Origin of the sequence: Pseudomonas putida, assembly GCF_028682395.1 — a bacterium.
In the GTDB taxonomy this organism is placed as follows: Bacteria; Pseudomonadota; Gammaproteobacteria; order Pseudomonadales; family Pseudomonadaceae; genus Aquipseudomonas; species Aquipseudomonas putida_AB.
This window is the reverse complement of the sequence record NZ_JANHLC010000008.1, coordinates 168,973-223,598: the sequence shown is the minus strand read 5'-3', so window position 1 is coordinate 223,598 and position 54,626 is coordinate 168,973. Positions and strand designations below refer to the sequence as shown.

Below are 54,626 nucleotides of genomic sequence, written 5' to 3'. Positions count from 1 at the left end.
GTCAGGCGGCTCTTGCTATCCGGCGCGGGCAAGCCCCGTACCCACCAGACCAGATGGGACACCGGTAATTTCCAGCCCAGTTGATCCTGCAGCAGGGTTTCCGGGTCCGGCGCTTCATAGCGCCCCTGGTTGGCGACCTCCAGCGCGACTTGGCCCGGGCGCCCGGTCAGGCGTGCAGCACCACGGCCCAGCGGGCCCGAGAGGCGAATGTCGTAATAGTCCTGGCGCTGCAGCCAGAAAAGCGTACCGCTGCCCGAGTCTTTGGGCGCACGGATGCCGACCTTGCCACTGATCTGCCAGCCGTCGAGGTGGCTCAATTGCTGTTTGTGCTGGTTCCACTGGGCGGCGTTGCCCTGGCCTTGGACCGACTCACGGGGCCCCAGGCCGGCGCAACCGGCCAGCAGGGCAATCAGGCTGAAAACGATGAGGTGGCGCGCGAACATAGCGTTAAAGGTTCTCGGATCCGGTCAGGCGCTTGATGGTGCTGCGCAGAATGGTGCTGTCAGGTTGTTCCTTGAGGAACTGGCTCCAGACTTGTTTGGCTTCGCGTTGTTTGCCGTTGGCCCAGAGGACTTCGCCCAGGTGGGCGGCGACTTCTGCGTCGGGGAGACGCTCCAGGGCTTGGCGTAGCAGGCGCTCGGCTTCATCGAGATTGCCTTGGCGATAGTTGACCCAGCCCAGGCTGTCGAGCACCGCCGGATCTTCCGGATTCAGCTGGTGGGCTTGCTCGATCAGCGCCTTGGCTTCGGCGTAGCGCGTGGTGCGATCCGACAGGGTGTAGCCCAAGGCGTTGAGTGCCATGGCGTTGTCGGGTTCGCGCTTGATGATCGCGCGCAGGTCTTTTTCCATCTGCGCCAGGTCATTGCGCTTTTCCGCCTGCATGGCACGGGTGTAAAGCAAATTCAGGTCATCCGGGTACTGCAGCAATGCCTGCTGGAGCACTGTCCAGGCCGGTTCGACCTGATCATTGGCCGAGAGGGTCTCGATTTCGATCAGGTACAACTGGATGGCGTAGTCGGGCTGGGCTTCGCGGGCCGTGGCCAGGCGGCTGCGGGCTTCGCTGGCGCGGCCATTGGCAATCAGGATATCGGCCTGGCGCAGTTGCGCTGGGAGATAGTCGGTGCCGGGACCGACCTGGGCGTACTCGATCAGCGCGCCCTGGGGGTCGTTGAGTTCTTCGGCGATGCGCCCCAGGTTCAGGTGGGCTGAGTCGACATGGCTGTCGCGGGCCACCAGGTCTTCGAGGTAACCCTTGGCTTCGACCCAGGCCTTGGCTTCGAGGCTGACCAGGGCCAGGGAGAAACGCAGTTCGTCATCGTCCGGGTATTGCTGGACCAGGCTGGCGAACTCGACCTTGGCGTCGTCGACGCGGTTCTGTTCCACCAGCATGCGGGCATAGGTCAGGCGCAGACGTTTGTCGTCGGGGTACTGGCGGATGCTTTTCTGCAACAGCGGCAGGGCTTCCTTGCCGCGATTGAGGCCTTGCAGAATGCGGGCTCGCAGCAGGATGGGCGCCACTTCGCCGGCTTCCGGCGGGTTGTCTTCGAGCAGGGTCAGTGCTTCTTCGGCCCTGTCGTCCTGTTGCAGCAACAGGGCCTTGCCGAAAATCAGCTGGCCGTTGTTGGGGTGCCGGACGAGCAGGCGATCGAAACTTTTCAACAGGCCGTTGCGGGTGTCCTGATCGGTGTCGGCCGCCGCGAGGGCGAGGAAATCGAAATGAGTGTCGCCCTTGCCCTGCAGGACTTTCTCCATATAGACCATGGAGTCGTCATAGCGACCGCTGCGCGCCAGCTGGATGGCGGCGGCGCGTTGCGCTTCCAGATCGTCAGGGGCATTGCGGGCCCAGATCAGCGCGGTATCGAGGGCTGCCTGGTCGGCGCCCAGGTATTCGGCGATGCGAAAGGCCCGCTCGGAGATGCCCGGGTCCTGGGTGTTGATCGCCTGGGTCACATAGTTGTCCAGGGCCATGTCGAACCGATTGCGCTGGCCAGCCAGCTCTGCACTCAACAGGCTGAACACCGTTTCCTGGCTGAAGGAGCTGTAGACCTTGGGTTTTTCCGGGGCAGGGCTGCTGTCTTCTACGGGCGGCGTGCCGTCCGTCGACACCGGGGCCAAGGCCTGGCAGCCACTGAGGAAAACTACGGCGAGGAGCAACGCGGAGGATCTATTCATATAGGAGAAGGACGACTTACCTGCGGTCGGATCATCATGACACAAGCGATGGCGCAAACCCTAACCGTGGCGCCTATCGATGCGGACTGTTCGGACAATAGATTAGGACAATAGTCAGCAGTGGTTGTTCTCAATCTGGCGAAGTAGGACAATTGTCGGCTTCTTGACATCATCAGCGACCTTGAATGGCCTTCCTCGCACTCGGTATCAACCACAAGACTGCTTCAGTAGACGTCCGCGAGCGCGTGGCTTTTACCCCCGAGCAGTTGGTCGAGGCCTTGCAGCAGCTCTGCCGACTCACCGACAGCCGCGAAGCTGCGATCCTCTCCACCTGCAACCGCAGTGAACTGTATATAGAACAGGATCACCTGGCGGCGGACACGGTATTGCGCTGGCTGGCGGACTATCACCGCCTGAGCCTCGACGATTTGCGCGCCTGCGCCTACGTCCACGAGGACGACGCGGCGGTGCGGCACATGATGCGGGTGGCTTCGGGCCTGGACTCGCTGGTGTTGGGCGAGCCACAGATCCTCGGTCAGATGAAGTCTGCCTACGCTGTCGCCCGGGAGGCCGGCACCGTCGGCCCGCTGTTGGGCCGGCTGTTCCAGGCCACGTTCAATGCCGCCAAGCAGGTACGCACCGACACCGCCATTGGCGAGAACCCGGTGTCCGTGGCGTTTGCCGCCGTCAGCCTGGCCAAGCAGATTTTCAGTGACTTGCAGCGCAGCACCGCACTGCTGATCGGCGCCGGCGAAACCATTACCCTGGTTGCCCGCCACCTGCACGACCTGGGGGTCAAGCGCATCGTTGTCGCGAACCGGACCCTGGAGCGCGCCAGTATCCTGGCCGAACAGTTCGGCGCCCATGCGGTACTGCTGTCGGATATTCCCCAGGAGCTGGTGCACAGCGATATCGTGATCAGCTCCACAGCCAGCCAGTTGCCGATTCTGGGCAAGGGCGCGGTGGAAAGCGCGCTGAAGCTGCGCAAGCACAAGCCGATTTTCATGGTGGATATTGCTGTTCCCCGGGATATCGAACCGGAAGTCGGCGAGTTGGACGACGTTTACCTCTATACCGTCGACGATCTGCACGAAGTGGTCGCCGAGAACCTCAAGAGTCGCCAGGGGGCAGCCCAGGCCGCCGAAGAGCTGGTCAATATCGGCGCCAGCGACTTTATGGTGCGCCTGCGCGAGCTGGCCGCGGTGGATGTGCTCAAGGCTTACCGGCAACAGAGCGAACGGCTGCGTGACGAAGAACTGCAAAAGGCCCAGCGATTGCTGGCCAACGGGGCCAACGCCGAAGATGTGCTGGTGCAATTGGCGCGCGGCCTGACCAATAAACTGCTGCACGCCCCTAGTGTGCAGTTGAAGAAGCTTTCCGCCGAAGGCCGCCTCGATGCGCTGGCCATGGCCCAGGAACTCTTTGCCCTCGGTGAGGGCTCATCGGATAGCTTTTCGGATAAAAAACCGCAATGAAAGCGTCACTGCTCAATAAGCTGGATATTCTCCAGGACCGTTTCGAAGAACTGACCGCCTTGCTCGGCGATGGCGAAGTCATTTCCGATCAGACCAAGTTCCGTGCCTATTCCAAGGAGTACGCCGAAGTCGAGCCGATTGTCGCCTGCTACCAGCAGGTGCTCAAAGTCCAGGCCGACCTCGAGGGTGCCCAGGCGCTGCTCAAGGACAGTGACCCCGAAATGCGTGAGCTGGCCGTCGAGGAAGTGCGCGAGGCCAAGGAGCAGTTGCTCGAACTGGAAGCCAACCTGCAGCGCATGCTGCTGCCGCGCGACCCCAACGATGGGCGCAACGTCTTCCTGGAAATCCGTGCTGGCACCGGCGGTGACGAGGCGGCGATTTTCTCCGGCGACCTGTTCCGCATGTATTCGCGTTATGCCGAGCGTCGTGGCTGGCGCCTGGAGATTCTCTCGGAGAACGAAGGTGAGCACGGCGGCTATAAAGAGATCATTGCCCGGGTCGAAGGCGAGAATGTCTACGGCAAGCTGAAGTTCGAGTCCGGCGCCCACCGTGTCCAGCGCGTGCCGGCCACCGAGTCCCAGGGCCGGATCCATACCTCGGCCTGCACGGTCGCGGTACTGCCCGAGCCGGATGAGCAGGAAGCCATCGAGATCAACCCGGCGGACCTGCGCGTCGACACCTACCGCTCCTCCGGTGCGGGCGGCCAGCACGTCAACAAGACCGATTCGGCGATCCGCATCACTCACATTCCGTCGGGGATCGTGGTCGAGTGCCAGGAAGAACGCTCCCAGCACAAGAACCGCGCCCGGGCCATGTCGTGGTTGTCGGCCAAGCTCAATGACCAGCAGACCAGCGCCGCAGCCAATGCCATTGCCAGCGAGCGCAAGCTGCTGGTGGGCTCCGGCGATCGCTCCGAACGAATCCGCACCTATAACTTCCCCCAGGGGCGGGTCACCGATCACCGGATCAACCTGACGCTGTACTGCCTGGACGAAGTCATGGCCGGTGGTGTCGAGGCGGTGATCGAGCCGTTGCTGGCCGAGTACCAGGCTGACCAACTTGCGGCATTGGGTGATTGAATGACCATTATCGCCAGCCTGTTGCGCGCGGCTGAACTGCCCGACTCGCCGACGGCCCGCCTGGATGCCGAGCTGCTGCTGGCCGCCGCCCTGGGCAAGTCGCGCAGCTATCTGCATACCTGGCCGGAAAAAATCGTCAGCAGCGAGGCCGCGCAGCTGTTTGCCAGCTACTTGCAGCGCCGTCGCAGCGGCGAGCCGGTGGCCTATATTCTCGGCCAGCAGGGGTTCTGGAAGTTCGATCTGGAAGTTGCGCCCCATACGCTGATCCCGCGCCCCGATACCGAACTGTTGGTCGAGGCGGCGCTGGAGCTGCTGCCCGCGGTCCCTGCCCAGGTGCTCGACCTGGGCACTGGCAGCGGCGCGATTGCCCTGGCCCTGGCCAGCGAGCGGCCGGCCTGGCAGGTCACGGCGGTGGACCGGGTCCTGGAAGCGGTGGCGCTGGCTGAACGCAATCGTCAGCGCCTCGACCTGGGCAATGTCAGGGTGCTGAATAGCCATTGGTTCAGTGCCCTGGTCGGTCAGCGGTTCCAGCTGATTATCAGCAACCCGCCGTATATTGCCGCCACCGATCCCCATCTGGTCGCGGGCGATGTGCGTTTCGAACCGGCCAGTGCGCTGGTCGCTGGCGTCGACGGGCTTGACGATCTGCGTCTGATCGTCGCCCAGGCGCCGGCCCACCTGGAGGCCGGCGGCTGGTTGATGCTCGAACACGGTTATGACCAGGCCGAAGCGGTGCGCGATCTGCTCTCGGGCCAGGGTTTCGAACAGGTCCATAGCCGCACCGACCTGGGCGGCCATCAACGGATCAGCCTGGGGCACCTGCCGTGCTAAGCGATCAGGAGTTACTGCGCTACAGCCGCCAAATCCTGCTGCAACAGGTGGATATCGACGGTCAGCTACGGCTTAAACACAGCCGTGTGCTGATTGTCGGCCTGGGCGGGTTGGGTTCGCCGGTCGCCTTGTATCTGGCGGCGGCAGGGGTGGGTGAGTTGCACCTGGCCGACTTCGATACGGTCGACCTGACCAATCTGCAACGCCAGGTCCTGCATGACACCCCCTCGGTAGGCTTGAGCAAAGTGGACTCGGCGCTGGCCCGGCTGACCGCTCTCAATCCCGATATCCGCCTGATTGCCCATCGCGCGGCACTGGATGTCGACTCCCTGGCCGCGGCCGTGGCGGCGGTCGACCTGGTGCTCGACTGCTCGGACAATTTCGCCACGCGCGAGGCGGTCAACGCCGCCTGCGTGGCCCAGGGCAAGCCGCTGGTCAGTGGCGCAGCGATTCGCCTTGAAGGGCAGTTGTCGGTGTTCGATCCGCGCCGCCCCGAGAGCCCCTGTTACCACTGCCTTTATGGCCATGGCAGCGAAGCCGAGCTGACGTGCAGCGAGGCCGGCGTGATCGGGCCGCTGGTGGGCTTGGTTGGCAGCTTGCAAGCGTTGGAGGCGCTGAAATTGCTCGCCGGTTTTGGCGAGCCCCTGGTCGGGCGCCTGCTGCTGATCGATGCCGTGGGCACGCGTTTTCGAGAGCTGCGGGTCAAGCGTGACCCCCATTGCAGTGTCTGCCGCGATGCGTGAAGCGCCCATCGGCGTGTTCGACTCCGGTGTCGGCGGACTGTCGGTGCTTCAGGAAATCCAGCAACTGCTGCCCCGGGAATCGCTGCTCTATGTCGGCGATTGCGGGCATATTCCCTATGGCGAGAAAACCCCCGAATTTATCCGCCAGCGCTGCGAAGTCATGGCCGGGTTCTTCCGTGAACAAGGCGCCAAGGCCCTGGTGATCGCGTGTAATACCGCGACGGTGGCTGGGGTCGCCGACCTGCGTCAGCGCTACCCGGATTGGCCCATGGTTGGCATGGAACCGGCGGTCAAGCCGGCTGCCGCCGCGACCCGCACGGGCGTGGTTGGGGTCCTGGCCACCACGGGCACTCTGCAAAGCGCCAAGTTCGCCGCCTTGCTCGACCGTTTCGCCAGCGATGTTCGCGTGGTGACCCAACCCTGCCCGGGGTTGGTCGAACGGATCGAGGCCGGCGACCTGCAAAGCCCGGCCTTGCGCCAGTTGCTGGCCGGCTATGTCGAACCGCTGCTGGCGGCCGGTTGCGACACGATTATCCTTGGCTGTACCCATTACCCCTTCCTCAAACCCTTGCTGCGCGACATGATCGGCCCTTCGATCAGCCTGATCGACACGGGCGCCGCGGTGGCCCGCCAACTCCAGCGCCTGCTGGGCGAACGCGACCTGCTCGCGACCGGGCCGGCCCGCGACGCGCGGTTCTGGACCAGCGCCAGCCCCGAACACCTGCAAGCCATCCTGCCGTTGCTGTGGAATCGTGCTGGCCTTGTGAAAAGCTTCGATTTGTAAAAAAATCGTGAAATAGCGCTGATTCAGGCTGAACTTCTGTTTGGCGCTAGGCTTCTATACCGGGGTCTGATGACGATGATTCTTAGAAATCACTAACGAAAATAGGAAGTTTCTGATGAAGCAACTGTTCTGTTTGGCTGCGCTTGCAGCCGCGTTGATGGGGCACGCTGTGACCGCGCAAGCGGCCGGGGTCGAATTGGCCGTGGGACAATCCGGCGAGTCGACCATGACGTACCGTCTGGGGTTGCGTTCGGACTGGGATAAAAGCTGGCTGCAAAGCGCGACCGGACGCCTGACCGGTTACTGGGACGGGGCCTACACCTATTGGGAGGGCGACAAGCGTTCGGCCAACCACAGCCTGTCGTTTTCACCGGTACTGGTCTATGAGTTCAACGGCGAGACGGTCAAGCCCTATGTCGAGCTGGGCGTCGGCGTGGCAGGGTTTTCCAATACCTATGTGGAAGACAACAACCTGGGGTCATCCTTCCAGTTCGAGGACCGCATTGGTTTCGGCCTGCGTTTTGCCGGTGGGCATGAAGTGGGCATTCGCGCTACCCACTACTCCAATGCCGGGATCAAGAGTCCCAACGACGGCATAGAGAGCTATGCCCTGCACTACACCCTGGCGTTGTAACGCCGCCAGATCGCCAGCCGGGAGCCCGGCTCCCGGCTAGCGATTGTTTCAGCGATACGCCGTGGCAATGCCCCGGCGTTCTTCCAGGCACTCCGCCTCCCCGGTGGCGAACTCCCGACAGATCAATGGCCGTCGCTCATAGATAGTGCAGCGCATCGTGTCGCGATCCAGTGCCGCACACCAACCATCGTCCAGACGCAGCATGACTTCGCCGCCCCAGTCATCGGTGTCGATAAAGCGCTCGGGCACGCCGGTATCGGTGATCAGCAGCACTTCGAGCTGGCAGCAACAGGCGGCACAGGTCGAGCAGGTGATCGCCGGCTCGGCGATGTCGGTCAGGGGGATTGTGGTGGTCATAGGCGCGCAGTGTAAGGCAGTGGCTGGAACAGATGTGAAAGCACTGACAGGCGTTCAGGTATTTGCCCGTATAGGCCGAGCACGTGCCAGGCGGTGCAGCAGCGGGAGCAAGGCTGCCCAGAGCAGGCCGATCACGCCCATGGCCGGCCAAAGGCCCAGGGGAAAACTAACCCCGGCCAGTTGCGCGCCGGCGTAATACGCCAGCGGCCCGGCGAGCGCGCCCAGCAGGCTGGCGCGCCACCAGGGACGAGCGGTCCAGGCCAGGCAATGGCGCAGGGTCGTGGCCAGCAGCGGCCACAACAGCATCAGCCAGAGCGGGATCAGCACGGCCGGTTCCTGAAAGGCCAGGACCCCGGCCTGACGCAGCAAGGTGTCGACCAGGGTGCCCAGGAGCAGGACCCGGATCAGCAGGCGCGCTTCCTCACGCCAGTGCGGTGCCCACAGCAGGTGCAACGCCAGGATCGCAGCTACCACGAGCAGCCAGCGGCTGTCGCCGCCCAGTACGGCGGTGAACCACCCGAGCTGGAACAGCAGCGCATTGCCCAAGTTTCTAAGCATCGAATTTCTAAGCATCGAAGCGCCCGAGCAGGGGCTGCGCCACGGCGGCCGGCTTGGCCAGCAGCAATTGGGCGGTGCCGATCGTGCGCTCCAGAAAACCGCCCTCGCAATAACACAGGTAGAACTCCCACAAGCGCAGGAAATAGTCGTCATAACCCAGCTCGGTCAATCGCCCGTGGGCGCGGCGAAAGTTCTCGTGCCACAGGCGCAGGGTCCGGGCGTAATGCAGGCCGAAGTCCTCCATGTGCAGCAGGTTCATATCGGTGTCGCGGCCGACGATTTCCAGCATCTTGTGCACCGATGGCAGCGCGCCGCCGGGGAAGATGTAGCGTTGGATAAAGTCCACACTGCGCTTGGCCTGCTCGTAGCGCTGTTCGCGAATGGTGATGGCCTGCAGCAGCATCAAGCCGTTGTCGTTGAGCAGGCGCGCGCATTGCTGGAAATAGGTCGGCAGAAAGCGATGGCCGACGGCTTCGATCATTTCAATGGACACCAGTTTGTCGTATTGGCCACTGAGATCGCGGTAGTCCTCCAGCAGCAGGGTGACGCGGTCCTGCAGGCCGAGGGCGTCGATCCGCTCGCGGGTGTAGGCGAATTGCTCGCGCGACAGGGTCGTGGTGGTGACTCGGCAGCCATAATGCTGCGCCGCATAGAGCGCCATGCTGCCCCAGCCGGTGCCGATTTCCAGCAGGTGGTCTTCGGGGCGCAGGGCGAGTTTCTGGCAGATGCGTTCCAGCTTGTTCAACTGGGCCTGCTCCAGGCTGTCGTCGGCGCTGCGAAACTGCGCGGCGGAGTACATCATGGTCGGGTCGAGAAACTGCTCGAACAGTTCGTTGCCCAGGTCGTAGTGGGCTGCGATGTTTTTCTGCGAACCTTTACGGGTATTGCGATTGAGCCAGTGCAGGCCCTGTACCAGTGGCCGACCCAGGCGTGCCAGGCCGCGCTCCATGCCGTCGAGTACCTCCAGATTGCTGACAAACACGCGGACTACCGCCGTCAGGTCCGGCGAGCTCCAATAACCGTGGATAAAGGCCTCGCCCGCGCCGATGGAGCCATTGCCGGCGACCATGCCCCAGACCGCCGGGTCGTGGATATGGATTTCCCCCAACAAGCTCGCGCCGCTGCTGCCGTACAGCTGGCGCTGGCCGTCCTCGATGATCAGCAACTGGCCTGCGCGCAACTGTTCGAGCTGGCGCAGTACGCCCCGGCGCAGCAAGTGGCTGGTCAGGTTGTGGGTATTGAGCAGGCGGCCTCTATTCACCAGGCTAGCGCTTTTCATGGGGCTGTTCCTCGGGTGGCATGGCCGCGACGCGAAATGTTCCGTCGGCAGCCTGATGGGGGAAAATCGGCAGGCGTTTGAGCAGCAGGCGCAAGGCTTGCCAGTAGATTGCCAGGCAAGTCTTGGCGGTCATCCAGGGAAACTGCCACAGGTGGCGATGCAGGCTGCGGCGGCTCAGCGACTGGCGTTGCAGGTTGAGGGTGGCGTCAAATACCTTGGTCTCACCCTGCCAGTCGGCCATATGCACACCGAGGCGCTCGGCGGCGGGGCTGAAGCTCATGCGGTATTCCAGATCCCGGGGCAGAAAGGGCGAGACATGGAAGGCCTTGGCGACGGCAAAATGCTGATGGTTGTCGCCCTGGGCGGGCAGTACATAGTGATAGCGCTCGCGCCAGGGCGTATTGGTGACTTCGCAGAGAATCGCCGCCAGGCGTCCGTCGGCTTCATGGCAGTAGAAGAAACTCACCGGGTTGAAGGCCAGCCCCCAACTGCGCACCTGGGTCAGCAAGCACACCGATCCCTGGGGAATATGGCCCAGGGCCAGGCCGACCTGCTGGCGCACGGCGTCGATCAGGGGCATGCCCTGGCTCGTGAAGGTTTGCAGGTAGTCGCGCTCTCGCAGGGAAAACGCGGCCAGGCGGTGGCTGCCGGCGAGGGGTGAAAGGGCGAACACTTGCGCCTGCTCCTCCAGGTCGAGGTAGAGCAGGCCAATCCGATAGCGGAAGGCATGGGCCCGTGGTGCAAAGCGCCGATGGACGATCCAGCCGCTGTACAGGGCGCTGTTCACAAGGTTTCCCCGAAGGCCTGGGCGACCCGCAGGGCGCTGACGACGCCGTCTTCGTGAAAGCCGTTGGCCCAATAGGCGCCGCAATAGTAGCTGTGGTGCTGGCCATGCAGTTCCTGCCAGCGTTGCTGCGCGGCGACGGCGGCCAGGCTGTATTGCGGATGGGCATAGCGCCAGCGCCCGAGAATGGCATGGGGGGCGATGGCCGCGGTTTGGTTGAGGCTGACGCAGAAGGTGGTCGGGCTCTCGATGCCCTGCAGGATGTTCATGTCGTAGGTCACGGCGGCCGGGGCCTGGCCGGGAGCGCCGAGCCGGTAGTTCCAGCTGGCCCAGGCCAGGCGTCGCGAGGGCAGCAGCGTGGTATCGGTGTGCAGCACCACTTCGTTGTCGGCATAGGGCAAGGCGCTCAGTACTTCGCGTTCGGCCTGGCTGGGTTCGGCCAGCAGCTTCAGGGCCTGGTCGCTATGGCAGGCGAAGACCACCCGGTCAAAGTGCTCGCGGCCGGCGGCGCTGTGGATAACTACGCCGAATTTGTCCCGCTCGACCTGTGTCACTGGGCAGTCGAGGCGAATGCGCTGGCGGAAACTGGCGCTCAGCGGTTCGATGTAGCGGCTCGAACCGCCTTCGATCACGCACCACTGCGGCCGATTGCTGACCGAAAGCAGGCCGTGATTTTTGAAAAAACGTACAAAGAATTGCAGGGGGAAATCGAGCATCTGTGCCAGTGACATCGACCAGATCGCCGCGCCCATGGGCACGATGTAATGTTCGATAAAGCGTTCGCCGTAGCCGCGTGCCTGCAAATAGGCGCCCAGGCGCATATCGGCGGCGATGCGCTGCTGCTCCAGATCGTCCTGGGCCTGGCGGTTGAACCGCAGGATATCGCGCAGCATGCCCCAGAAACCGGGGGACAGCAGGTTGCGCCGCTGGGCAAACAGGCTGTTGAGGTTATTACCGTTGTACTCCAGCCCGGACGCCGGATCGCACACGGAAAAGCTCATCTCGGTGGGTTTGAAGGCCACACCCAGTTGCCCGAGCAGGCGGATGAAGTTGGGGTAGGTCCAGTCGTTGAACACGATAAAGCCGGTATCGATGGCCAGCGTCTGGCCGTTGGCCGTGACCTCGACCGTATGGGTATGGCCGCCCAGTCGCGCGTCGGCTTCGAACAGGCAGATATCGTGGCGCCGGTTCAGTAGATAGGCGCAGGTCAGGCCGGAGATACCACTGCCGATAATGGCGACTTTCATTGCGTACCTCCATCGCGGGCCAGGCGTTTGCCGATGCCGACCTGCCAGCGCCTCGGCAGAAGGGCGAGCAGGCGCAATACACGGGTAAACAGGGCGGGGAAGGTGATGTCGCGGGGGTGTTTGTCCAGGCGCGCGCAGATGAACTGCGCGGCCTGTTCGGCGGACCAGCGCTGGGGCATGGGGAAGTCGTTGGCGGCCGTCAGCGGGGTGTCGACAAAACCCGGGTTGATGACCGTGACATCGATGCCTTCGCGCGCCAGGTCCAGGCGCAGGGATTCGAGCAGGTAGCGCAGCCCGGCCTTGGAGGCGCCATAGGCACCGGCCCGCGGCAAGGGCAGGTAGGTGACCGCGCTGGCAACGCCTACCAGATGCGGGCGGTTGCCGCAGCGCAGTAAAGGGAGGGCGGCTTCGATGCAGTAGCTGGTGCCGAGCAGATTGACCCGCAGGACCCGCTCGATCAGCGTCGCATCAAAGGCTACGGCGTCGATGTATTCGCAGGTGCCGGCGTTGAGCAGGGCCATATCCAGGGCCCCCCACGCCTGTTTGATGCGTTTGCCGATCTCGCGCACTTCCAGGCGCTCGCCCAGATCGCCCGCCACCACCAGCACTTGCCCGGGAAAGCGCTCGGACAGGGCTTCCAGGGGCTCGGCATGACGAGCGCTAAGTGCCAGGTGGTCGCCGTTTTTCAACAGGTTCTCAGCCAGTGCCGCGCCTATACCGCTGCTGGCGCCGGTGAGCCAGATACGTCGTGGGGTACTCATGCCAATCTCCTTTTCAGCCAGGCAATAACGCGGCCCATCATGGGTAAGTGTTCGTAGAGCAGGGCACCGGCATCGAAGTAGTCGCGATGGCGGTAGACCCGGTCGTGCCAGAGCAGGTGGGAGCAGCCCTCGACACTGATGGCCCGGCCGCCGGCCAGGCGTGGATGGCTGTAGCGCATGTTCCAGCGCAGATAGCCTTCGCCTTCGGCCACCTGATCGAAGCCGTGAAAGGTGAAGCGCAACTCGTCGACGTTGCTGTACAGCTCGGCGAAATACCGGCGCAGCTCGGCCAGGCCCTGCACTTCATGCAAGGGGTCGGTAAAGCGCACATCGACGCTGTACAGCTCGTCCAGGCGTTGCAGGTTGTGCCTGTCGAGTTCGCTAAAGGCCTGGGCGAAGCGGCGCAGGAAGTCACTCATCGAAGGCCAGCTCCAGGCGTGAGGGCAGGGCCTTGAACGCCGCCAGCGCACGGGCGCGGGTGCTGCTCAGGTCGACCATGGGCGGCGGGTAGCCGGGCACCCCGAACAGGCCGCCGAGGGCGGCAGGGTTGTGGACATCCTTGTGATTGAGCGACGCCAGTTCGGGCAGCCAGCGCTTGATAAAACGCCCTTGGCTGTCGAATTTGGCCGACTGGCTCAGCGGATTGAAAATGCGGAAGTACGGCGCCGCATCGGTGCCGGTCGAGGCGCTCCACTGCCAGCCGCCATTGTTGGCCGCCAGGTCGCCGTCGATCAGGTGGCGCATGAAAAAGCGCTCGCCTTCACGCCAGTCGATCAACAGGTTCTTGGTCAGGAACATCGCCACCACCATGCGCAGGCGGTTGTGCATCCAGCCGGTTTCCAGCAGTTGGCGCATGGCCGCATCGATAATCGGCAGGCCGGTGCGCGCTTCCTGCCAGGCGGCCAGCTCTTCGGGAGCGTGGCGCCAGGCCAGGGCTTCGGTTTCCGGGCGAAACGCGCGATGGCGGGAGACGTGCGGATAACCGACCAGGATATGTTTGTAGAACTCGCGCCAGAGCAGTTCGTTGATCCAGGTGACAACGCCGGGCCGGCCGCTGTCGAATTCGCCCTGGTTGGTGCGCAGGGCAGCGTGCAGGCATTGGCGCGGCGAGATCACCCCGGCCGCCAGATAGGCCGATAGTTGGCTGGTGCCGGGCTGTGCCGGCAGGTCGCGAGCGTCCTGGTAGTGTTCGATCGGCTCGTCGGCAAAGTCGGCCAGGCGCCGCTGGGCTTCGGCTTCGCCGGCGGGCCAGAGGGCGCGCAGGCTGGCGCTGGGTGTGGCGAAACCCGCGACGGCAGACGGAATCGGGTCGCTGCCCAGCCCCAGCGGTGCCTGCTGGGCGGGTCGGGTGACCAGCGGTGGTAGTGCGCTGTGCAGGCGTGCGTAGCAGACCTTGCGGAACTGGCTGAAGACCTGGAAGTAGCCGCCGCTTTTGGTCAGTACACTGCCGGGTTTGAACAGCAATTGATCGAGGTAGCTGCGCACGTGGATGCCCTGGTCTTCCAGAACCTGGGTCACGGCCTGGTCGCGGCGGCTTTCATGCACGCCGTATTCTTCATTCAGGTGCACGCCCTGAATGTTCAGGTGCTGGCAGAGTTCGAGCAGTGCCTGCGGGACATCGGCCCAGGTCGGCGCCGTGCGGATCAGCAGGGGGATATTCAGGGCGCCAAGGGCCTGGCTCAGTTCGGCCAGGTTGCGCAGCCAGAAGTCGACCTTGCAGGGCGCGTCGTCATGGGCAAGCCACTGCTGCGGGGTGAGCAGGTAGACCGCGACCGTTGGCCCCTGCTGGGTCGCGGCGCTCAGGGCGGTGTTGTCATGTAGGCGCAGGTCGCTGCGCAGCCAGATCAGTTGCATGGTTGTTCCTTGGGGCGTGAAGCGGGGTTAGATGAGCCCGAGTCGAGTCAGCGTGCCAATGGCCGCGAGCGGGTTTTCGGCCAGGGACACATCAGCCACCTGCTCAGTCAATACGAGCAATTCGCTCGAATGGATGCATACCGCTGGTCCGCTTATCAGCACCGGGCACCCGCAGCCGGCCAGCAACCTGGGCAGTGCTGAGACGTTGAGGGTGGTGCTGGCATACAGCACGACGGCGCGGGGCTTGAGGTGTTCGACCGCCAGGGCCAGTTCGCCGGCCGGCAGCGGCCAGTCGAAGACCTCTACCGGGCAATCGGCGCTGCTGGCCAGCCAGGCGCTCAGCCACAGGTGCGGTTCGAAGGCGAGCGTCGAGTGGTTGACCAGCAGCAGGGGCGGGCCACTTAACTGGCGGTTGTTGTGGTAGATCCGGGCGCCCAGCTTGCTACGCAGCCAGGAGTGGAAAAATACCCGCTCCAACTGGGCTCCGAACTGGCCCTGCCAGCGCTGTTCAAGCTCGGCTAGCAGGGGCAGCAGCAGTTGCTCGCAGACGGTGCGCGGCGGATAGAGAGAGATCGCCTGGTTGATGCTGTCGTCCAGCTGGCGTTCGGCCTGGGCGGCGATGGCCTGCACGATGTTCCCGTGTAGGCGCTGCCAGTCACTATCGGGCGTGACCGACAGGGCCGTTGGGGTGTCCAGCAGCAGGGCGACCTGGCTGACGGCGACGCCACGGTTGAGCCAGGTCAGGATCGTCAGGATCCGTTGCACATGCTCGTGCGAATACAGCCGGTGCCCCTTGGCCGTACGGTGCGGCACGATGAGCCCGTAGCGCCGTTCCCAGGCACGCAGGGTGACCGCATTGACTCCGGTCAGGCGCGAGACTTCGCGAATGGGCAACCAGTCGGTGTCCTGTGGCGGCTCAGCCTGGGGGACAGACGTTAGATGATCCAGGGAAGAGTGGTCCATGGTCACAGGGCGTTTCTGAGGCTGAGGTTTTCCGGGTGCGGCTGCAGATACACCTGCCGGGCAATATAGGGATCGGGGTGTAGACGAAAGTGGTGCTTGAGCAGTGTCAGCGGTACCACCAGCGGGACGATGCCATGGCGGTACTGGCCAATCAGGTGCTGGACTTCGCGTTTGTCCTCGGCACTGAGGTTTTGCTTGAGGTAGCCGCTGATGTGCAGCAGGACATTGGTGTGGGTGCGGCGGGTCGCGCATTTTTTCAGCGCGGCCATCAGCTCGCTGAAATACCGGGGGGCAATCTGTTGCGGATCGACGCGGCCCATGCTGCCAAGCAGATTGCCCAGCACTTTGTATTGCACAGGATTGTGGGCCATCAGCAGGTATTTGTAGCGTGAGTGGAAGTCGGTCAGGCCGCGGCGCGTGATGCCCTGGGCGATCAGCTGTTGCCAGGCGGCATAGGCGAAGACCCGGGTCAGGAAGTTTTCGCGCAGCACCGGGTCGTTGAGGCGGCCGTCTTCTTCCACCGGCAGGTCGGGGTGGCGGCTACAGAAGGCCTGGGCATAGATGCCGCGCCCACGGGGTTCGGCCGGCCGGCCCTGGGGTTGATAGACCTTGACCCGCTCCAGCCCGCAGGACGGTGATTGCTGCATAAAGATATAGCCGCAGATTCCGTCCAGATCCCCGGCCATACGTTCACCGTAGGCGGCCAGGGCGCTGGTGACGTTAAGGTTCGGGTCGAGGCTGCCGACGGCGCTGGGTTGTTGTGGGTCGCCGACCAGGCGAATCGGCGCGCGGGGCGTGCCCATGCCAATGGCGACTTCGGGGCAGACCGTAATGAAGTCGAAGTATTCGCTCAGGGTCTGGCTGCACAACCGGGATTCCTTGTGCCCACCGTTGTAGCGAACCTCCAGCCCCATCAGGCAGGCGCTGACGGCGATTTTTGGCTTTGCGGCAGTGGAAAGTGAACTGGCCATGGCGATTCCTTGAGTGTTTCTTGTACATGATTATTTTCATGTACAGGTTTTACTCATCATAGGAACTGCCATGTACAAGTCAATTATTTTGTATAGGTTTTTTTGCGAGCATGCTCGTTCTTGCCGAGGCGTGGGCGCCGATGGTTACTTCCAGCCGGCTTGCCAGGCATCGCCGTCTTTCAGCACTTGCCAGGGAAGGCGCTGGTTGCGCTTGCTGAGGACGGCCTGCAATTCGATTTCAAGCACGGTGCCGTCTTCGGCACAGAACACTTCAGTCACCAGGAAATGCTTTTCCCGGTGCTGAATCACGGCGGCTGTCCATTTCGACAGCAGCAGTTTGCGTGGGTTGAGGCGATTCATTCGAGGTGTTCGAGCAGTCGGCGCGCCGCTTCCTGGCCACTGAGCCAGGCGCCTTCGACACGTCCGGACAGGCACCAGTCGCCACAGACATAGAGACCCAGGTCGGCATCGGCCAGGGTGCCCCATTCGTGGGCGCTGGCCGGGCGGGCATAAAGCCAGCGATGGGCGAGGGTAAAGGTCGGTGCGGGAATGGTGATATGCAGCAGCTCGGCGAAGGCGCCGTGCAGGTGCTCGATCACGGCTTCCTTGGACAGGTCCAGGTGCTGTTTGCTCCAGGCGCTGGTGGCGTGCAGCACCCAGGTATCGAGCTGGCTGTCACGCCCCGGTTTGCTGCGATTGCGCGCGAGCCAGTCAAGGGCGCTGTCCTGGACGAAGCAGCCTTCCATGGGCGTATCCAGTGGCGTGTCGAAGGCCAGGGCGATGGCCCAGGTCGGCTCCATCTGCACGCCGGCGGCGGCGCTGGCGAGTTTCGGTGCGGCAGCCAGCAGGGCGGTGGCCTGGGGCGCCGGGGTGGCGATCACGACATGGCTGTAGGGGCCATGGCTAACGCCTTCGGCGTCGAGTAGGTGCCAGTGCTGTTCGCCGCGAAAGACTTCGGTGATCCGGCAGGCGAAATGGGCCGTCAAACTGCCCAGCAAGCCGCGGGTGATCGCACTCATGTGAGGGGTGCCCACCCAGCGGGTCTGCTCGTCGGGAGAGGAACCCAACTGGCCACCCTGATAGGTATAGAGCAGCGGGTCCCACTCCGCGACCCAACCCAGGGCCTGCCAGCGCTGGACTTCGTTGCCGAAACGGCGGTCACGGGTGGTGAAGTACTGCGCTCCCAGGTCCAGCGCGCCGGCGTCGCTGCGCTTGCTGGACATGCGTCCGCCGCTGCCGCGGCTCTTGTCGAACAACTCCACGGTTTGCCCGGCCTCGTGCAGGGCCTGGGCGGCCGAGAGTCCGGCAATGCCGGTACCGATTATTGCGATGGGTACAGTCATGGGGGGCCTCGTTACCTGTTTGTAAGGCACAGCCTACGCTGTCGTTAAAACCTGTACAGAATTATTTTTTGGTATAAGTTAGGGCCAAGTGGTCCGTCCAGTCTGTCCTACTGTTAAAGGTGCAGCCTCTTCAATAGGGAGTCTGTGGGGCTGAAAAGATTACTGGGTATAAAAATAGACTAGCGCTGCGGGAAAAACGCCACGGGAGGAAAAAAGTCATGCACATTTTGCTGACCGGCGGTACAGGTCTCATCGGTCGCCAGCTTTGCCACTACTGGCTGGCGCAAGGGCATCGCTTGAGTGTGCTGAGCCGGCGGCCCGAGCAGGTTGCCCGGCTGTGCGGTGCGCCGGTGCGCGGCGTGGCCACACTCGAAGAACTCGATGGCGAAGCGCTGGACGCGGTGGTCAATCTGGCAGGTGCGCCCATTGCCGACCGACCCTGGACCCATAAGCGCAAGGCTTTGCTGTGGAGCAGCCGGGTCACCCTGACCGAGTCGCTGCTGGCCTGGCTGGAGCGGCGCGAGCAACGTCCCGAAGTACTGATTTGCGGATCGGCGGTCGGCTGGTACGGCGACGGTGGCGAGCGGGAGTTGGACGAGACGTCGACGCCAGTCAGCGAGGATTTTGCCAGCCAGTTGTGCATTGCCTGGGAAGAGACTGCGCAGCGGGCCGAGGATCTGGGCATCCGTGTGGTCCTGGTGCGCACCGGCCTGGTGCTGGCGCCGGGGGGCGGCTTTTTGTCACGCCTGCTGCTGCCATTCAAGCTGGGGCTCGGTGGGCCTATTGGCACTGGGCGACAATGGATGCCGTGGATACATATCGACGATGAAATTGCCCTGATAGATTTTCTTCTGCATCGCCGCGACGCCTCAGGTCCTTATAATGCCTGCGCGCCCAATCCGGTACGCAACCGCGAATTTGCCAAGGCGCTGGGTGCGGCGCTGCATCGCCCGGCGTGTGTGCCGCTGCCGGCCTTTGTCCTGCGCCTGGGGCTGGGTGAGTTGGCCGTGCTGCTGCTCGGCGGCCAGCGCGCTCTGCCCAGCCGTTTGCTGGCGGCAGGTTTCACTTTTCAGTTCACCGATTTGCCTGCGGCCCTCGACAATGTGTCCGCTCGCCTCGAAAAATAGGATGTTGCATGACCGATCACGCGCTGTTGCTGGTCAATCTGGGTTCGCCGGCCTCCACTTCGGTGGCCGACGTTCGCCGCTATCTCAACCAGTTTCTGATGGACCCGTATGTGATCGACCTGCCGTGGCCGGTGCGGCGTTTGCTGGTGTCGCTGATCCTGGTCAAGCGCCCCGAGCAGTCGGCCCACGCCTATGCCTCGATCTGGTGGGATGAAGGTTCGCCGCTGGTGGTGCTGAGCCGTCGTCTGCAACAGGCGATGACCACGCAGTGGCGCCACGGCCCGGTAGAACTGGCCATGCGTTATGGCGAACCGTCGATCGAGCGTGTGCTGACCCGCCTGGCGGGCCAGGGCATCAAGAAAGTGACGCTGGCGCCACTGTATCCACAGTTTGCCGACAGCACCGTAACCACAGTGATCGAAGAAGCCCGGCGCGTGGTCCGCGAGAAAAAACTCGCGATCAGCTTCGCGATTCTCCAGCCGTTCTACGACCAGCCGGAATACGTGGATGCGCTGGTGGCCAGTGCCAAGCCCCATCTGGCCCAGGACCACGATCACCTGCTGCTCAGCTTCCATGGTTTGCCCGAGCGGCATTTGAAAAAACTCAACCCGGGGCACTGCTTCGAGGGTGGCGGGGAATGCTGTGCCAGGGCCCCGGCCGCAGTGGTCGCGACCTGTTATCGCGCCCAGTGCCTGCGCACTGCGCAAGCCTTTGCCGAGCGACTGGGGTTGGAGGAGGGCAAGTGGTCGGTGTCGTTCCAGTCGCGGTTGGGCCGCGCTAAGTGGATCGAACCCTATACCGAGGCGCGCCTGGATGAGCTGGCCAAACAGGGGGCGAAGAAGATTCTGGTGATGTGCCCGGCGTTTGTGGCCGATTGCATCGAGACCCTCGAAGAGATCGGTGACCGCGGGCGCGAGCAGTTTATCGAGGCGGGAGGCGAGGAGTTGGTACTGGTGCCGTGTCTCAATGACGAGCCGCAGTGGGCGGAGGCCTTGAATACATTGTGCGAGCGGGCGCAGGTAGAGGCTTGAAACATCGCGACCCCGAGCTCGCCTACCGCCTGATGGGGTAGGTACGAGCGGGGCCGCGAGCTGTTCCTTAGAGCAGTGGCTCGTCCGGCTTCTTGTTTTTCCAGCCGTCATTGCCCGGCAGGATCAGGTTCAGCGCAATGGCCACCACGGCGCACAGCGCGATGCCCTTGAGGCCGAAGTCGTCCGGTCCGGTGCCTGTACCAACCAGCACGCCACCAATGCCGAAGACCAGCGTGACCGAGACGATCACCAGGTTGCGCGCCTCGCCCAGATCGATCTTGTGGCGGATCAGGGTGTTCATCCCCACCGCGGCAATCGAGCCGAACAGCAGGCAGAGGATCCCGCCCATCACGGGCACTGGAATGCTCTGCAGCAGCGCGCCGAACTTACCGATAAAGGCCAGGCTGATGGCAAAGATTGCCGCCCAGGTCATGATCTTCGGGTTGTAGTTCTTGGTCAGCATTACCGCGCCCGTCACCTCGGCATAGGTGGTGTTGGGCGGGCCGCCAAACATGCCGGCCGCGGTGGTGGCGATGCCGTCGCCGAGCAGCGTGCGGTGCAGGCCGGGCTTCTTCAGGTAGTCGCGACCGGTCACGCTGCCGACCGCAATCACCCCGCCGATATGCTCGATGGCCGGTGCCAGGGCCACGGGAACGATAAACAGGATGGCCTGCCAGTTGAACTCCGGAGCCGTGAAGTGCGGCAGGGCGAACCAGGGGGCGGCGGCGATCTTGGCGGTGTCGACGACGCCAAAGTAGAACGACATGGCAAAGCCCACCAGCACACCGGAAATAATCGGCACCAGGCGGAAAATACCCTTGCCGAACACCGCCACGATCAGGGTGGTCAGCAGCGCGGGCATGGAAATCAGCATGGCGGTCTGATAGTGAATCAGCTCGCTGCCGTCGCCAGCCTTGCCCATGGCCATGTTGGCGGCAATCGGGGCCATGGCCAGGCCGATGGAGATAATCACCGGGCCGATGACCACGGGCGGCAGCAGGCGGTCGATAAAGCCGGTGCCCTTGATCTTCACGGCCAGGCCGAGAAAGGTGTAGACGAAGCCCGCCGCCATCACGCCGCCCATGGTCGCGGCGAGGCCGAACTGGCCCTTGGCGAGAATGATCGGGGTGATAAAGGCAAAGCTCGATGCCAGGAAGACCGGCACCTGACGTCCGGTGACCAGTTGGAACAGCAGAGTCCCCAGACCCGCGGTAAACAGCGCGACGTTAGGGTCGAGGCCGGTGATCAGAGGCATCAGGACCAGCGCGCCAAAGGCCACGAAAAGCATCTGCGCGCCGGAGAGCACCTGGCGCCAAAGCGGGTCGTTGAACTCATCCTGCATGCTTAGGCGTCCTTCTGCTTGGTACCGAAGATCTTGTCGCCGGCATCGCCCAGGCCCGGGATGATGTAACCGTGCTCGTTCAGGCACTGGTCAACGGAAGCGGTGTAAATCGTCACGTCCGGGTGCGCCTTCTCGACCACGGCGATCCCTTCGGGCGCGGCGACCAGCACCATGGCGCAGATCTCCTTGCAGCCGGCTTTTTTCAACAGGTCGATGGTGGCAACCATCGAGCCGCCGGTGGCGAGCATCGGGTCGATGATCATGGCCAGGCGTTCGTCGATTTCCGGAACCAGTTTTTCCAGGTAGGTATGGGCTTCGAGGGTTTCCTCGTTGCGGGCCACGCCGACGGCGCTGACCTTGGCACCCGGGATCAGGCTGAGGACGCCTTCGAGCATGCCGATACCGGCGCGCAAGATCGGCACCACGGTGATCTTCTTGCCGGCGATCTTCTCGACCTGCACGGTGCCGCACCAGCCCTGAATGTCGTAGGTTTCCAGCGGCAGGTCCTTGGTCGCTTCGTAAGTCAACAAAGCGCCGACTTCCTGGGCAAGTTCACGAAAGTTCTTCGTGCTAATGTCGGCGCGGCGCATAAGGCCGAGCTTGTGGCGGATCAGCGGATGGCGGATCTCACGAATGGGCATGGGGATGACTCCGGGGCGGGCAAAAAAACCCGGCTAGATTAATCTATCCGGGGTTTATGTCCTATAGACAAGCTGTACGTTAGTCCATAAACGCTTGATCTGACCCCGCCGGATGCGTACCTTTGCCGGCTTTTCTTGCACAGCCCCCCTTGGAGAGCGACATGTCCGCTGATCTCGAGCATATCCGTCAAGTCAAGCGCGAAGCTGACTGCCTGTACACCAATGCCGAAGTCGAAGCGGCCATCGCCGAAGTCGGCGCGCGGATCAACGCCGATCTGGCCGAGCGCAACCCAGTGGTGTTCTGCGTGATGAATGGCGGGCTGATTTTCGCCGGCAAGCTGCTGACCCACCTCGATTTCCCACTGGAAGCCTCGTACTTGCACGCCACGCGCTATCGCAATGAAACCAGCGGCGGCGATCTGTTCTGGAAGGCCAAGCCGGAAGTCTCGTTTATCGACCGCGACGTGTTGATCATCGATGACATCCTCGATGAAGGGCATACCCTCGGCGCCATTATCGATTTCTGCAAACATGCCGGCGCCCGTGCCGTGCATACCGCGGTACTGATCGACAAGGACCATGACCGCAAGGCCCGTCCCGATCTGAAGGCCGACTACGTCGGGCTGCCGTGCATCGATCGCTACATCTTTGGCTACGGCATGGACTACAAGGGCTACTGGCGCAACGCCGCAGGCATCTTCGCGGTCAAGGGCCTGTAACCATGGGCCAGGCCAGTTTCCTCGATCAGTCATTGTTCAGCGAGCTGGCCGCCCAGGCCGCGGCCAATCCCCGCGGCCGTCAGCACCACAACTTCCACCAGATGGAAGAACCCTGCCATCGCATGGCCGTGGCGCTGCAACCTTCTACCTACGTACCTCCCCATCGCCATTTAAGTGCCGACAAGGCCGAGACCTTGCTGGTCCTCAAGGGACGTCTGGGCGTGCTGATCTTCGACGAGTCCGGTGCCGTTCTGGCCAGGCGCGTGTTGCAGGCCGGTGGCGAATGCCTGGGCGTCGATCTGCCGGCCGGGGTGTTCCACGGCCTGGTGGCGCTGGAAGCCGACAGCTTGATGTTCGAGTGCAAGGCCGGGCCGTATCGGCCGGTCGGTGATGGCGAGTTGGCGCCCTGGGCGCCACGTGAAGGCGACGCCGGTGTGGCCGAATACCAGGCGTGGATGCGCCGCCAGTTCGATTGAATGGCGCACCAGGCCCTGAAGTAGAGGCTTTGGCGCGGCTGCTGGCTTATCATTCGCTGCCTAACGATAACCATCGGGTTCGATCGGCATGCTGGCCATTTTCCTGCAGACACTCAATATCACCGCCCCGGTGTTCGCCATGCTGTTTCTGGGGGTGGTGCTCAAGCGATTGGCGCTGATCAACGACAGCTTTATCCACACCGCGTCGGCGCTGGTCTTCAATGTCAGCATGCCGGCGTTGTTGTTTCTGGGGATCATCCACGCGGATCTGCATTCGGCCTGGCAGCCTCGCCTGCTCGGTTACTTCACCGTGGCGACCCTGGTCTGCTTTGCCGGCGCTTGGGGTTGGGCGCTCTGGCGTTGTCCGCGTGAGGATCGGGGGATCTATACCCAGGGCGCCTTTCGTGGCAACAACGCGATTATCGGCCTGGCGTTGGCGGCCATGCTCTATGGCAGCTACGGCATCTCCCTCGGGGCGATCCTCGCCGGCCTGGTGATTCTGCTCTACAACACGCTGTCGACCGTGGTGTTGGCGGTGTATAGCCCGAACATCAAGTCCGACCCCTGGAGCATCTGCAAAAGCGTGGTGAAGAACCCGTTGATCATTGCGGTGCTCACGGCCATCCCTTTCGCCGTGTTCCAGATTGGCCTGCCGGGCTGGTTGCAGACCAGCGGTGAGTACCTGGCGCAGTTGACCTTGCCACTGGCGCTGATCTGTATCGGCGGCACCTTGTCGCTGGCTTCGTTGCGCACCAGCGGCCGGTTGGCGCTCAGTGCCAGCCTGCTGAAGATGATCACCTTGCCGTTGCTTGCGACCCTGGGCGCGTGGCTGTTCGGCTTTCGCGGGCCGGAGTTGGGGATCCTGTTCCTGTACTTTGCCAGCCCGACCGCTGCGGCGAGCTTTGTGATGGCGCGAGCGGCCAACGGCAACCACGACCTGGCGGCGGCGATTATCGTGATGACCACGCTGATGGCGGCGATCACCACTAATATCGGGATCTTCGTGCTGCAACTGGGCGGCTGGATGTAACCGCCGCCACGGGGTATCAGCTGGGTGGCTGGTAGGTGTCGATCACTTCCTGGGCGGCGCGGAAGGCATCGATGGCCGCCGGTACGCCGGCATAGACCGCGCAATGCAGCAGCGCTTCGCGAATCTCCTCCACCGTGCAGCCATTGTTCAACGCGCCGCGTACATGGCCCTTGAGTTCCTGCGGGCACTTGAGGGCGGTCAGGGCGGCGAGGGTGATCAGGCTGCGGGTCTTGAGTGGCAGGCCTTCGCGGTTCCAGACCCCGCCCCAGGCATGCTCATTGACAAAGTCCTGCAGGGGTTGGGTGAACTCGGTGGCATTACCCAGCGCTCTGTCGACAAAGGCATCGCCCATGACCTGGCGACGCATTTCAACGCCGGACGCTTTGGGGTGATCGCTCATGGTGTCTCCTTGTGATGTTGACGACGCCAGGCCCGCAGCGAAGAGAACAGCAGAAACGCCACGAGCGCCGGCAGGATGTAAAACAGCATCAGGTTTTCCAGGCGCGCCGCCAGCGGCATGCCGGTGGTGAACGTCACCACATGCAGCCCGTACACCAGGTACAGGCCGAGAAAGACCAACCCTTCGGCCCGGGTGACCCGATAGCCGCTATAGAACACCGGCAGGCAGAGCGCGGCGACGCCGAGCATCACCGGTAGGTCGAAATCCAGGGCATTGGGCGAGACCGACAGCGGGGTCGGTGCGACGAGGGCGGTAATCCCGAGCACGCCCAGTAGATTGAAGAGATTGCTGCCAATCACGTTGCCCACGGCGATATCGCGCTGGCCGCGCAGGGCCGCGATCAGCGAGGTGGCCAGGCCCGGAAGCGAGGTGCTGACGGCGACCACGGTCAAGCCGATGATGCGCTCCGACAAGCCCAGGTCGGTGGCCACTTCCACGGCCGCGTCGAGCAGCAGGTGGCCGGCGCCGATCAACAGCAGCAAGCCGCACAGCATCAGGGCCAGGCTACTGAGCCAGGGCGCGCGCCGCGGCGGTGCTGGGTGGTGGCTGGAGGCGCGCGCGGAGTGACGGGACTGGCGTAGCAACAGGCCGAGGTACAGCGCCAGCAAGGCCAGCAGCAGTACGCCGTCGAGTCGGCTGAAGGCCTCGTCCAGCGCCAGGATAAAGACCAGGGAACTGGCGAGGATCATGCCGGGAATATCCAGGCGGATCAGCTGGCGCGCCACGCGCAGGGGGATGATCAGTGCCGATAGGCCGATCACCACCAGGCTATTGAAAATATTACTGCCGATCACGCTGCCGACCGCGATATCGCTGCTTTGGGCAAAGGCTGCCTGCAGGCTGACGGCCATCTGCGGGGCACTGCTGCCCAGGGCCACGATGCTCAGGCCGATCAGCAACGGGCGTACATGCAGCCGTGCCGCCAGGCGCACAGCCGCGCGTACCAGCAGTTCCGCACCGGCAATCAACAGGATCAGGCCGCCGATCAGTTGCAGCAGGCTAAAGGGGGAAACAGCGCTCAATCCAAAAATGATCGGGCTCCAGGTCAGTCGTCGAGGCTTTGCACGCGCACGCGGGCGGTGCCGCTGCGCAGCATACCCAATTGCTCGGCGGCCTGGTGTGAAAGGTCGATCAATCGTCCGCGGGTATGGGGGCCGCGATCATTGATACGCACCACGACGCTGCGGTCATTACTCAGGTTGGTCACCCGCACGCGCGTGCCAAACGGCAGTTGCCGATGGGCGGCAGTCAGGGCGTGCTGGTCGAAGGGTTCGCCGCTGGCGGTACGTTTGCCGTGATGGCGAGCGCCGTAGTAAGAGGCGATGCCCTCGGCGTCATAGCCATGGGGATCGACACGCTGGCTGGAGCAGCCGGCGAGGAGGCAGAGCAGGACGCTGAAAAGAAACAGGCGTTTCATGGCGCGGTTCCGGACAAGGGACTGGCGGCACCCTTGCGGATGCCACCAGCGAACCCGCTCCCGAGGGGGCGGAGAGTGCCTAGCCTTCGAGCTTGCTCTTGAGCAGTTCGTTCACTTGCTGCGGGTTGGCCTTGCCTTTGGAGGCTTTCATGGCCTGGCCGACGAAGAAACCGAACATCTTGCCGCGCTTGGCTTCATCGGCGGCGCGGTACTGTTCGACCTGCTCGGCGTTGGCCGCGAGCACTTCGTCCAGGACCTTCTCGATCGCCCCACTGTCGGTGACCTGCTTGAGGCCGCGTTTCTCGATGATCTCGTCGGCACTGCCTTCGCCGTTGGCCATGGCTTCAAAGACCATCTTGGCGATCTTGCCGGAGATGGTGTTGTCCTTGATGCGCAACAGCATGCCGCCTAGTTGCTCGGCGCTGACCGGCGATTGCTCGATTTCGATCCCCAGCTTGTTCAGCAGGCTGCCCAGCTCGACCATGACCCAGTTGGCCGCCAGCTTGGCGTCGCCGCCGATGCTGACCACCTGCTCGAAGTAATCAGCCTGCTCGCGGCTCGAAGCCAGCACGCTGGCGTCGTAGACCGACAGCCCGAACTGCGACTGGAAGCGTTCGCGCTTCTGCGGCGGCAGCTCGGGCAGGGTGGCGCGGACTTCGTTGAGGAACGCGTCCTCGAGCACCACAGGCAGCAGGTCAGGATCGGGGAAGTAACGATAGTCGTTGGCTTCTTCCTTGCTGCGCATTGGACGGGTTTCGTCCTTGTTCGGATCGTACAGGCGGGTCTGCTGGATGACCTTGCCGCCGTCTTCGATCAGCTCGATCTGGCGCCGGACTTCGGTGTTGATCGCCTTCTCGATAAAGCGGAACGAGTTGACGTTCTTGATCTCGCAGCGGGTGCCGAATTCGGCCTGGCCCTTGGGGCGCACCGACACGTTGCAGTCGCAACGCAGCGAGCCTTCGGCCATGTTGCCGTCGCAGATACCCAGGTAACGCACCATGGCGTGGATCGCCTTGACGTAGGCCACGGCTTCCTTGGCATTGCGCATATCCGGCTCGGACACGATTTCCAGCAGCGGTGTGCCCGCGCGGTTCAGGTCGATGCCGCTGGCGCCGTTGAACTCTTCGTGCAGGCTCTTGCCCGCATCTTCTTCCAGGTGCGCGCGCGTGATGCCGACGCGCTTGACGGTGCCGTCTTCCAGCGGGATATCCAGGTAGCCCTTGCCGACGATCGGCAATTCCATCTGGCTGATCTGGTAGCCCTTGGGCAGGTCCGGGTAGAAGTAGTTCTTGCGGGCGAACACGTTGTGCTGGCCGATCTCGGCGTCGATGGCCAGGCCGAACATCACGGCCATGCGCACGGCTTCCTGGTTCAGGACCGGCAGTACGCCGGGCATGCCCAGGTCGACCAGGCTGGCCTGGGTATTGGGCTCGGCACCGAAGGTGGTGGCGCTACCGGAGAAAATCTTCGATTGGGTGGCGAGCTGGGTGTGAATCTCCAGCCCGATGACGACTTCCCATTGCATATGTGTCTCCTCAGAAGCCGGTAGGTGTGCGCGTGTGCCAGTCGCTATTCAGCTGGTACTGGTGCGCAACGTTGAGCAGGCGGCCTTCCTGGAAGTACGGGGCCAGCAATTGCACGCCGACCGGCAGGCCGTCGACGAAACCGGCCGGCATCGACAGGCCCGGCAGGCCTGCGAGGTTGGCGGTGATGGTGTAGACGTCTTCCAGGTAGGCGGCGATCGGGTCGCTGCTCTTGTCGCCAATCTTCCAGGCCGGGTTGGGCGTGGTCGGGCCGAGGATGATGTCGACCTCGGTGAAGGCGCTCATGAAGTCGTTCTTGATCAGGCGGCGGATCTTCTGCGCCTTGAGGTAGTAGGCGTCGTAGTAGCCGGCGGACAGCGCATAGGCGCCGACCATGATCCGGCGCTGGACTTCGGCGCCGAACGCTTCGCCACGCGAACGCTTGTAGAGGTCTTCCAGGTCCTTGGGGGCCGCGCAGCGATAGCCGAAGCGCACGCCGTCGAAACGCGACAGGTTGGAGGAGGCCTCGGCCGGGGCGATCACGTAGTACGCGGGAATGGCGTGCTGCATGTTCGGCAGGCTGATTTCCTTGATGACCGCGCCGAGTTTTTCCAGGGCCTTGACGCTGTCCTGGATCAGGGTGGCGATGCGCGGGTCGAGACCGGCGCTGAAGTATTCCTTCGGCACACCGATGCGCAGGCCCTGCAACGAATCGCCGAGGTTGGCGCTGTAGTTCGGTACGGGTTCGTCGATGCTGGTGGAGTCTTTGGGGTCGAAGCCGGCCATGCCTTGCAGCAGCAGCGCGCAGTCTTCGGCCGTGCGCGCAAGCGGGCCGCCCTGGTCGAGGCTGGAGGCGTAGGCAATCATGCCCCAGCGTGAAACGCGCCCATAGGTCGGTTTCAGGCCGGTGAGGTTGGTCAGCGCCGCGGGCTGGCGGATCGAACCGCCGGTGTCGGTGCCGGTGGCCGCCGGCAACAGGCGGGCCGCCACTGCCGCCGCGGAGCCGCCGGAGGAACCGCCGGGCACGCGTTCCAGGTCCCAAGGGTTTTTGGCTGCGCCGTAGTAGCTCGATTCGTTGCCCGAGCCCATGGCGAATTCGTCCATGTTGGTCTTGCCCAGGCTCACGGCCCCGGCTTCGGCCAGTTTGGCGACCACGGTGGCGTCGTACGGGGCCTTGAAGTTGTCGAGCATCTTCGAGCCGCAACTGGTGCGGATGCCCTGGGTGCAGAACAGGTCTTTGTGGGCGATGGGCGCACCGAGCAGGGCGCCGCTTTCACCCTTGGCACGGCGTACGTCGGCGGCGCGGGCCTGGGCGAGCGCGGACTCTTCGGTAAGGCTGATAAAGCTGTTGAGCTGGGGATCTAGCTGGGTAATGCGCGCCAGCAGGGTCTGGGTCAGCTCCTCGGAGGAGAATTTCTTGTCGGCGAGTCCGCGTGCGATCTCGGCCAGAGTCAATTGATGCATTGCAGGCTCTTTCCCTTTAGTCGATGACTTTCGGAACCAGGTACAGGCCGTTTTCGACCGCTGGGGCGATGGCCTGGTAGGCCTCGCGCTGATTGTGCTCGGTGACGATGTCGGCACGCAGGCGCTGGCTGGCTTCCAGTGGGTGGGCCAGGGGCTCGATACCGTCGGTATCGACCGCTTGCATTGCATCGACCAGCCCGAGAATGCTGTTCAGGGCCGAAGTGATGTGTGGAAGATCGGCATCATTGAGGCCAAGGCAGGCCAGATGTGCGATTTTTTCCACGTCGGAGCGTTCAAGCGCCATGGGAATCTCCAGTGGAAGGTCGAACGGACAACGTCCGTATGTAGGTGCATGTGTTAGATTGTCGGAACACTACCGCATTTCTACGGTCTATGGCCGCGATTGTGGGGTTTGGGGCACAGAAAAACGGCTAATTTAACATATTGGCGCCTTGCCCAAAATCCCTGTCGTTGTTAGAGTTTGCCGCACTTTTTTACCCACGCGTTGCCTAGGGTCCCTTTCCCATGTTCAAGAAACTGCGTGGCATGTTTTCCAGTGATCTTTCCATTGACCTGGGCACTGCCAACACCCTTATTTACGTGCGTGAGCGCGGTATCGTCCTGAATGAGCCATCGGTTGTGGCCATTCGTACCCATGGCAATCAGAAAAGTGTCGTTGCCGTCGGCACCGAAGCCAAGCGTATGCTCGGCCGTACACCTGGCAATATTGCTGCCATTCGTCCGATGAAAGACGGCGTGATCGCCGACTTCAGCGTTTGCGAGAAAATGCTGCAGTACTTCATCAACAAGGTGCATGAAAACAGTTTCCTGCAGCCCAGCCCGCGAGTGCTGATCTGCGTGCCTTGCAAATCGACCCAGGTCGAGCGCCGGGCCATCCGTGAATCGGCCCTGGGTGCCGGTGCACGTGAGGTGTTCCTGATCGAAGAACCCATGGCCGCCGCTATCGGTGCCGGTCTGCCGGTCGAAGAAGCCCGCGGTTCGATGGTCGTCGATATCGGGGGTGGTACCACCGAAATCGCACTGATCTCCCTGAACGGTGTGGTGTATGCCGAATCCGTACGGGTGGGTGGCGACCGTTTCGACGAAGCAATCATTACCTATGTACGCCGCAACTACGGCAGTCTGATCGGCGAATCGACTGCCGAGCGGATCAAGCAGGAAATCGGCACCGCTTACCCGGGTGGCGAAGTCCGTGAAGTGGATGTCCGCGGCCGTAACCTGGCCGAAGGTGTTCCACGTGCCTTCACCCTGAACTCCAACGAAGTGCTGGAGGCTCTGCAAGAGTCCCTGGCGACCATCGTTCAGGCGGTGAAAAGCGCCCTGGAGCAATCGCCGCCGGAACTGGCTTCGGATATCGCCGAGCGTGGCCTGGTGCTGACCGGTGGTGGCGCCTTGCTGCGCGACCTCGACAAGCTGCTGGCCCAGGAAACCGGCCTGCCGGTGATCGTTGCCGAAGATCCACTGACCTGCGTGGCTCGCGGTGGCGGTCGTGCATTGGAAATGATGGATAAACACACCATGGATCTGCTTTCCAGCGAATAAGTCGCGCCGGATGCCCATGGGTTACCGCCAGCAGGTAGCACTTTGCAGTGCTGCCTGTTGTCGTTTGTATTCAATCAATCTTTATCCAGGCCGGTTTGAAGCTGTATGAACACATTGAATATCCAGCTCGAAGGAGCGGCTTATTAAACCGCTTTTCACCAAAGGGCCCTCACTGGGCGTGCGCCTGCTGGTGCTGGCGGTGCTATCGGTCGCGTTAATGGTGGTCGATGCCCGCTTTACCGTTCTCAAGCCGGTTCGCAGCCAGATCTCCCTTGTACTGATGCAGTCCTATTGGATTACCGATCTGCCCCAGCGTCTGTGGCAGGGTGTGGCCAGCCAGTTTGGCAGCCGTACCGAGTTGGTCGCCGAGAACGAAAAACTACGTACCGAAGCCTTGCTGTTGCAGGGGCGTCTGCAGAAGCTGGCGGCCTTGACCGAGCAGAACGTCCGCCTGCGCGAGTTGCTCAACTCCTCCGAGCTGGTCAACGAGAAGGTCGAAGTGGCCGAGCTGATCGGCATGGACCCCAATCCCTTTACCCATCGCATCATCATCAACAAGGGTGAGCGCAATGGCGTGGTCCTCGGCCAGCCGGTGCTCGATGCCCGCGGCCTGATGGGCCAGGTGGTCGAGCTGATGCCGTACACCTCCCGTGTATTGTTGCTGACCGACACCACCCACAGTATTCCCGTACAGGTCAATCGCAATGGCCTGCGTGCCATTGCCAGCGGCACCGGAAACCCGGAGCGCCTGGAACTGCGCCATGTCGCCGATACCGCCGATATCAAGGAAGGCGACCTGTTGGTCAGCTCCGGCCTGGGCCAGCGCTTCCCGGCGGGTTATCCGGTGGCGACGGTCAAGGAAGTGATCCACGATTCCGGGCAACCGTTCGCCATTGTGCGGGCCGTGCCGACGGCTGCGCTCAATCGCAGCCGCTACCTGTTGTTGGTGTTCAGCGACAGTCGCACTCCCGAAGAGCGTGCCAATGACGCCGCGCGAGCCCAGGAGGCCGAGCGCAATGGCGAAAACGGTCCGGTGCTGCCGCCAGCCAGCGTCACCCCGCCGGCGGCCGCGCCGGTCGTCGCTCCTGCGGCACCGGCCGCTGTCGTCAAACCGCCGGTCAAACCCGTCAAGCCAGCAGCTGCGGCGCCGGCCAGCCCCCGGAGGCAGGAATAATGGTCGCCACCCACTCGCGTAATGGCTGGATCGTTTGGCTGACATTTGCCATTGGCCTGTTGCTCAGTGTTTCGCCGCTGCCGCAGTTCATGGAAGTGCTCCGTCCACTGTGGCTGGCATTGTTGCTGGCATTCTGGGCGTTGGCCTTGCCGCACAAGGTCGGCATGGTCACGGCCTGGATGCTGGGTCTGGCTGAGGACGTGCTCTACGGCACGTTGCTGGGGCAGAACGCCCTGATCCTGACCCTGATCACGTTCCTGGTCCTGTCCCTGCAGCAGCGACTGCGGATGTTCCCGATGTGGCAGCAAAGCCTGGTGATCCTGGTGGTGTTCGGTCTGGCACAGCTGGTCCAGCTCTGGCTCAGCGCCTTGACGGGCAACCGCCAGCCAACCCTGGCGCTGGTGCTGCCGGCCCTGGTCAGTGCCCTGTTGTGGCCATGGATCAGTTTTGGCCTGCGTGGCCTGAGCCGTCGCTACAAAATCAATTGAGTGGATTGCGAGCCATGTTCTGGTCGCCCATCCCGGCATGGAGCTGTCTTGATGAACGCGCTCTACCTGGCTTCCGGCTCACCCCGTCGCCGTGAATTGCTGACCCAGATCGGCGTGCCGTTCACCCAAGTGAACGCCGCCATCGATGAAACCCCATTGCCCCATGAATCCCCTGCTGCCTATGTCGAGCGCTTGGCGCTCGGCAAGGCGGCGGCGGGATATGCGTGCCTGGCGAACAACGAGCAGCCCTCCACGCCGTTCTGCGTGCTGGGGGCGGATACGGCCGTGGTGCTCGATGGGCGCATCCTCGGCAAGCCATTGCATGAGGCGGACGCCGTAGAAATGCTACTGGCTTTGTCTGGGCGCGAGCATGAGGTCCTGACTGCCATTGCCTTGCTCGACAGTCGTCGTCGGGAAACCCGGGTGGTCAGTAGTCGCGTGCGTTTTCGGCCGATTTCACAGGACGAAGCCAAGGCCTACTGGGCCAGCGGTGAACCCCGGGACAAGGCCGGTGGATACGGGATCCAGGGGCTGGGCGGGGTGTTCGTCGCCGGCCTGAATGGCAGTTATTCTGCCGTGGTGGGCCTGCCCGTATGCGAAACCGCAGAACTGCTTGGCCATTTCGGCATACCCTGTTGGCAAAAACCGAGCGAGCGCTGATTGCCGACCGGCACATCGTGTGAACATGCCAGAACGAGACCCAGCCATGAGTGAAGAGATTCTGATCAACATTACGCCGATGGAATCGCGCGTGGCGGTGGTCGAAAACGGTGTCCTGCAGGAAGTACATGTCGAGCGCACCCTGCGCCGCGGGATCGTTGGCAATATCTATAAAGGCAAGGTGGTCCGGGTTCTGCCGGGCATGCAGGCGGCATTCATCGATATCGGCCTGGATCGCGCGGCGTTCATCCATGCCTCGGAAATTTCCATGCGCGAAGGCCCGGCCGTGGAAAGCATCAGCGCGTTGGTCCATGAAGGGCAGAGCCTGGTGGTCCAGGTCACCAAGGACCCCATTGGCACCAAGGGTGCGCGCCTGACCACGCAGCTGTCGATTCCTTCGCGCTACCTGGTGTACATGCCCAAGACTGCCCACGTCGGCATCTCCCTGAAAATCGAGGATGAAAGCGAACGCGAGCGCTTGAAGAAGGTGGTCAGCGATTGTGTCGCCGCCGAAGGTATCAAGGAAGCGGGCGGATTTATCCTGCGCACCGCCGCCGAAGGCGCCGGGGCCGACGAGATCCTGATGGATATCCGCTATCTGCGGCGCCTGTGGGATCAGATCGGCGCGCAGATCCAGACCATCGGCGCGCCCAGCGTGATCTATGAGGACCTGGGCCTGGCCCTGCGCACCCTGCGCGATCTGGTCAGCCCGAAGATCGAGAAGATCCGGATCGACTCTCGGGAAACCTTCCAGAAAACCACGCAGTTTGTTGCCGAATTGATGCCGGAAATCGCCGATCGCCTCGAACATTATCCGGGCGAGCGGCCGATCTTTGACCTGTATGGGGTCGAGGATGAAATCCAGAAGGCCCTTGAGCGCAAGGTGCCGCTCAAGTCCGGTGGCTACCTGGTCGTCGATCCGGCGGAAGCCATGAGCACCATCGACGTCAATACCGGGGCGTTCGTCGGGCATCGCAACCTCGAAGAAACCATTTTCAAGACCAACCTCGAAGCGGCTACCGCGATTGCTCGTCAACTGCGGCTGCGCAATCTGGGCGGGATCATCATTATCGACTTCATCGATATGGAGGACGAGGAGCACCAGCGTCAGGTACTGCGGACCCTGGAAAAGCAACTGGAACGCGATCACGCCAAGACCAATATCATCGGGATCACCGAGCTGGGCCTGGTGCAAATGACCCGCAAGCGCACCCGCGAGAGCCTTGAGCAGGTGCTGTGCGAGCCGTGCAGCAGTTGCCAGGGCCGCGGCAAACTGAAGACCCCGGAAACCATTTGTTATGAGATTTTCCGGGAGATCCTGCGCGAGGCGCGGGCCTATCAGGCCGAGGGGTATCGGGTGCTCGCCAACCAGAAGGTGGTTGACCGGCTGCTCGATGAAGAGTCAGGGAATGTAGCGGAACTGGAGAGCTTTATCGGTAGGACCATTCGTTTTCAGGTCGAAACCATGTATTCCCAGGAACAATACGACGTGGTGCTGCTCTGATTCCCTGCTCTGCGCTATTACTTCTAACGCGGGTCGCTTTCGGCCCTTCACCTGACCATTGCCTGAGGGGGCCACTGACATGAAGCGTCTACCACGCTTTGTTGCCGCACTGACCCGCTGGGCCCTTGGGCTGTGTGCGTTGCTGCTGGTTTTGATTGCCCTGTATGTCAGCCTGGGACGCGAGCTGCTGCCCTTGGTGGCGGAGTACCGTGCCGAGATCGAGACCCGGGCCCGCGATACCTTGGGAATGCCGTTGCACATCGGTCGCCTGGAAGGGCGCTGGAATGGCCTGGCGCCGGTCTTGTTGGCCCACGATGTGATGGTCGGTGAGGGCGCCAGTGCTTTGCACCTGGACCAGGTCCAGGTGATTCCCGATCTTTGGGCCAGCCTGCGCAATCGCGAGGTGCGCATCGCTCATTTGCAGCTCAACGGGTTGCAGTTGAGCCTCAGGGAAAACCAGGCCGGCCAATGGCATCTGGAAGGGTTGCCGGTGCGCGATGATCAGCCCTTGGATCCCGAACAACTGCTCACGCAATTGCAAATGGTCAAGAAGCTCTCCGTGCTCGATAGCCAGGTCACACTCGAACCGTTCGACGAAGCGCCGCTGACCCTGACTTATGTCGGCCTCAGCCTGCAGACCGGTGTGACTCGCCAGCGCCTGGATGTGCGCCTGACCCTGCCTGATGGTCAGCCCATGGCCCTGAGCCTGACTGCGCGGGTGAAGGCGTCGGCCTGGCGCGATGGCAGCGCGCAGTTGTATGCGAGCTTGCCACAGAGTGATTGGGCGCGCTGGCTGCCGGCCCGCGTGAGCCAGCAATGGAAAATCAATGAACTCAAGGCCGGCGGTGAACTATGGCTGACCTGGGCCAAGGGCACGGTGCAAAGCGCCGTGGCGCGCCTCAATGCCCCACGCTTCAATGGCGCTTATGCCGAGCGCAAGGCCGTGACCCTCGAAAACCTGGCGTTGAATGCCTACTTGCAGCGTAGCGAGGACGGTCTCCAGGTGGTTTTCGACTCCCTGGCCATGAACATCGGGACGACCCGCTGGGAGTCCCATCTGCAGCTCAAGCAGACGCTGGCCAAAGGCGAGACGCAGGAGCTTTGGCAGTTGCAGGCCGATCACCTCGACCTGACGCCCGTCACGCCCCTGCTCGACGGGTTGGCTCCGTTGCCGCCGACTTTGGCGCAAGTCATCGATCACCTCAAGGTCACCGGCGCGTTGCGCAATGCCCTGGTGGAGTACCGCCCGGCTGAAACCGGTGACCGACGTGTGAGTTTCGCGGCCAATCTGGACCGTGTCGGTTTTGACGCCTACCACGGTGCGCCGGCGGCTCGAAATGTCAGCGGCAGTATCAGCGGCGACCTCGGCCAGGGTGAGCTGCGTATGGACAGCAAGGATTTTTCCCTGCACCTGGACCCGATTTTTGCCAAACCCTGGCAGTACTTGCAGGCCAATGCCCAGCTCACCTGGCGGCTCGACAAGGAAGGTTTCACGCTGATCGCGCCTTATCTCAAGGTGCTGGGCGAGGAGGGCAAGATCGCCGGGGACTTCCTGATTCGCCTGCACTTCGATCATAGCCAGGAAGACTATATGGACCTGCGCGTCGGCCTCCTCGAGGGCGACGGGCGTTATACCGCCAAGTACTTGCCGGCAGTGCTCAGCCCGACGTTGGATGAATGGCTGCGCACCGCGATTTTAAAAGGCGCAGTGGATGAAGGGTTCTTCCAGTACCAGGGGGCGCTGAACCACGATGCGATCGAGGCCGCGCGCAGCATCAGCCTGTTTTTCAAGGTTCACGATGCCGAACTGGCCTTCCAGCCTGGCTGGCCCCATGTGAGCAAGGTGCGCGGCGATGTGTTTATCGAAGACAGCGGTGTGCGGATCAAGGCTCGCGAAGGGCGCCTGCTCGACACGCAGGTGCGCAATGTAAAGGTCGATATTCCCCATGCCGAGGCCGGCAAGAACAGCCATCTGCACCTCGATGGCGAGTTCGCCGGAGGCCTGGAAGACGGCCTGAAAATTCTGCAGGACGCGCCCATCGGCACCGCGAGTACCTTTGCCGGCTGGCAGGGGGAAGGTGACCTGCAGGGCCGGGTAAAGCTCGATATCCCGCTGGGCAAGGGCGAGGAACCAAAGATTCAGGTCGACTTCCAGACCGACAAGGCCCGATTGAAACTGGCAGAGCCTGCGTTGGAACTGACCCAGCTCAAGGGCGATTTCCGTTTTGACAGTGCCAAGGGCCTGAGTGGCCAGGGCATCAGCGCCCAGGCTTTCGACCGGCCAATCAGTGCACAGATCGTTGCCGATGGCCGGCCGGGCCGAATCAGTACTCGGGTGATTGCCAAGGGGCAGGTCACGGTGAAGAAGCTCAGCGAATGGTTGCAGGTCAGCCAGCCGCTACCGGTTTCTGGCGATCTGCCTTACCAGTTGCAGTTGAGCCTCGATGGTGCTGACAGCCAGTTGATGATCAGTTCCAGCCTCAAAGGCGTGGCCGTGGATCTGCCGGCGCCCTTTGGCCTGGCGACCAGCACCGGACGCGACACGGTGTTTCGCATGACCCTGCAAGGGGCTGAACGGCGCTACTGGTTTGACTACGGCAACCTGGCCAACCTGACATTCGCTGCGCCCGCAGGCAAGTTGGGCGATGGTCGTGGCGAACTGTTCCTGGGCGATGGCGATGCCTTGCTGCCGACCAGCAAAGGCCTGCGCATACGGGGTGTGCTTTCCGAACTGGATCTGCAGCCGTGGCAGGCCGTGGTCGAGCGCTATGCGGGGCAGGATCCGAGTGGCAGCGCCAAGCAATTGCTGAGCAGTGCGGATTTTCGTATCGGTAAGCTGACCGCCTTTGGCACCCAGCTCGATCAGCTCAACCTCAAGCTTAATCGCGGGCCGTCGGCCTGGAACCTGCGTTTCGACAGCCGTCAGGCCAATGGTTCTGTTGGGCTGCCGGATGCCAAGTCCGCGCCGATTGCCATCAGCCTGCAAACGTTGCGTCTGCCGGCGCCGGACCCGGCGGCGGTGACCGATGAGAACGCGCCTGATCCGCTGGCTTCGGTGGACCCGCGGCAGATACCGGCGCTCGATATCGTGATCGATCGGCTCTACCAGGGCGACGATCTGCTCGGTGCCTGGCGCCTGAAAGTGCAGCCAACGACCAAGGGTTTGCGCTTCAGTGGGCTCGACCTGGGCCTCAAGGGCCTGCATCTGGTTGGCGATGGCGGCTGGGAAGGCGCTCCGGGTGCCAGTTCCAGTTGGTATCGCGGGCGGCTGGAAGGCAAGGACCTGGGCCAGGTGTTGCAGGCGTGGAAGTTTGCCCCGACCGTGACCAGTGAGAACTTCCACCTGGATGTCGATGGTCGCTGGCCAGGTTCGCCGGCCTGGGTGGGCCTGAACCGTTTCTCCGGCAGCCTCGATGCGACCCTGCGCAAAGGCCAGTTCGTTGAAGTCGACGGCAGCGCCCAGGCCCTGCGCGTGTTCGGCCTGCTCAACTTCAACTCAATTGGTCGGCGTCTGCGCCTGGACTTCTCGGACCTGCTGGGCAAGGGCTTGAGCTATGACCGGGTCAAGGGCCTGCTGGTCGCCAGCGAAGGCGTCTACGTGACACGCAATCCGATCACCCTGACCGGGCCATCGAGTAACCTGGAGCTCAACGGTACGCTGGATATGGTGAGTGATCGGATCGATGCCAAGCTGCTGGTGACCTTGCCGGTGACCAACAACCTGCCGATTGCCGCCTTGATCGTCGGGGCGCCGGCGGTGGGCGGTGCGCTGTTTCTGATCGACAAGCTGATCGGGGATCGGGTCTCGCGTTTCGCCAGCGTGCAGTACAAGGTCGAAGGGCCGTGGAAAGAGCCGAAAATCTCCTTCGACAAGCCATTTGAAAGCCCGCGCTAGGAGGCCATGGAGTAGCATGGCGGCAGGCTTTTATTGGAGAGCACCATGACGGTCGCAGTCATTCAAATGGTCAGCCAGAGCGATGTGCTGGCCAATCTTGCCGCCGCCCGGCGCCTGCTGGAGCAGGCTGCTGCCGGTGGTGCCCGGTTGGCCGTCCTGCCGGAAAATTTCGCCGCCATGGGCCGTCGCGATATTGCCGATATCGGCCGCGCCGAGGCGTTGGGCGAAGGGCCGATCCTGCCGTGGTTGAAACAGGCCGCTCGTGACCTCAACTTATGGATAGTGGCCGGTACATTGCCGTTGCCGCCCGTGGATCGTCCGACGGCCAAGGTCAATGCCTGTTCGTTGTTGATCGATGCCCAGGGCCAGCAAGCGGCGCGTTACGACAAGCTGCATCTGTTCGATGTGGATGTGGCGGACAATCGCGGTCGTTATCGTGAATCCGATGACTATGCTCATGGTGAGCAGGTGGTGGTCGCCGACACGCCGGTAGGCCGCCTGGGGCTGACGGTGTGCTATGACCTGCGCTTTCCCGAGCTGTACAGCGAGTTACGCAAGGCCGGCGCGCAGTTGATTACCGCCCCGTCGGCCTTTACCGCCGTGACCGGCGCGGCGCACTGGGAAGTGCTGATCCGCGCCCGGGCCATCGAGACCCAGTGCTATGTGCTGGCGGCAGCCCAGGGCGGCGTGCATCCAGGCCCACGGGAAACCCATGGGCATGCGGCGATCGTCGATCCCTGGGGCCGGATACTGGCCGAGCAGGCCCGGGGCGAAGCGGTGCTGCTGGCCGAGCGCGATGTCCAGGAACAGGCGTCCATCCGGGCGCGCATGCCGGTGGCGAGTCACCGGCGCTTTTTCTCGCAGGGCGCGCAGCGACCTGCATCCGATCTCTAGCTGTCGAAGCATGAATTAAGGCGTAAAGCATATGAGCGAGTTGTTGGCCTCAGTCAGTGAACACCTGTTAGCGCCAGGTGGCGTGACCATCGAAAGCCTGCAGACCGTGCTGGGCGATCTTGCCGGGCCGGGCATCGATGCCGCCGATCTGTATTTCCAGGGCCAGATCTCCGAGTCCTGGGCCTTGGAAGACGGCATCGTCAAGGAAGGCAGCTTCAACCTCGACCAGGGCGTGGGCGTGCGCGCCCAGTCCGGCGAGAAAACCGGATTTGCCTACAGCAATGCCATTACGCTCGAAGCCCTGGGCTCGGCGGCCCGTGCGGCCCGTTCGATTTCCCGCGCCGGGCAGAACGGCAGCGTGCAGGCGTTCAGCACCCAGGATGTGGCACGGCTGTATGCGCCGGACAACCCGCTGGATGTACTGAGCCGTGCCGAGAAAGTCGAATTGCTCAAGCGTGTCGATGTTGCCACCCGTGCGCTGGACCCGCGTATCCAGCAGGTCAGCGTCAGCATGGCCGGGGTTTGGGAGCGTATTCTCGTGGCCTCCACCGATGGTGGCCTGGCCGCCGATGTGCGCCCGCTGGTGCGTTTCAATGTCAGCGTGATCGTCGAGCAGAACGGTCGCCGCGAGCGCGGTGGCCATGGCGGCGGCGGGCGTACCGACTACCGCTATTTCCTCTCCGAAGACCGTGCCATGGGCTACGCCCGCGAAGCGTTGCGCCAGGCTCTGGTCAATCTGGAAGCCATCCCGGCACCGGCTGGCACCTTGCCGGTCGTGCTGGGCTCCGGTTGGTCCGGCGTGCTGTTGCACGAAGCGGTGGGGCATGGCCTGGAAGGCGATTTCAATCGCAAGGGCAGTTCGGCCTATAGCGGTCGGATGGGGGAAATGGTCGCTTCGAAACTCTGCACCATCGTCGATGACGGCACCCTGGCCGGGCGCCGGGGCTCGCTGAGCATCGATGACGAAGGCACGCCGACCCAGTGCACCACGCTGATCGAAAACGGCGTGCTGACCGGTTATATGCAGGACAAGCTCAATGCTCGCCTGATGGGCGTGGCGCGCACCGGCAACGGTCGGCGCGAGTCCTATGCGCACCTGCCGATGCCACGGATGACCAACACTTACATGCTCGGCGGCGAAAGCGATCCGGCGGAAATCATCGCTTCGGTGAAGAAAGGCATCTACTGCGCCAACCTAGGTGGTGGGCAGGTCGACATCACCAGCGGCAAGTTCGTGTTTTCCACCAGCGAGGCGTACCTGATCGAAGACGGCAAGATCACGGCACCCGTCAAGGGCGCGACGTTGATCGGCAACGGTCCGGAAGCGATGAGCAAGGTGTCGATGGTCGGCAATGACCTGTCGCTGGACAGCGGCGTGGGTACGTGCGGCAAGGATGGGCAATCGGTGCCGGTAGGCGTCGGCCAGCCGACCCTGAAGATCGACGCGATCACCGTGGGTGGCACAGGCGCTTGAAGAGGATGGAGCGACGGGTGGGCGAACCCACCCGCGGACAGGACTCAGCGCAGGCCGCGTTGAGTCTCGTCCAGCTCTCGGATGTACTTGAAGATTTTCCGGGTCGCCGCCGGCGGCTTGTTGTGCGCCAGCTCATGCTGGGCCTGGCGAATCAGCGAGCGCAGTTGCTGGCGGTCCGCCTCGGGGTAGTCGCCGACAAACTTTTCCAGCACGTCGTCGGCGCCTGCGATCAGGCGATCACGCCAGCGTTCAAGGTTGTGAAAGCGTTCGTTGTATTGCCGGGTCGAGGCGTCGAGCTGGTCCAGCAACACCAGAATGGCGTCGATGTCCTGGTCGCGCATCAGCCTGCCGATAAACAGGATATGTCGTTTACGGGCGATGTTGGCCGTGTGCTTGGGCGCTTCGGCCAGCGCGCGGCGCAAACCGTCGGTCAGTGGCAGTTTTGCCACCACGTCAGGCTTGAGTGTGGTCAGGCGCTCGCCCAGGTCTACCAGCGCATGCAGCTCGCGTTTGATCTGGGTTTTGCTTTTTTCTCCCCCGTCGAGGGAGTCGTCGTAAGAATCAACCATGGTGGCAGTCCGCAAAGAAACGCCGCCATGATAACCAGTCGAGGGCCGCTTGTCCGGCTCGGTCGCTCGCCGGCCCTCGGCGAAAGCAGAATTTGAGTGGAGAACACCATGAGTGCAGCACAAAGCGTCGGCCCGCAGGCCTTGCCGGCTCTGCAGGAGCAGGTCGAGCAGATCATTGCCGAGGCCAAGCGTCAGGGCGCCAGCGCCTGCGAGGTCGCGGTGTCGCTCGAGCAGGGGCTGTCGACGTCGGTGCGCCAGCGGGAAGTGGAGACGGTGGAGTTCAACCGCGACCAGGGTTTTGGCATCACCCTGTACGTCGGCCAGCGCAAGGGCTCGGCGAGCACCTCGGCTACCGGCGAGCAGGCCATCCGGGAGACGGTCGCGGCGGCCCTGGCGATTGCCCAGCACACCTCTGAAGACGAATGCGCCGGCCTGGCCGATGCCGCGCTGATGGCGCGTGATCTGCAGGATTTTGACCTGTACCACGCCTGGGATATCAGCCCCGAGCAGGCTATCGAGCGGGCGCTGGCCTGTGAGGCGGCGGCGTTCGAGGCCGATAGCCGGATCAAGAATGCCGACGGCACCACCCTCAACACTCACCAGGGCTGCCGTGTCTATGGCAACAGTCATGGCTTTATCGGCGGTTCGGCGTCGACGCGCCATAGCCTTAGTTGCGTGATGATCGCTGAGGCGGACGGACAGATGCAGCGCGACTACTGGTATGACGTCAGTCGCCAGGGCGAGTTGCTGGCTGATCCGGCCAGCATCGGGCGCAAAGCTGCACAGCGTGCCGCCAGTCGTCTGGGCGCGCGTCCGGTGCCGACCTGCGAAGTGCCGGTGTTGTTTGCGGCGGAGTTGGCGGGCGGGTTGTTTGGCAGCTTTCTGTCGGCCATTTCCGGCGGCAACCTGTATCGCAAGTCATCGTTCCTGGAAGGGGCGCTCGGGCAGCGGGTGTTCCCCGAGTGGCTGACCCTCGATGAGCGTCCGCACTTGATGCGTGCCATGGGCAGTTCGGCATTTGACGGCGACGGCCTGGCGACCTACGCCAAGCCCTTTGTCGAAAATGGCCAACTGGTGTCCTACGTGCTGGGCACTTACTCGGGGCGCAAGCTGGGCCTGCCGAGCACGGCCAACGCCGGTGGCGTGCATAACCTGTTCGTGACCCATGGGGTCGAGGATCAGGATGCCCTGATCCGTCGCATGGGGCGTGGCCTGATGGTGACCGAGCTGATGGGCCATGGCTTGAATATGGTCACGGGCGATTACTCGCGTGGCGCGGCCGGCTTCTGGGTCGAGAACGGCGAGATCCAGTTCCCGGTTCAGGAAGTGACCATTGCCGGCAATATGCGCGACATGTTCAAGCAAATCGTCGCCATTGGCAGCGATCTTGAACTACGCAGCAACATCCGCACCGGCTCGGTGCTGATCGAACGCATGACGGTGGCCGGCAGTTGATCCTTCGCCTGCGGTGATCAAGGGCGTGTCGCTTCAGGCGACACGCCCTTTTTTATGCGCGCGGATCTGGCGCGCTCCTCAGGATAGCGCGGGGTATTGGCTATCGGGCCGATGTAAATCAACTATTGTGTTGATTCTCAATATCATTCAATAATAAATCTCATTATCGAATGAGCCCGAGTCATGAGTTCTGCCTTGCACGAGCAGCCCTACTTGGAAAGTTGGCGCTGGATGAGCCGCCAGATTCGCTGCGCCCTCGCGCCGGACGAACCCCGGCTGATCGAACACTACCTCGCCGAAGGCCGCTACCTGGCCTGCTGTACTGCCACGTCGCCGTGGATGATCGCTGAAACCTCCCTACGCCTGCTACTCGACACCGCCACCGACACCGCGTTGCCGTGGCATTGGCGCGGGCTGTGCCTGGACCAGACCTGGCGCCCGCTGCGTGATCTCAAACGCTTGAGTCACTGCACCTGCCGTCTACGCCGCTGGCAGGCTCTGGCCTGGGAGCTGGCGAGCTGCTCGCTGTTGCCTTCCATTTCCCTGAATGAACTGATGCAAGGATTCCACGATGAGTAATACCCGTATCGAACGCGACAGCATGGGTGAGTTGCAGGTCCCGGAAGCGGCCTTGTACGGCGCCCAGACCCAACGTGCGGTGAATAATTTCCCGATCAGCCACCAGCGTATGCCGACCCAGTTTATCCGCGCCCTGATCCTGGCCAAGGCCGCAGCAGCGCGGGCCAATATCGAACTGGGGCAACTGAGCGCGGCGCAGGGCAAGGCGATTGTCGATGCGTGCCAGGGGCTGCTGGAAGGCGATTTCATGCAGCACTTCCCGGTGGATATCTTCCAGACCGGCTCGGGCACCAGCTCCAACATGAACGCCAACGAGGTGATCGCGACTTTGGCCAGCCGCCTGCTCGGCGAGCCGGTCAATCCCAATGACCACGTCAACTGCGGGCAGAGCAGCAACGACATCATTCCGACCACCATCCATGTCAGTGCCGCGCTGGCCTTGCATGAGCAACTGCTGCCGGCATTGGCCCACCTGGTCGACGTGATCGAGCGCAAGGCGGTGGAGGTCCACCCGTTTATCAAGACCGGGCGGACCCACTTGATGGATGCGATGCCCGTGCGCATGAGCCAGGTGCTCAATGGCTGGGCCCAACAGCTCAAGGCCAATGTCGGTCATCTGCAGGACCTGTTGCCCAGCCTGCAGTCCCTGGCGCAGGGCGGCACGGCCGTCGGCACAGGAATCAACGCTCACCCGCGTTTCGCCGCGTTGTTCAATCAGCAGCTCAGTGCCCTGACCCGGGTGGAGTTCAAGCCGGGCCAGGATCTGTTCGCGTTGATTGGCTCCCAGGATACGGCGGTGGCGGTGTCCGGCCAGTTGAAAGGCACGGCGGTCTCGCTGATGAAAATCGCCAACGATCTGCGCTGGATGAACTCCGGTCCGTTGGCTGGCTTGGGCGAAATCGAATTGGAGGGCTTGCAGCCAGGTTCCTCGATCATGCCGGGCAAGGTCAATCCGGTGATCCCGGAAGCCACGGCCATGGTCGCGGCACAGGTCATCGGCAACGACACGGTGATCGCGGTGGCCGGGCAGTCCGGTAACTTCGAGCTGAATGTGATGCTACCGATCATCGCCCAGAACCTGCTGAGCAGCATCGAACTGCTGGCCAATTCCAGCCGGCTGCTGGCGGACAAGGCTATCGCCAGCTTCAAGGTCAACGAGGCCAAGCTCAAGGAAGCCCTGTCGCGCAACCCGATCCTGGTGACCGCGCTCAACCCGATTATCGGCTATCAGAAGGCCGCCGAAATCGCCAAGACAGCCTATCAGCAAGGGCGTCCGGTGATCGATGTGGCACTGGAACATACCGATCTGTCACGTAGCCAGCTGGAAGTGCTGCTGGATCCGGAAAAACTGACCGCGGGCGGCGTCTAAGCCGTACCACCGCTTTGGAGGTGTTCCATGGAACATTGGAAGCGCACGATCGAAAGGGCGAATCGCTGTTTCAATCTCGGTGAATGGGTCGATGCCCGCGAGCTCTACTTGCAGGCATTGGCCCTGGCCCAGGTACTGTTCGAGCGCTGGCCGGATGCCGACGAAGCGGTTGCTGCCTGTGTCATTTCCCACCACAACCTGGCCGACCTGCATTTGCGTCTGAACCAGCCGGAGGAGAGCGCCCAGTACCTGTGTGCGATCCATCAACGGTTGCTCAAGACCCTGCAGGACGTCCGCCTGGCGCCCGCGCTGCGTGAGGCCGCCTTGCGCCAGAGCAGCATGACCTATGCCGAGCTGCTGAGTTTTATCAGTGAGTACGGCGAATACCCGCGCACCAGTCTCTTGCTGAACAGCACAGCGCCGCCGGCGAGCGCGGTCGTGTCCCATGAAATCCCGCCGCCGCGCCGCCATCAATATGGAGTTCATTGAAATGCCCCATGTCTTGCCTGTCTTGCCCTACGCCTACGACGCCCTGGAACCGCATATCGATGCGCAGACCATGGAGATCCACTACACCAAGCACCACCAGACCTACGTGACCAATCTCAATGCAGCCGTGGAAGGCACCGAATGGGCCCAATGGCCGGTGGAACGCCTGGTTGGCGCGGTGCAACAGTTGCCGGAGAACCTGCGTGGTGCCGTGATCAACCACGGTGGCGGACACGCCAACCATTCGTTGTTCTGGGCGGTGATGAGCCCTCAGGGTGGCGGTTTGCCCGAGGGTGAACTGGGCGATGCGATGACTGCACAGCTGGGTGGCTTCGAGCGTTTCAAAGAGGCCTTTACCAAGGCTGCGCTGACCCGATTCGGCAGTGGCTGGGCCTGGCTGAGTGTCACCCCGGACAAGACCCTGGTGGTTGAAAGCAGCGGCAACCAGGACAGCCCACTGATGCACGGCAATACGCCAATCCTCGGCCTGGATGTCTGGGAGCACGCTTACTACCTGCGCTATCAGAACCGCCGCCCGGAATACATCAACGCGTTCTACAACGTGATCAATTGGCCTGAAGTCGCTGCTCGTTATCAGGCCGCTCTGGTTCAACCCTAACAAGACTTAAGGCCAATCATGGGCAGTGAAACCTTGGCGATCGGCAGCGGACGAATGTTTCGCTATGCATTGGGTTCGCTCTTGCTATTGGCGGGTGCGGCGTTGCTGGTGGCCAAGGGACTGGCCTGGCTCGATCTTGAACCGCGGATGCTGCGTGCACTGCAAGGCGGTGCGTTGTGTGCGCTGGGTACGGCGCTCGGCGCAGTACCGGTGCTGGTTATCCGGCGGATGCCGGTGGCGCTTAGCGATACATTGCTGGGGTTTGGCGCGGGGGTGATGCTGGCGGCGACCGCCTTTTCACTGATCGTGCCGGGCATTGCCGCTGCCGAAAACCTGGGATTGACGCCCTGGGGCGCGAGCGGATTGATCAGCTTCGGCATCCTGCTGGGGGCTTTCGGTCTGTTTTTGGTCGACCGCAAGATATCCGGCGTGACACCGCAGATCCTGATCAGCCCCGGCGCTCAGCCGGCGATTGCGCCACGGATCTGGCTGTTTGTCTTTGCGATCATCGCCCATAACATCCCGGAAGGTATGGCGGTAGGCGTGTCTGCCGGCGGAGGCATGGCTGATGCGGACAGCCTGGCGATGGGAATTGCCCTGCAGGATGTGCCCGAGGGACTGGTGATTGCTTTGGTGTTGGCGGGAGCGGGGATGTCGCGGGTCAGGGCGTTTCTGATTGGCGCTGCGTCCGGCTTGGTCGAACCGGTCTTTGCCCTACTGTGCGCCTGGCTGGTGACGTTGGCCGAGCTGCTGTTGCCGTTGGGGCTGGCCCTGGCCGCTGGCGCGATGCTGCTGGTAGTGACTCACGAGGTGATCCCCGAGTCGCGTCGCAACGGTCATGAGAAGCTGGCGAGCCTGGGGCTGTGCCTGGGGTTTTGCCTGATGATGGTGATGGATACGGCCCTCGGCTGAGGGCCAGGGGAGGGCGGGCGGTTATGCAACCGGCCGTTACTCGCCTTCGTCGAAGAAGTTGTTGATCAGCTTTGCCAGGGCGTCCAGGGCTTCCTGCTCTTGCTCGCCTTCGGTCTTGAGGTGAATGCGCGTGCCCTTGCCGGCCGCAAGCATCATCATCGCCATGATGCTCTTGCCGTCGACCATGCTTTCCAGGGTGCGTCCAACGCGGATCTGGCAGGGGTACTGACCGGCGATTCCGACGAACTTGGCTGATGCGCGGGCGTGCAGCCCCAGCTTGTTGATGATTTCAATTTCCAGAACAGGCATCGCGGTGTGGATCCTTAGCTTAGGTCGCGGTGGCGGACCTGGACGTTCTTCAGGGATTGCTGCAGGGCCAGGCCCAGGCGTTCGGTCAGGTAGACAGAGCGGTGATGCCCGCCGGTGCAGCCAATGGCGATGGTGACATAGGCCCGGTTGCTGGCCGCGAAGCGGGGAAGCCACTTGTGCAGATAGCTTGAGATGTCCTGGTACATCTCTTCGACGTCGGGTTGCGCGGCCAGGTATTCGGCCACCGGCTGGTCGAGCCCGGACTGCTCGCGCAGCTCGGGTTTCCAGTAGGGGTTGGGCAGGCAGCGGACATCGAACACCAGGTCGGCATCCACCGGCATGCCGCGCTTGAAGCCAAATGACTCGATCAAAAATGCGGTGCCGGGCTCCGGCTGGTTCAGCAGGCGGAGCTTGATGGTGTCACGCAACTGGTACAGGTTCAGATTGGTGGTATTGACCTTGAGGTCCGCGAGGTCGGCGATAGGGCCCAGCAGCGCGGTCTCATCGCGGATGGCCTCGGCCAGCGAACGATTGGCCGTGCTGAGCGGGTGGCGGCGACGGGTCTCGGAGAAACGCTTTAGCAGAGTTTCCTCGTCGGCATCCAGGTACAGCACATCGCACTGGATATGCCGGCTGCGGACTTCCTCGAGCAACTGTGGGAAGCGCGACAGGTGGCTCGGCAGGTTGCGTGCGTCAATCGACACGGCGACCAGTGGCTGGGCCAACTCGGTATGGATCAAAGCGCGTTCGGCAAGCTCCGGCAGCAATCCTGCCGGCAGGTTGTCAATGCAGTAGTAGCCGTGGTCCTCGAGTACATCGAGGGCGGTGCTTTTACCTGAGCCGGACCGGCCGCTGACGATGATCAAGCGCATGATTACTGACCGTTTTGGGCGTTCAGGACAACCTGATACAGGGCTTCGTTGCTGGACGCGCTGCGCAGTTGGTCGCGAACGTCCTTGCGATCAAGCATGCTGGCGATTTGCCTTAGCAGTTCCAGGTGAGCATCGGTGGCGGCTTCCGGGACCAACAACACGAACAGCAGGTCGACCGGCGCACCGTCGATGGCGTCGAAATCAATGGGGGCATCCAGGTGCAGCAAGGCGCTGATCGGCGCTTCGCAGCCCTTGAGGCGGCAGTGGGGAATGGCGATGCCGTTGCCGAAACCGGTCGAACCGAGTTTCTCGCGGGCAATCAGGCTCTCGTAGACATCTTGCGTGGCCAGATCCGGCACTTCTCGGCCGATCAGGTTGGCAATCTGTTCAAGTACGCGCTTTTTACTGCCGCCCGGCACGTTCACGAGGGAACGGCCGGGGGTCAGGATGTTTTCAAGTCGGATCATGAGTGGGGAGTGTTAGCGACCTGTGCCCTGGAGCAGGTGGAGGTGCTTTTCCTTATGCTTTTTCAGTTGGCGGTCAAGCTTGTCAGTGAGCAGGTCAATCGCGGCATACATGTCATCATGTTCGGCATTTGCGACCACCTCTCCACCGTGGATATGCAGCGTGGCTTCGATTTTCTGCTTCAGTTTCTCGACAGCCATCGTTACCTGCACATTGGTAATCTTGTCAAAATGCCCTTCGAGCTTCTTCAGTTTGAGCTCGATGTATTCGCGCAGGGGCTTGGTCACTTCCAGTTGGTGTCCACTGATGTTGACTTGCATACAGCTTCTCCTTCGTTGCCAGTGCATAAAGCGGCAGGCTGGGTTGCCTGCCACTGGAACGCTGTGGCTCGCCCTTGCGGTTACATCAACCGCTTGCGTTCGCTTGAAGGCGCGATCCCAAGGGATTCGCGGTACTTAGCGACGGTACGACGGGCGACCTGAATGCCTTGTGCCTCCAGTAAACCAGCGATCTTGCTGTCACTCAACGGCTTTTTCTGATTTTCCGCGGCAACCAGTTTTTTGATGATCGCGCGGATCGCCGTGGACGAACATTCGCCCCCTTCGGAGGTGCTGACGTGGCTCGAGAAAAAGTACTTGAGCTCGTAGATGCCCCGTGGTGTGTGCATGTACTTCTGGGTGGTGACCCGGGAAATGGTCGACTCATGCATGCCCACCGCTTCGGCGATATCGTGCAGGACCAACGGCTTCATCGCTTCGTCGCCATATTCGAGAAAGCCGCGCTGGTGCTCGACGATCTGGGTGGCGACTTTCATCAGGGTTTCGTTGCGGCTTTGCAGGCTCTTGATAAACCAGCGCGCTTCCTGCAACTGGTTGCGCATAAAGGTGTTGTCGGCGCTGGTGTCGGCGCGCCGAACGAAGCCTGCGTACTGCGGATTGACGCGCAGGCGCGGCACGGACTCCTGATTGAGCTCGACCAGCCAGCGCTCGTTGTCCTTGCGTACGATCACATCCGGGACAACGTATTCGGCTTCGCTCGATTCGATTTGTGAGCCGGGTCGCGGGTTGAGGCTCTGGACCAGTTCGATGACCTGGCGCAGTTCGTCTTCCTTGAGCTTCATGCGCCGCATCAGCTGGCTGTAGTCGCGACTGCCGAGCAGGTCGATGTAGTCGCTGACCAGGCGCTGGGCTTCGACAAGCCATGGCGTCTTGGCGGGCAGTTGGCGCAGTTGCAGCAGCAGGCATTCACCCAGGTTGCGCGCGGCGATGCCTGCGGGCTCGAATTGCTGGATGCGGTGCAGCACCGCTTCGATTTCATCCAGTTCGATATCCAGTTCCGGATCGAAAGCTTCGAGGATCTCTTCCAGTGACTCGTCAAGGTAGCCCTGGTTGTTGATGCAATCGATCAAGGTCACGGCGATCAGCCGATCGGTGTCGGACATCGGGGCCAGGTTCAATTGCCAGAGCAGGTGGCTTTGCAGGCTCTCGCCGACGGAGGTGCGGGTCGTGAAGTCCCACTCATCGTCATCGCTGCTGGGCAGGCTGCTGGCGCTGGTCTGGTACACGTCTTCCCAGGCGGTGTCGACGGGCAGCTCGTTGGGGATGCGTTCGTTCCATTCGCCTTCCTCGAGGTTATCCACCGTGGGGGTGGTTTCCTGATAGGAGGGTTCCTGGGGTTCGGTATTGGGGGTGTGCTCGAGGTTGTCGGCGAGGGGATCCGTGTTATCGAAGTCGTCGCCTTCTTCCTGGCGTTCGAGCATCGGATTGGATTCCAGCGCCTCCTGGATTTCCTGTTGCAGGTCCAGGGTCGACAATTGGAGCAGGCGGATGGCCTGTTGCAGCTGAGGTGTCATCGTCAGCTGCTGGCCCATTCTCAAGACTAGCGATGGTTTCATGGCAGGGGCTTAACACCTTATTCGCCGGCGCGCATGCGCCATCCACTACAAGGGCGCCGGAGCGCCAAAATTAAGCAAATTATATGCCTGAAATCGTCGCGTTTGCCTAGGTCGCCCGCGTAATAAAAAAATTCATATTTTTACTGCGCGAGCGTGGGGCCCTGTATGGCGATGTTTACAGGCGGAACTCGTGGCCCAGATAAACTTCTTTCACCAGCTCGTTGGCAAGGATGGTTTCAGCGTCGCCTTCGGCGATCAGTTGGCCATCGTTGACGATATAGGCCGTTTCACAGATATCCAGGGTCTCGCGGACGTTGTGGTCGGTGATCAGTACGCCGATGCCCTTGGCCTTGAGGTGATGGATGATCTGCTTGATGTCGCCGACCGAGATCGGGTCGACACCGGCAAAGGGTTCATCGAGCAGGATGAACTTGGGCGCGGTGGCCAGCGCACGGGCAATTTCCACGCGACGGCGCTCACCACCGGACAGGCTCATGCCGAGGTTGTCGCGGATATGGCTGATGTGGAACTCCTGCAACAGGCTTTCCAGCTCTTTCTTGCGGCCCGTACGGTCCAGTTCCTTGCGTGTCTCCAGGATCGCCATGATGTTGTCGGCGACCGAGAGCTTGCGAAAGATCGACGCTTCCTGCGGCAGGTAGCCGATGCCGGCGCGTGCGCGACCATGCATCGGTTGATGGCTGACGTCCTGGTCGTCGATCAGGACGCGGCCCTGATCGGCCTGGACCAGGCCGACAATCATGTAGAAGCAGGTGGTCTTGCCTGCTCCGTTGGGGCCGAGCAGGCCGACGATCTGCCCGCTGTCGATCGACAGGCTGACATCACGCACCACCTGGCGACTCTTGTAGCTCTTGGCCAGATGCTGGGCTTTCAGAGTTGCCATTACTGGGCCTTCTGCTGGTCGGTTTTCTTCTTCGGCTGGATCACCATGTCAATCCGTGGGCGCGGTGCCGAGATGCTGGTCCCGGTGGCGCGGCCGGCATTGGCGACCTGCTTGACGGTGTCGTAGACGATCTTCTCGCCTTCGGTGGTATTGCCGTCGTTGATGACCTTGGCCTTGTCGATCAGCACGATGCGGTTCTGCGCGGCATGGTACTGGATGGTCACGGCGTAGGCCTGGACCTTGTCCGGCTTGGCAGCGGATTGCTGTTGCTCGAAATACGCCAGGTTGCCAACCGAGGTCACGACGTCGATATCGCCGCCAGCGGTACGGGTGATGGTCACGGTGTTGCCGGTGATCTTCATCGAACCCTGGGTGATGATCACATCGCCCTTGTAGGTGGCTACGCCTTGCTTGTCATCGAGTTGTGCATCGTCGGCCTGAATGCGGATGGGCTGATCGCGGTCAGTCGGCAGAGCCCAGGCGCACACGCTTCCCAGTGCTGCGCTCAGGCTGAGCAATAAAGGGAGGGTTTTAACGAGCCTCATACTGTCCTCTTACGTTTGATAGCAGGTTCATCCGGCCATCGTTCAAATACGCTTTCATTCCCTTGGCCGTCGTCACACCGCCAGCGCCGTCGATTCTAACGGCTTGCTGGGTTTGCGCATATTGCTTCTGCGGGAATACGGTCATGCGGCTAGTGGTGATCAGCGTCTTGCGGTTCTTTTCATCGGTGCGGGCAATGCGCACGGAGTCGATCAGCTCGACCTCGGTGCCGCCGGGATTGACTTCGCCGCGCTCGCTCTGGACGTGCCAGGGGAATGCGGTGCCGCGATACATCTGCAGGTCCGGCTGGGTCAGGAGGGTAATGTCGCTGGCCTTGACGTGCTCGACCTTGTCCGCGGTCATCTCGTACTGCAGTTTGCCGTCTTCCAGGTATTGCACGCTGTGGGCGTTGATCGCGTAGTAATCGATCTCGGCTTCATTGATCTCGACCTGAGGTTTGTCCAGGAAGCGCTCAGGGCTGATGTTCCAGTAGCCAACCGCTGCGAACAGGGCGGCTATTGCGGCAAATAGCAGGATGCTGCGAATTTTCTTGATCGGCATAAAAGGCTCTACAGGTAGGCGGCGTGGGCCGCTTCGAGGTGGCCCTGGGCGCGCAGGATCAATTCGCAGAACTCACGCGCGGCGCCTTCGCCGCCGCGGGCCTGGGTCACGCCATGGGCATGCTCGCGAACGAAACCGGCGGCATTGGCAACTGCCATGCCCAGGCCGACGCGGCGGATCACCGGCAGATCAGGCAGATCATCGCCCAGGTAGGCGACCTGTTCATAGCTTAGGTTGAGTTGGCCAAGAAGCTCGTCAAGTACGACCAATTTATCTTCACGGCCTTGATAAAGGTGGGGAATGCCGAGGTTCTTGGCGCGGCGTTCAACCACCGGGGTCTTGCGGCCGCTGATAATGGCGGTCTGCACGCCGGCGGCCATCAGCATCTTGATGCCCTGGCCATCGAGCGTGTTGAAGGTCTTGAATTCGCTGCCGTCTTCCAGGAAATACAGGCGCCCGTCGGTCAGTACGCCGTCGACGTCAAATACCGCCAGCTTGATGGCTTTGCCGCGTTGCAGCAGATCTTCGCTCATTTACATCACTCCTGCGCGCAGCAAGTCGTGCATGTTCAGGGCCCCGACCGGGTGGTCGTGCTGGTCGACCACGACCAGGGCGCTGATTTTATGGTCTTCCATGATCTTCAGCGCTTCGGCCGCGAGCATCTCGGCGCGGGCCGTGCGGCCATGGGGGGTCATTACGTCATCGATGGTTGCGGTGCGCACATCGATACTGCGGTCCAGGGCGCGACGCAGGTCGCCGTCGGTGAAAATCCCTGCCAGCCGCCCGTCGGTTTCCAGTACCACGGTCATGCCCAGGCCCTTGTGGGTCATTTCCATCAGGGCGTCCTTCAACAGGGTGCCGCGCAGGACTTGCGGCAGTTCGTCGCCGGCATGCATGACGTTCTCGACCTTGAGCAACAGGCGTCGACCCAGTGCGCCGCCGGGGTGGGAAAAGGCGAAATCTTCGGCAGTAAAACCGCGGGCCTCGAGCAGCGCAACGGCCAGGGCATCGCCCATGACCAGTGCGGCGGTGGTCGAAGAGGTCGGTGCAAGGTTCAGCGGGCAGGCTTCCTGGGCGACTCGCGCATTCAGGTTGACCTCGGCGGCCTTGGCCAGCGGCGAGTCGGGGTTGCCGGTCAGGCTGATCAGCTGGATACCGAGGCGCTTGATCAGCGGCAGCAGTGTCACGATTTCCGCGGTGCTACCGGAGTTGGAGAGCGCGAGAATAATGTCGTCACGGGTAATCATGCCCATGTCGCCGTGGCTGGCTTCGGCCGGATGGACAAAAAACGAAGGGGTGCCCGTGCTGGCCAGGGTCGCGGCGATCTTGTTGCCGACGTGCCCGGATTTACCCATGCCTACTACAACCACTCGGCCTTTACTGGTCAGAATCATCTCGCAAGCGCGTACGAAATCAGCGTCGATGTGGGGCAGCAAGCCTTCTACGGCTTCGATTTCGAGGCGAATGGTGCGTTGTGCCGATTGAATCAGGTCGCTGGACTGGCTCATGTGTGGAATCGGTTAGCCTGATGAAAAGCTGGTGATTATAACTGTAATAAGGCGTCTGCTTACACTAGTACGTCGGTTTGTTTGGTGCGCTTCTACGCGGCTCTTGGGTTTTGCACCCGTTAATATCACGCCTGCCTGTCGTGTTGCTGTCCGGCGCCTGCTTCGGCCTTGGGCGCTCCGTATCAGCAATGATATAGTTCGCCGCCTGTTCGGCCCGCTGCGAGAGTGTGTGCCTTGTTTCCTGAGCCGCGCGTTCGAACAAGAGGCTGCATCACAAGGAGTTTTGATGAGTGCCGATAACGCTTACGCGGTCGAGCTGAAGGGAGTGACCTTCAAGCGCGGTACGCGCAGCATCTTCAATAATGTCGACATACGCATTCCACGCGGCAAGGTTACCGGCATCATGGGGCCTTCCGGGTGTGGCAAGACCACGCTGCTGCGCCTGATGGGCGCGCAACTGCGTCCGAACGGCGGCGAAGTCTGGGTCAACGGCCAGAATTTGCCGTCCCTGTCGCGCAGCGACCTGTTCGATGCCCGCAAGCATATGGGCGTGCTGTTCCAGAGCGGGGCGCTGTTCACCGACCTGGATGTCTTCGAGAACGTGGCGTTTCCGCTGCGTGTGCATACTGAACTGCCGGAAGAAATGATCCGCGATATCGTCCTGCTCAAGTTGCAGGCGGTCGGGTTGCGGGGCGCGATCGGGCTGATGCCCGACGAACTGTCCGGCGGCATGAAGCGCCGGGTCGCGCTGGCCCGGGCAATTGCCCTCGATCCGCAGATCCTGATGTATGACGAGCCCTTTGTCGGCCAGGATCCCATTGCCATGGGCGTGCTGGTGCGTTTGATCCGCCTGCTCAACGACGC

Annotated in this window: 59 protein-coding genes (2 of these 59 only partly in view); 26 read left to right on the top strand and 33 right to left on the bottom strand. The window is 62.5% G+C overall.

Annotation, left to right across the window (positions count from 1 at the left end):
- Both lolB and NPS46_RS19265 read right to left on the bottom strand, forming a co-directional pair.
- Window positions 1-443: the 5' portion of a lipoprotein insertase outer membrane protein LolB gene (lolB, locus tag NPS46_RS19270; protein WP_274109942.1), read on the bottom strand. Its footprint begins 175 nt before the window's first position; 443 of the gene's 618 nt are visible here — the first part of the coding sequence; it begins with the start codon at window positions 441-443; its stop codon lies beyond the left edge, outside the window.
- Window positions 444-447: 4 nt separating this feature from the next.
- Complete coding sequence (locus NPS46_RS19265; protein ID WP_274109940.1) at window positions 448-2,172, bottom strand: tetratricopeptide repeat protein; 1,725 nt, start codon at window positions 2,170-2,172, stop codon at window positions 448-450.
- Between the two features lie 185 nt (window positions 2,173-2,357).
- On the opposite strand from NPS46_RS19265, the gene hemA reads away from it, so the two are divergent.
- The 6 genes from hemA to NPS46_RS19235 all read left to right on the top strand — a co-directional run bounded on the left by hemA (window position 2,358) and on the right by NPS46_RS19235 (window position 7,718).
- Window positions 2,358-3,647, top strand: coding sequence for a glutamyl-tRNA reductase (gene hemA / locus NPS46_RS19260; RefSeq protein ID WP_274109938.1), 1,290 nt, complete (start codon window positions 2,358-2,360; stop codon window positions 3,645-3,647).
- Window positions 3,644-4,726, top strand: coding sequence for a peptide chain release factor 1 (gene prfA / locus NPS46_RS19255; protein WP_274109936.1), 1,083 nt, complete (start codon window positions 3,644-3,646; stop codon window positions 4,724-4,726). Before hemA ends, prfA begins: the two co-directional genes overlap by 4 nt.
- Entirely contained in the window at window positions 4,727-5,557 is an 831-nt protein-coding gene (gene prmC, locus NPS46_RS19250) for a peptide chain release factor N(5)-glutamine methyltransferase (RefSeq protein ID WP_274109934.1), read from the top strand. It abuts the gene before it with no gap.
- Window positions 5,551-6,300 carry a molybdopterin-synthase adenylyltransferase MoeB gene (locus NPS46_RS19245; protein WP_274109932.1) on the top strand — a complete coding sequence of 250 codons (750 nt, stop codon included), beginning with the start codon at window positions 5,551-5,553 and terminating at the stop codon, window positions 6,298-6,300. The genes prmC and NPS46_RS19245 overlap by 7 nt, the downstream gene beginning before the upstream one ends.
- Window positions 6,293-7,084 (top strand): glutamate racemase, encoded by a 792-nt coding sequence (gene murI, locus NPS46_RS19240; RefSeq protein ID WP_274110031.1) that lies wholly within the window; start codon window positions 6,293-6,295, stop codon window positions 7,082-7,084. The genes NPS46_RS19245 and murI overlap by 8 nt, the downstream gene beginning before the upstream one ends.
- A 115-nt stretch (window positions 7,085-7,199) precedes the next feature.
- Entirely contained in the window at window positions 7,200-7,718 is a 519-nt protein-coding gene (locus NPS46_RS19235) for an acyloxyacyl hydrolase (protein WP_274109930.1), read from the top strand.
- A 48-nt stretch (window positions 7,719-7,766) separates the two neighbouring features.
- Here the strand turns inward: NPS46_RS19235 and NPS46_RS19230 are convergent, their stop codons facing one another.
- The 12 genes from NPS46_RS19230 to NPS46_RS19175 form a co-directional block, all read right to left on the bottom strand.
- On the bottom strand, window positions 7,767-8,075 hold the full coding sequence (locus NPS46_RS19230; RefSeq protein WP_274109928.1) for a YkgJ family cysteine cluster protein: 309 nt from the start codon (window positions 8,073-8,075) through the stop codon (window positions 7,767-7,769).
- A 54-nt stretch (window positions 8,076-8,129) separates the two neighbouring features.
- Window positions 8,130-8,633: a DUF2878 domain-containing protein gene (locus NPS46_RS19225; RefSeq protein WP_274109926.1), complete on the bottom strand. Its 504-nt coding sequence runs from the start codon at window positions 8,631-8,633 to the stop codon at window positions 8,130-8,132.
- A gap of 7 nt (window positions 8,634-8,640) precedes the next feature.
- The gene (locus NPS46_RS19220) at window positions 8,641-9,912 is read right to left on the bottom strand and encodes an SAM-dependent methyltransferase (RefSeq protein WP_274109924.1); all 1,272 of its coding nucleotides are present in this window, start codon (window positions 9,910-9,912) and stop codon (window positions 8,641-8,643) included.
- Window positions 9,899-10,699: a DUF1365 domain-containing protein gene (locus tag NPS46_RS19215; protein ID WP_274109922.1), complete on the bottom strand. Its 801-nt coding sequence runs from the start codon at window positions 10,697-10,699 to the stop codon at window positions 9,899-9,901. The genes NPS46_RS19220 and NPS46_RS19215 overlap by 14 nt, the downstream gene beginning before the upstream one ends.
- A complete protein-coding gene (locus NPS46_RS19210) occupies window positions 10,696-11,943 on the bottom strand; it encodes an NAD(P)/FAD-dependent oxidoreductase (RefSeq protein WP_274109920.1) in 1,248 nt (415 codons plus the stop codon). The genes NPS46_RS19215 and NPS46_RS19210 overlap by 4 nt, the downstream gene beginning before the upstream one ends.
- The gene (locus tag NPS46_RS19205) at window positions 11,940-12,704 is read right to left on the bottom strand and encodes an SDR family NAD(P)-dependent oxidoreductase (RefSeq protein WP_274109918.1); all 765 of its coding nucleotides are present in this window, start codon (window positions 12,702-12,704) and stop codon (window positions 11,940-11,942) included. Before NPS46_RS19205 ends, NPS46_RS19210 begins: the two co-directional genes overlap by 4 nt.
- Window positions 12,701-13,123, bottom strand: coding sequence for a nuclear transport factor 2 family protein (locus tag NPS46_RS19200; protein ID WP_274109917.1), 423 nt, complete (start codon window positions 13,121-13,123; stop codon window positions 12,701-12,703). The genes NPS46_RS19205 and NPS46_RS19200 overlap by 4 nt, the downstream gene beginning before the upstream one ends.
- Window positions 13,116-14,558 carry a deoxyribodipyrimidine photo-lyase gene (gene phrB, locus NPS46_RS19195; RefSeq protein WP_274109916.1) on the bottom strand — a complete coding sequence of 481 codons (1,443 nt, stop codon included), beginning with the start codon at window positions 14,556-14,558 and terminating at the stop codon, window positions 13,116-13,118. Before phrB ends, NPS46_RS19200 begins: the two co-directional genes overlap by 8 nt.
- Before the next feature lie 27 nt (window positions 14,559-14,585).
- The gene (locus tag NPS46_RS19190; protein ID WP_274109915.1) at window positions 14,586-15,521 is read right to left on the bottom strand and encodes a MerR family transcriptional regulator; all 936 of its coding nucleotides are present in this window, start codon (window positions 15,519-15,521) and stop codon (window positions 14,586-14,588) included.
- Window positions 15,522-15,523: 2 nt separating this feature from the next.
- Window positions 15,524-16,492: a YbgA family protein gene (locus NPS46_RS19185; RefSeq protein WP_274109913.1), complete on the bottom strand. Its 969-nt coding sequence runs from the start codon at window positions 16,490-16,492 to the stop codon at window positions 15,524-15,526.
- A gap of 144 nt (window positions 16,493-16,636) precedes the next feature.
- A complete protein-coding gene (locus NPS46_RS19180; protein ID WP_274109912.1) occupies window positions 16,637-16,852 on the bottom strand; it encodes a TIGR02450 family Trp-rich protein in 216 nt (71 codons plus the stop codon).
- Window positions 16,849-17,835, bottom strand: a complete 987-nt coding sequence (locus NPS46_RS19175; protein WP_274109911.1) for an NAD(P)/FAD-dependent oxidoreductase — start codon at window positions 17,833-17,835, stop codon at window positions 16,849-16,851. Before NPS46_RS19175 ends, NPS46_RS19180 begins: the two co-directional genes overlap by 4 nt.
- A gap of 218 nt (window positions 17,836-18,053) precedes the next feature.
- Here NPS46_RS19175 and NPS46_RS19170 point away from each other — a divergent pair, with 218 nt between their 5' ends.
- Both NPS46_RS19170 and hemH read left to right on the top strand, forming a co-directional pair.
- On the top strand, window positions 18,054-18,962 hold the full coding sequence (locus tag NPS46_RS19170) for a TIGR01777 family oxidoreductase (RefSeq protein ID WP_274109910.1): 909 nt from the start codon (window positions 18,054-18,056) through the stop codon (window positions 18,960-18,962).
- A gap of 8 nt (window positions 18,963-18,970) precedes the next feature.
- The gene (hemH, locus tag NPS46_RS19165; RefSeq protein WP_274109908.1) at window positions 18,971-19,993 is read left to right on the top strand and encodes a ferrochelatase; all 1,023 of its coding nucleotides are present in this window, start codon (window positions 18,971-18,973) and stop codon (window positions 19,991-19,993) included.
- Window positions 19,994-20,060: 67 nt separating this feature from the next.
- On the opposite strand, the gene NPS46_RS19160 is transcribed toward hemH, so the two are convergent.
- Both NPS46_RS19160 and upp read right to left on the bottom strand, forming a co-directional pair.
- The gene (locus tag NPS46_RS19160) at window positions 20,061-21,335 is read right to left on the bottom strand and encodes a uracil-xanthine permease family protein (RefSeq protein WP_274109906.1); all 1,275 of its coding nucleotides are present in this window, start codon (window positions 21,333-21,335) and stop codon (window positions 20,061-20,063) included.
- A gap of 2 nt (window positions 21,336-21,337) precedes the next feature.
- Complete coding sequence (gene upp / locus NPS46_RS19155) at window positions 21,338-21,976, bottom strand: uracil phosphoribosyltransferase (protein ID WP_274109903.1); 639 nt, start codon at window positions 21,974-21,976, stop codon at window positions 21,338-21,340.
- 161 nt (window positions 21,977-22,137) lie between these two features.
- On the opposite strand from upp, the gene NPS46_RS19150 reads away from it, so the two are divergent.
- From NPS46_RS19150 to NPS46_RS19140, 3 genes are all read left to right on the top strand, one after another.
- Complete coding sequence (locus NPS46_RS19150; protein ID WP_274109901.1) at window positions 22,138-22,695, top strand: hypoxanthine-guanine phosphoribosyltransferase; 558 nt, start codon at window positions 22,138-22,140, stop codon at window positions 22,693-22,695.
- A gap of 2 nt (window positions 22,696-22,697) precedes the next feature.
- Window positions 22,698-23,171: a WbuC family cupin fold metalloprotein gene (locus NPS46_RS19145; protein ID WP_274109899.1), complete on the top strand. Its 474-nt coding sequence runs from the start codon at window positions 22,698-22,700 to the stop codon at window positions 23,169-23,171.
- Window positions 23,172-23,259: 88 nt separating this feature from the next.
- A complete protein-coding gene (locus tag NPS46_RS19140) occupies window positions 23,260-24,201 on the top strand; it encodes an AEC family transporter (protein ID WP_274109897.1) in 942 nt (313 codons plus the stop codon).
- A 16-nt stretch (window positions 24,202-24,217) separates the two neighbouring features.
- On the opposite strand, the gene NPS46_RS19135 is transcribed toward NPS46_RS19140, so the two are convergent.
- The 6 genes from NPS46_RS19135 to gatC all read right to left on the bottom strand — a co-directional run bounded on the left by NPS46_RS19135 (window position 24,218) and on the right by gatC (window position 29,369).
- A complete protein-coding gene (locus NPS46_RS19135; RefSeq protein ID WP_274109895.1) occupies window positions 24,218-24,601 on the bottom strand; it encodes a carboxymuconolactone decarboxylase family protein in 384 nt (127 codons plus the stop codon).
- Window positions 24,598-25,632 (bottom strand): calcium/sodium antiporter, encoded by a 1,035-nt coding sequence (locus NPS46_RS19130; RefSeq protein ID WP_425312764.1) that lies wholly within the window; start codon window positions 25,630-25,632, stop codon window positions 24,598-24,600. Before NPS46_RS19130 ends, NPS46_RS19135 begins: the two co-directional genes overlap by 4 nt.
- A gap of 74 nt (window positions 25,633-25,706) precedes the next feature.
- On the bottom strand, window positions 25,707-26,078 hold the full coding sequence (locus tag NPS46_RS19125) for a septal ring lytic transglycosylase RlpA family protein (protein WP_274109893.1): 372 nt from the start codon (window positions 26,076-26,078) through the stop codon (window positions 25,707-25,709).
- A gap of 79 nt (window positions 26,079-26,157) precedes the next feature.
- A complete protein-coding gene (gene gatB, locus NPS46_RS19120) occupies window positions 26,158-27,603 on the bottom strand; it encodes an Asp-tRNA(Asn)/Glu-tRNA(Gln) amidotransferase subunit GatB (RefSeq protein WP_274109891.1) in 1,446 nt (481 codons plus the stop codon).
- Window positions 27,604-27,613: 10 nt separating this feature from the next.
- On the bottom strand, window positions 27,614-29,065 hold the full coding sequence (gatA, locus tag NPS46_RS19115) for an Asp-tRNA(Asn)/Glu-tRNA(Gln) amidotransferase subunit GatA (RefSeq protein WP_274109889.1): 1,452 nt from the start codon (window positions 29,063-29,065) through the stop codon (window positions 27,614-27,616).
- A 16-nt stretch (window positions 29,066-29,081) separates the two neighbouring features.
- Window positions 29,082-29,369 (bottom strand): Asp-tRNA(Asn)/Glu-tRNA(Gln) amidotransferase subunit GatC, encoded by a 288-nt coding sequence (gene gatC / locus NPS46_RS19110; protein WP_274109887.1) that lies wholly within the window; start codon window positions 29,367-29,369, stop codon window positions 29,082-29,084.
- Window positions 29,370-29,590: 221 nt separating this feature from the next.
- Here gatC and mreB point away from each other — a divergent pair, with 221 nt between their 5' ends.
- The 8 genes from mreB to tldD all read left to right on the top strand — a co-directional run bounded on the left by mreB (window position 29,591) and on the right by tldD (window position 40,717).
- Window positions 29,591-30,628, top strand: a complete 1,038-nt coding sequence (mreB, locus tag NPS46_RS19105) for a rod shape-determining protein MreB (RefSeq protein ID WP_002555108.1) — start codon at window positions 29,591-29,593, stop codon at window positions 30,626-30,628.
- Window positions 30,629-30,800: 172 nt separating this feature from the next.
- Window positions 30,801-31,802, top strand: a complete 1,002-nt coding sequence (gene mreC, locus NPS46_RS19100; protein WP_425312763.1) for a rod shape-determining protein MreC — start codon at window positions 30,801-30,803, stop codon at window positions 31,800-31,802.
- Window positions 31,802-32,290 carry a rod shape-determining protein MreD gene (gene mreD / locus NPS46_RS19095; RefSeq protein WP_274109885.1) on the top strand — a complete coding sequence of 163 codons (489 nt, stop codon included), beginning with the start codon at window positions 31,802-31,804 and terminating at the stop codon, window positions 32,288-32,290. The genes mreC and mreD overlap by 1 nt, the downstream gene beginning before the upstream one ends.
- Window positions 32,291-32,341: 51 nt before the next feature.
- Entirely contained in the window at window positions 32,342-32,950 is a 609-nt protein-coding gene (locus NPS46_RS19090) for a Maf family protein (RefSeq protein WP_274109883.1), read from the top strand.
- Between the two features lie 46 nt (window positions 32,951-32,996).
- Window positions 32,997-34,454 (top strand): ribonuclease G, encoded by a 1,458-nt coding sequence (gene rng / locus NPS46_RS19085; protein ID WP_274109881.1) that lies wholly within the window; start codon window positions 32,997-32,999, stop codon window positions 34,452-34,454.
- 79 nt (window positions 34,455-34,533) lie between these two features.
- Window positions 34,534-38,349 carry a YhdP family protein gene (locus NPS46_RS19080; RefSeq protein ID WP_274109879.1) on the top strand — a complete coding sequence of 1,272 codons (3,816 nt, stop codon included), beginning with the start codon at window positions 34,534-34,536 and terminating at the stop codon, window positions 38,347-38,349.
- Between the two features lie 45 nt (window positions 38,350-38,394).
- Entirely contained in the window at window positions 38,395-39,243 is an 849-nt protein-coding gene (locus tag NPS46_RS19075) for a carbon-nitrogen hydrolase family protein (protein WP_274109877.1), read from the top strand.
- A 31-nt stretch (window positions 39,244-39,274) separates the two neighbouring features.
- Window positions 39,275-40,717 (top strand): metalloprotease TldD, encoded by a 1,443-nt coding sequence (tldD, locus tag NPS46_RS19070; protein WP_274109875.1) that lies wholly within the window; start codon window positions 39,275-39,277, stop codon window positions 40,715-40,717.
- Window positions 40,718-40,761: 44 nt separating this feature from the next.
- Here tldD and yjgA read toward each other — a convergent pair whose 3' ends face one another.
- Entirely contained in the window at window positions 40,762-41,286 is a 525-nt protein-coding gene (yjgA, locus tag NPS46_RS19065; RefSeq protein ID WP_274109873.1) for a ribosome biogenesis factor YjgA, read from the bottom strand.
- A gap of 108 nt (window positions 41,287-41,394) precedes the next feature.
- Here yjgA and pmbA point away from each other — a divergent pair, with 108 nt between their 5' ends.
- From pmbA to NPS46_RS19035, 6 genes are all read left to right on the top strand, one after another.
- Window positions 41,395-42,741: a metalloprotease PmbA gene (pmbA, locus tag NPS46_RS19060; RefSeq protein ID WP_274109871.1), complete on the top strand. Its 1,347-nt coding sequence runs from the start codon at window positions 41,395-41,397 to the stop codon at window positions 42,739-42,741.
- Window positions 42,742-42,924: 183 nt separating this feature from the next.
- Window positions 42,925-43,320 carry a FagA protein gene (locus NPS46_RS19055; RefSeq protein WP_274109869.1) on the top strand — a complete coding sequence of 132 codons (396 nt, stop codon included), beginning with the start codon at window positions 42,925-42,927 and terminating at the stop codon, window positions 43,318-43,320.
- Window positions 43,313-44,689 carry a class II fumarate hydratase gene (locus NPS46_RS19050; RefSeq protein WP_274109867.1) on the top strand — a complete coding sequence of 459 codons (1,377 nt, stop codon included), beginning with the start codon at window positions 43,313-43,315 and terminating at the stop codon, window positions 44,687-44,689. The genes NPS46_RS19055 and NPS46_RS19050 overlap by 8 nt, the downstream gene beginning before the upstream one ends.
- A gap of 27 nt (window positions 44,690-44,716) precedes the next feature.
- Window positions 44,717-45,178, top strand: a complete 462-nt coding sequence (locus tag NPS46_RS19045) for a hypothetical protein (protein ID WP_274109865.1) — start codon at window positions 44,717-44,719, stop codon at window positions 45,176-45,178.
- 1 nt (window position 45,179) lies between these two features.
- Window positions 45,180-45,797: a superoxide dismutase gene (locus tag NPS46_RS19040; protein WP_274110026.1), complete on the top strand. Its 618-nt coding sequence runs from the start codon at window positions 45,180-45,182 to the stop codon at window positions 45,795-45,797.
- A gap of 18 nt (window positions 45,798-45,815) precedes the next feature.
- Window positions 45,816-46,709 (top strand): ZIP family metal transporter, encoded by an 894-nt coding sequence (locus NPS46_RS19035; protein WP_274109863.1) that lies wholly within the window; start codon window positions 45,816-45,818, stop codon window positions 46,707-46,709.
- Between the two features lie 36 nt (window positions 46,710-46,745).
- Here the strand turns inward: NPS46_RS19035 and NPS46_RS19030 are convergent, their stop codons facing one another.
- From NPS46_RS19030 to NPS46_RS18985, 10 genes are all read right to left on the bottom strand, one after another.
- The gene (locus NPS46_RS19030; protein ID WP_274109862.1) at window positions 46,746-47,018 is read right to left on the bottom strand and encodes an HPr family phosphocarrier protein; all 273 of its coding nucleotides are present in this window, start codon (window positions 47,016-47,018) and stop codon (window positions 46,746-46,748) included.
- 14 nt (window positions 47,019-47,032) lie between these two features.
- Window positions 47,033-47,890 carry an RNase adapter RapZ gene (gene rapZ, locus NPS46_RS19025; RefSeq protein ID WP_274109861.1) on the bottom strand — a complete coding sequence of 286 codons (858 nt, stop codon included), beginning with the start codon at window positions 47,888-47,890 and terminating at the stop codon, window positions 47,033-47,035.
- Window positions 47,891-47,892: 2 nt separating this feature from the next.
- Window positions 47,893-48,357, bottom strand: coding sequence for a PTS IIA-like nitrogen regulatory protein PtsN (gene ptsN, locus NPS46_RS19020; RefSeq protein ID WP_274109860.1), 465 nt, complete (start codon window positions 48,355-48,357; stop codon window positions 47,893-47,895).
- A gap of 12 nt (window positions 48,358-48,369) precedes the next feature.
- Window positions 48,370-48,675, bottom strand: coding sequence for a ribosome hibernation-promoting factor, HPF/YfiA family (gene hpf / locus NPS46_RS19015; RefSeq protein WP_274109857.1), 306 nt, complete (start codon window positions 48,673-48,675; stop codon window positions 48,370-48,372).
- 80 nt (window positions 48,676-48,755) lie between these two features.
- Window positions 48,756-50,249: an RNA polymerase factor sigma-54 gene (locus NPS46_RS19010; protein ID WP_274109855.1), complete on the bottom strand. Its 1,494-nt coding sequence runs from the start codon at window positions 50,247-50,249 to the stop codon at window positions 48,756-48,758.
- 175 nt (window positions 50,250-50,424) lie between these two features.
- Window positions 50,425-51,150, bottom strand: coding sequence for an LPS export ABC transporter ATP-binding protein (lptB, locus tag NPS46_RS19005; protein ID WP_274109853.1), 726 nt, complete (start codon window positions 51,148-51,150; stop codon window positions 50,425-50,427).
- Window positions 51,150-51,695 (bottom strand): lipopolysaccharide transport periplasmic protein LptA, encoded by a 546-nt coding sequence (gene lptA, locus NPS46_RS19000; RefSeq protein ID WP_274109851.1) that lies wholly within the window; start codon window positions 51,693-51,695, stop codon window positions 51,150-51,152. The genes lptB and lptA overlap by 1 nt, the downstream gene beginning before the upstream one ends.
- Window positions 51,682-52,254, bottom strand: coding sequence for an LPS export ABC transporter periplasmic protein LptC (gene lptC, locus NPS46_RS18995; protein WP_274109849.1), 573 nt, complete (start codon window positions 52,252-52,254; stop codon window positions 51,682-51,684). The genes lptA and lptC overlap by 14 nt, the downstream gene beginning before the upstream one ends.
- Window positions 52,255-52,262: 8 nt before the next feature.
- Window positions 52,263-52,787: a KdsC family phosphatase gene (locus NPS46_RS18990; RefSeq protein WP_274109848.1), complete on the bottom strand. Its 525-nt coding sequence runs from the start codon at window positions 52,785-52,787 to the stop codon at window positions 52,263-52,265.
- Complete coding sequence (locus tag NPS46_RS18985; protein WP_274109847.1) at window positions 52,788-53,762, bottom strand: KpsF/GutQ family sugar-phosphate isomerase; 975 nt, start codon at window positions 53,760-53,762, stop codon at window positions 52,788-52,790.
- A 286-nt stretch (window positions 53,763-54,048) separates the two neighbouring features.
- Between NPS46_RS18985 and NPS46_RS18980 the strand changes: the two genes are divergently transcribed.
- On the top strand, window positions 54,049-54,626 hold the 5' portion of the coding sequence (locus NPS46_RS18980; RefSeq protein ID WP_274109845.1) for an ATP-binding cassette domain-containing protein. The gene runs 232 nt beyond the window's last position; only the first 578 of its 810 coding nucleotides appear in the window; its start codon is at window positions 54,049-54,051; the stop codon falls past the right edge of the window.

Coding starts and splice junctions, on each gene's coding strand:
- NPS46_RS19265 (WP_274109940.1), bottom strand. CDS start 2,172: ATGAATAGATCCTCCGCGTTGCTCCTCGCCGTAGTTTTCCTCAGTGGC.
- hemA (WP_274109938.1), top strand. CDS start 2,358: ATGGCCTTCCTCGCACTCGGTATCAACCACAAGACTGCTTCAGTAGAC.
- prfA (WP_274109936.1), top strand. CDS start 3,644: ATGAAAGCGTCACTGCTCAATAAGCTGGATATTCTCCAGGACCGTTTC.
- prmC (WP_274109934.1), top strand. CDS start 4,727: ATGACCATTATCGCCAGCCTGTTGCGCGCGGCTGAACTGCCCGACTCG.
- murI (WP_274110031.1), top strand. CDS start 6,293: ATGCGTGAAGCGCCCATCGGCGTGTTCGACTCCGGTGTCGGCGGACTG.
- NPS46_RS19235 (WP_274109930.1), top strand. CDS start 7,200: ATGAAGCAACTGTTCTGTTTGGCTGCGCTTGCAGCCGCGTTGATGGGG.
- NPS46_RS19230 (WP_274109928.1), bottom strand. CDS start 8,075: ATGACCACCACAATCCCCCTGACCGACATCGCCGAGCCGGCGATCACC.
- NPS46_RS19225 (WP_274109926.1), bottom strand. CDS start 8,633: ATGCTTAGAAACTTGGGCAATGCGCTGCTGTTCCAGCTCGGGTGGTTC.
- NPS46_RS19220 (WP_274109924.1), bottom strand. CDS start 9,912: ATGAAAAGCGCTAGCCTGGTGAATAGAGGCCGCCTGCTCAATACCCAC.
- NPS46_RS19210 (WP_274109920.1), bottom strand. CDS start 11,943: ATGAAAGTCGCCATTATCGGCAGTGGTATCTCCGGCCTGACCTGCGCC.
- NPS46_RS19205 (WP_274109918.1), bottom strand. CDS start 12,704: ATGAGTACCCCACGACGTATCTGGCTCACCGGCGCCAGCAGCGGTATA.
- NPS46_RS19200 (WP_274109917.1), bottom strand. CDS start 13,123: ATGAGTGACTTCCTGCGCCGCTTCGCCCAGGCCTTTAGCGAACTCGAC.
- phrB (WP_274109916.1), bottom strand. CDS start 14,558: ATGCAACTGATCTGGCTGCGCAGCGACCTGCGCCTACATGACAACACC.
- NPS46_RS19190 (WP_274109915.1), bottom strand. CDS start 15,521: ATGGACCACTCTTCCCTGGATCATCTAACGTCTGTCCCCCAGGCTGAG.
- NPS46_RS19185 (WP_274109913.1), bottom strand. CDS start 16,492: ATGGCCAGTTCACTTTCCACTGCCGCAAAGCCAAAAATCGCCGTCAGC.
- NPS46_RS19180 (WP_274109912.1), bottom strand. CDS start 16,852: ATGAATCGCCTCAACCCACGCAAACTGCTGCTGTCGAAATGGACAGCC.
- NPS46_RS19175 (WP_274109911.1), bottom strand. CDS start 17,835: ATGACTGTACCCATCGCAATAATCGGTACCGGCATTGCCGGACTCTCG.
- NPS46_RS19170 (WP_274109910.1), top strand. CDS start 18,054: ATGCACATTTTGCTGACCGGCGGTACAGGTCTCATCGGTCGCCAGCTT.
- hemH (WP_274109908.1), top strand. CDS start 18,971: ATGACCGATCACGCGCTGTTGCTGGTCAATCTGGGTTCGCCGGCCTCC.
- NPS46_RS19160 (WP_274109906.1), bottom strand. CDS start 21,335: ATGCAGGATGAGTTCAACGACCCGCTTTGGCGCCAGGTGCTCTCCGGC.
- upp (WP_274109903.1), bottom strand. CDS start 21,976: ATGCCCATTCGTGAGATCCGCCATCCGCTGATCCGCCACAAGCTCGGC.
- NPS46_RS19150 (WP_274109901.1), top strand. CDS start 22,138: ATGTCCGCTGATCTCGAGCATATCCGTCAAGTCAAGCGCGAAGCTGAC.
- NPS46_RS19145 (WP_274109899.1), top strand. CDS start 22,698: ATGGGCCAGGCCAGTTTCCTCGATCAGTCATTGTTCAGCGAGCTGGCC.
- NPS46_RS19140 (WP_274109897.1), top strand. CDS start 23,260: ATGCTGGCCATTTTCCTGCAGACACTCAATATCACCGCCCCGGTGTTC.
- NPS46_RS19135 (WP_274109895.1), bottom strand. CDS start 24,601: ATGAGCGATCACCCCAAAGCGTCCGGCGTTGAAATGCGTCGCCAGGTC.
- NPS46_RS19125 (WP_274109893.1), bottom strand. CDS start 26,078: ATGAAACGCCTGTTTCTTTTCAGCGTCCTGCTCTGCCTCCTCGCCGGC.
- gatB (WP_274109891.1), bottom strand. CDS start 27,603: ATGCAATGGGAAGTCGTCATCGGGCTGGAGATTCACACCCAGCTCGCC.
- gatA (WP_274109889.1), bottom strand. CDS start 29,065: ATGCATCAATTGACTCTGGCCGAGATCGCACGCGGACTCGCCGACAAG.
- gatC (WP_274109887.1), bottom strand. CDS start 29,369: ATGGCGCTTGAACGCTCCGACGTGGAAAAAATCGCACATCTGGCCTGC.
- mreB (WP_002555108.1), top strand. CDS start 29,591: ATGTTCAAGAAACTGCGTGGCATGTTTTCCAGTGATCTTTCCATTGAC.
- mreD (WP_274109885.1), top strand. CDS start 31,802: ATGGTCGCCACCCACTCGCGTAATGGCTGGATCGTTTGGCTGACATTT.
- NPS46_RS19090 (WP_274109883.1), top strand. CDS start 32,342: ATGAACGCGCTCTACCTGGCTTCCGGCTCACCCCGTCGCCGTGAATTG.
- rng (WP_274109881.1), top strand. CDS start 32,997: ATGAGTGAAGAGATTCTGATCAACATTACGCCGATGGAATCGCGCGTG.
- NPS46_RS19080 (WP_274109879.1), top strand. CDS start 34,534: ATGAAGCGTCTACCACGCTTTGTTGCCGCACTGACCCGCTGGGCCCTT.
- NPS46_RS19075 (WP_274109877.1), top strand. CDS start 38,395: ATGACGGTCGCAGTCATTCAAATGGTCAGCCAGAGCGATGTGCTGGCC.
- tldD (WP_274109875.1), top strand. CDS start 39,275: ATGAGCGAGTTGTTGGCCTCAGTCAGTGAACACCTGTTAGCGCCAGGT.
- yjgA (WP_274109873.1), bottom strand. CDS start 41,286: ATGGTTGATTCTTACGACGACTCCCTCGACGGGGGAGAAAAAAGCAAA.
- pmbA (WP_274109871.1), top strand. CDS start 41,395: ATGAGTGCAGCACAAAGCGTCGGCCCGCAGGCCTTGCCGGCTCTGCAG.
- NPS46_RS19055 (WP_274109869.1), top strand. CDS start 42,925: ATGAGTTCTGCCTTGCACGAGCAGCCCTACTTGGAAAGTTGGCGCTGG.
- NPS46_RS19050 (WP_274109867.1), top strand. CDS start 43,313: ATGAGTAATACCCGTATCGAACGCGACAGCATGGGTGAGTTGCAGGTC.
- NPS46_RS19045 (WP_274109865.1), top strand. CDS start 44,717: ATGGAACATTGGAAGCGCACGATCGAAAGGGCGAATCGCTGTTTCAAT.
- NPS46_RS19040 (WP_274110026.1), top strand. CDS start 45,180: ATGCCCCATGTCTTGCCTGTCTTGCCCTACGCCTACGACGCCCTGGAA.
- NPS46_RS19035 (WP_274109863.1), top strand. CDS start 45,816: ATGGGCAGTGAAACCTTGGCGATCGGCAGCGGACGAATGTTTCGCTAT.
- NPS46_RS19030 (WP_274109862.1), bottom strand. CDS start 47,018: ATGCCTGTTCTGGAAATTGAAATCATCAACAAGCTGGGGCTGCACGCC.
- rapZ (WP_274109861.1), bottom strand. CDS start 47,890: ATGCGCTTGATCATCGTCAGCGGCCGGTCCGGCTCAGGTAAAAGCACC.
- ptsN (WP_274109860.1), bottom strand. CDS start 48,357: ATGATCCGACTTGAAAACATCCTGACCCCCGGCCGTTCCCTCGTGAAC.
- hpf (WP_274109857.1), bottom strand. CDS start 48,675: ATGCAAGTCAACATCAGTGGACACCAACTGGAAGTGACCAAGCCCCTG.
- NPS46_RS19010 (WP_274109855.1), bottom strand. CDS start 50,249: ATGAAACCATCGCTAGTCTTGAGAATGGGCCAGCAGCTGACGATGACA.
- lptB (WP_274109853.1), bottom strand. CDS start 51,150: ATGGCAACTCTGAAAGCCCAGCATCTGGCCAAGAGCTACAAGAGTCGC.
- lptA (WP_274109851.1), bottom strand. CDS start 51,695: ATGAGGCTCGTTAAAACCCTCCCTTTATTGCTCAGCCTGAGCGCAGCA.
- lptC (WP_274109849.1), bottom strand. CDS start 52,254: ATGCCGATCAAGAAAATTCGCAGCATCCTGCTATTTGCCGCAATAGCC.
- NPS46_RS18990 (WP_274109848.1), bottom strand. CDS start 52,787: ATGAGCGAAGATCTGCTGCAACGCGGCAAAGCCATCAAGCTGGCGGTA.
- NPS46_RS18985 (WP_274109847.1), bottom strand. CDS start 53,762: ATGAGCCAGTCCAGCGACCTGATTCAATCGGCACAACGCACCATTCGC.